50 protein-coding genes (2 of these 50 running past the window's edge) are annotated in these 57,671 nt (G+C 71.7%); 19 read left to right on the top strand and 31 right to left on the bottom strand.

All coding sequences use genetic code 11. The features are described from left to right. The 3 genes from FHX71_RS01305 to FHX71_RS01295 form a co-directional block, all read left to right on the top strand. Positions 1–442, top strand: partial view of a hypothetical protein gene (locus FHX71_RS01305; RefSeq protein ID WP_182614069.1) — the 3' portion only. The gene continues 29 nt to the left of window position 1, outside the view; 442 of the gene's 471 nt are visible here — the last part of the coding sequence; its start codon lies off the left edge, out of view; it ends in the stop codon at positions 440–442. Between the two features lie 170 nt (positions 443–612). After that, positions 613–1,113, top strand: coding sequence for an NUDIX domain-containing protein (locus tag FHX71_RS01300; protein WP_312876882.1), 501 nt, complete (start codon positions 613–615; stop codon positions 1,111–1,113). A gap of 9 nt (positions 1,114–1,122) precedes the next feature. Beyond that, positions 1,123–1,587 carry a hypothetical protein gene (locus FHX71_RS01295; RefSeq protein ID WP_312876881.1) on the top strand — a complete coding sequence of 155 codons (465 nt, stop codon included), beginning with the start codon at positions 1,123–1,125 and terminating at the stop codon, positions 1,585–1,587. A 155-nt stretch (positions 1,588–1,742) separates the two neighbouring features. On the opposite strand, the gene FHX71_RS01290 is transcribed toward FHX71_RS01295, so the two are convergent. Next, positions 1,743–3,299 (bottom strand): NAD(P)H-quinone dehydrogenase, encoded by a 1,557-nt coding sequence (locus tag FHX71_RS01290; RefSeq protein WP_182614068.1) that lies wholly within the window; start codon positions 3,297–3,299, stop codon positions 1,743–1,745. Positions 3,300–3,375: 76 nt separating this feature from the next. On the opposite strand from FHX71_RS01290, the gene FHX71_RS01285 reads away from it, so the two are divergent. Then, positions 3,376–4,215, top strand: a complete 840-nt coding sequence (locus FHX71_RS01285; protein ID WP_182614067.1) for a purine-nucleoside phosphorylase — start codon at positions 3,376–3,378, stop codon at positions 4,213–4,215. Positions 4,216–4,292: 77 nt separating this feature from the next. Beyond that, complete coding sequence (locus FHX71_RS01280; protein ID WP_182618390.1) at positions 4,293–6,002, top strand: phospho-sugar mutase; 1,710 nt, start codon at positions 4,293–4,295, stop codon at positions 6,000–6,002. 100 nt (positions 6,003–6,102) lie between these two features. On the opposite strand, the gene FHX71_RS01275 is transcribed toward FHX71_RS01280, so the two are convergent. Continuing rightward, positions 6,103–7,170, bottom strand: a complete 1,068-nt coding sequence (locus tag FHX71_RS01275) for an LCP family protein (protein WP_246402105.1) — start codon at positions 7,168–7,170, stop codon at positions 6,103–6,105. Positions 7,171–7,292: 122 nt separating this feature from the next. Here FHX71_RS01275 and FHX71_RS01270 point away from each other — a divergent pair, with 122 nt between their 5' ends. From FHX71_RS01270 to FHX71_RS01245, 6 genes are read left to right on the top strand one after another with little or no spacing between them, the layout of a single operon-like run. Next, complete coding sequence (locus tag FHX71_RS01270; protein WP_312876879.1) at positions 7,293–8,603, top strand: glycosyltransferase family 4 protein; 1,311 nt, start codon at positions 7,293–7,295, stop codon at positions 8,601–8,603. Then, positions 8,603–10,333: a glycosyltransferase gene (locus FHX71_RS01265; RefSeq protein WP_182614066.1), complete on the top strand. Its 1,731-nt coding sequence runs from the start codon at positions 8,603–8,605 to the stop codon at positions 10,331–10,333. The genes FHX71_RS01270 and FHX71_RS01265 overlap by 1 nt, the downstream gene beginning before the upstream one ends. Then, positions 10,330–11,232: an ABC transporter permease gene (locus FHX71_RS01260; RefSeq protein ID WP_182614065.1), complete on the top strand. Its 903-nt coding sequence runs from the start codon at positions 10,330–10,332 to the stop codon at positions 11,230–11,232. Before FHX71_RS01265 ends, FHX71_RS01260 begins: the two co-directional genes overlap by 4 nt. Beyond that, a complete protein-coding gene (locus FHX71_RS01255) occupies positions 11,222–12,361 on the top strand; it encodes an ABC transporter ATP-binding protein (protein ID WP_182614064.1) in 1,140 nt (379 codons plus the stop codon). Before FHX71_RS01260 ends, FHX71_RS01255 begins: the two co-directional genes overlap by 11 nt. Positions 12,362–12,375: 14 nt before the next feature. Next, positions 12,376–13,551: a non-hydrolyzing UDP-N-acetylglucosamine 2-epimerase gene (gene wecB / locus FHX71_RS01250; RefSeq protein ID WP_182618387.1), complete on the top strand. Its 1,176-nt coding sequence runs from the start codon at positions 12,376–12,378 to the stop codon at positions 13,549–13,551. Further along, positions 13,548–15,206: a DUF6270 domain-containing protein gene (locus FHX71_RS01245; protein WP_220489398.1), complete on the top strand. Its 1,659-nt coding sequence runs from the start codon at positions 13,548–13,550 to the stop codon at positions 15,204–15,206. The genes wecB and FHX71_RS01245 overlap by 4 nt, the downstream gene beginning before the upstream one ends. An 84-nt stretch (positions 15,207–15,290) precedes the next feature. Here the strand turns inward: FHX71_RS01245 and FHX71_RS01240 are convergent, their stop codons facing one another. From FHX71_RS01240 to FHX71_RS01210, 7 genes are all read right to left on the bottom strand, one after another. Beyond that, entirely contained in the window at positions 15,291–16,136 is an 846-nt protein-coding gene (locus tag FHX71_RS01240) for a glycosyltransferase (RefSeq protein WP_182614062.1), read from the bottom strand. Beyond that, positions 16,133–16,903, bottom strand: coding sequence for a DUF6270 domain-containing protein (locus FHX71_RS01235; protein ID WP_182614061.1), 771 nt, complete (start codon positions 16,901–16,903; stop codon positions 16,133–16,135). Before FHX71_RS01235 ends, FHX71_RS01240 begins: the two co-directional genes overlap by 4 nt. A gap of 28 nt (positions 16,904–16,931) precedes the next feature. Beyond that, the gene (locus FHX71_RS01230; protein ID WP_182614060.1) at positions 16,932–19,730 is read right to left on the bottom strand and encodes a glycosyltransferase family A protein; all 2,799 of its coding nucleotides are present in this window, start codon (positions 19,728–19,730) and stop codon (positions 16,932–16,934) included. Between the two features lie 8 nt (positions 19,731–19,738). Further along, a complete protein-coding gene (locus FHX71_RS01225; RefSeq protein WP_182614059.1) occupies positions 19,739–21,226 on the bottom strand; it encodes a hypothetical protein in 1,488 nt (495 codons plus the stop codon). A 5-nt stretch (positions 21,227–21,231) separates the two neighbouring features. Then, on the bottom strand, positions 21,232–22,491 hold the full coding sequence (gene wecC / locus FHX71_RS01220; RefSeq protein ID WP_182614058.1) for a UDP-N-acetyl-D-mannosamine dehydrogenase: 1,260 nt from the start codon (positions 22,489–22,491) through the stop codon (positions 21,232–21,234). 19 nt (positions 22,492–22,510) lie between these two features. Next, complete coding sequence (locus FHX71_RS01215) at positions 22,511–24,304, bottom strand: glycosyltransferase family protein (protein ID WP_246402655.1); 1,794 nt, start codon at positions 24,302–24,304, stop codon at positions 22,511–22,513. Positions 24,305–24,618: 314 nt separating this feature from the next. Then, the gene (locus FHX71_RS01210) at positions 24,619–25,587 is read right to left on the bottom strand and encodes an LCP family protein (RefSeq protein ID WP_246402102.1); all 969 of its coding nucleotides are present in this window, start codon (positions 25,585–25,587) and stop codon (positions 24,619–24,621) included. Between the two features lie 274 nt (positions 25,588–25,861). Here FHX71_RS01210 and rfbA point away from each other — a divergent pair, with 274 nt between their 5' ends. Continuing rightward, positions 25,862–26,725, top strand: coding sequence for a glucose-1-phosphate thymidylyltransferase RfbA (gene rfbA / locus FHX71_RS01205; RefSeq protein WP_182614057.1), 864 nt, complete (start codon positions 25,862–25,864; stop codon positions 26,723–26,725). 25 nt (positions 26,726–26,750) lie between these two features. Here rfbA and rfbD read toward each other — a convergent pair whose 3' ends face one another. After that, entirely contained in the window at positions 26,751–27,617 is an 867-nt protein-coding gene (gene rfbD / locus FHX71_RS01200) for a dTDP-4-dehydrorhamnose reductase (RefSeq protein WP_182614056.1), read from the bottom strand. A 54-nt stretch (positions 27,618–27,671) separates the two neighbouring features. Here rfbD and FHX71_RS01195 point away from each other — a divergent pair, with 54 nt between their 5' ends. After that, a complete protein-coding gene (locus FHX71_RS01195; protein WP_182614055.1) occupies positions 27,672–28,292 on the top strand; it encodes a dTDP-4-dehydrorhamnose 3,5-epimerase family protein in 621 nt (206 codons plus the stop codon). A gap of 120 nt (positions 28,293–28,412) precedes the next feature. On the opposite strand, the gene rfbB is transcribed toward FHX71_RS01195, so the two are convergent. Both rfbB and FHX71_RS01185 read right to left on the bottom strand, forming a co-directional pair. Continuing rightward, positions 28,413–29,408 (bottom strand): dTDP-glucose 4,6-dehydratase, encoded by a 996-nt coding sequence (gene rfbB / locus FHX71_RS01190; RefSeq protein WP_182614054.1) that lies wholly within the window; start codon positions 29,406–29,408, stop codon positions 28,413–28,415. A gap of 3 nt (positions 29,409–29,411) precedes the next feature. Next, positions 29,412–30,578, bottom strand: coding sequence for a nucleotide sugar dehydrogenase (locus tag FHX71_RS01185; protein WP_182614053.1), 1,167 nt, complete (start codon positions 30,576–30,578; stop codon positions 29,412–29,414). A gap of 155 nt (positions 30,579–30,733) precedes the next feature. Here FHX71_RS01185 and FHX71_RS01180 point away from each other — a divergent pair, with 155 nt between their 5' ends. After that, positions 30,734–31,534 (top strand): siderophore-interacting protein, encoded by an 801-nt coding sequence (locus FHX71_RS01180; protein WP_182614052.1) that lies wholly within the window; start codon positions 30,734–30,736, stop codon positions 31,532–31,534. A gap of 64 nt (positions 31,535–31,598) precedes the next feature. On the opposite strand, the gene FHX71_RS01175 is transcribed toward FHX71_RS01180, so the two are convergent. Beyond that, the gene (locus FHX71_RS01175; RefSeq protein ID WP_182614051.1) at positions 31,599–32,138 is read right to left on the bottom strand and encodes a DUF402 domain-containing protein; all 540 of its coding nucleotides are present in this window, start codon (positions 32,136–32,138) and stop codon (positions 31,599–31,601) included. Positions 32,139–32,380: 242 nt separating this feature from the next. On the opposite strand from FHX71_RS01175, the gene FHX71_RS01170 reads away from it, so the two are divergent. Further along, positions 32,381–35,110 carry a glycosyltransferase gene (locus FHX71_RS01170; protein ID WP_182614050.1) on the top strand — a complete coding sequence of 910 codons (2,730 nt, stop codon included), beginning with the start codon at positions 32,381–32,383 and terminating at the stop codon, positions 35,108–35,110. An 89-nt stretch (positions 35,111–35,199) separates the two neighbouring features. Here FHX71_RS01170 and deoC read toward each other — a convergent pair whose 3' ends face one another. The 11 genes from deoC to FHX71_RS01115 form a co-directional block, all read right to left on the bottom strand. Then, the gene (gene deoC, locus FHX71_RS01165) at positions 35,200–35,955 is read right to left on the bottom strand and encodes a deoxyribose-phosphate aldolase (protein ID WP_182614049.1); all 756 of its coding nucleotides are present in this window, start codon (positions 35,953–35,955) and stop codon (positions 35,200–35,202) included. Further along, positions 35,952–37,070, bottom strand: coding sequence for an adenosine deaminase (locus tag FHX71_RS01160; protein ID WP_182614048.1), 1,119 nt, complete (start codon positions 37,068–37,070; stop codon positions 35,952–35,954). The genes deoC and FHX71_RS01160 overlap by 4 nt, the downstream gene beginning before the upstream one ends. Before the next feature lie 57 nt (positions 37,071–37,127). Continuing rightward, complete coding sequence (locus tag FHX71_RS01155; protein WP_182614047.1) at positions 37,128–38,006, bottom strand: hypothetical protein; 879 nt, start codon at positions 38,004–38,006, stop codon at positions 37,128–37,130. Positions 38,007–38,139: 133 nt separating this feature from the next. Continuing rightward, entirely contained in the window at positions 38,140–39,522 is a 1,383-nt protein-coding gene (locus FHX71_RS01150; RefSeq protein ID WP_182614046.1) for a thymidine phosphorylase, read from the bottom strand. Further along, a complete protein-coding gene (locus tag FHX71_RS01145; RefSeq protein WP_182614045.1) occupies positions 39,519–39,965 on the bottom strand; it encodes a cytidine deaminase in 447 nt (148 codons plus the stop codon). The genes FHX71_RS01150 and FHX71_RS01145 overlap by 4 nt, the downstream gene beginning before the upstream one ends. Before the next feature lie 2 nt (positions 39,966–39,967). Next, a complete protein-coding gene (locus FHX71_RS01140) occupies positions 39,968–41,266 on the bottom strand; it encodes an ABC transporter permease (RefSeq protein ID WP_182614044.1) in 1,299 nt (432 codons plus the stop codon). Next, positions 41,263–42,615, bottom strand: coding sequence for an ABC transporter permease (locus FHX71_RS01135; protein WP_182614043.1), 1,353 nt, complete (start codon positions 42,613–42,615; stop codon positions 41,263–41,265). The genes FHX71_RS01140 and FHX71_RS01135 overlap by 4 nt, the downstream gene beginning before the upstream one ends. Beyond that, a complete protein-coding gene (locus FHX71_RS01130; RefSeq protein WP_182614042.1) occupies positions 42,612–44,135 on the bottom strand; it encodes an ABC transporter ATP-binding protein in 1,524 nt (507 codons plus the stop codon). The genes FHX71_RS01135 and FHX71_RS01130 overlap by 4 nt, the downstream gene beginning before the upstream one ends. 134 nt (positions 44,136–44,269) lie before the next feature. After that, positions 44,270–45,352: a BMP family lipoprotein gene (locus tag FHX71_RS01125; RefSeq protein WP_182614041.1), complete on the bottom strand. Its 1,083-nt coding sequence runs from the start codon at positions 45,350–45,352 to the stop codon at positions 44,270–44,272. 155 nt (positions 45,353–45,507) lie between these two features. Then, positions 45,508–46,737 (bottom strand): amidohydrolase, encoded by a 1,230-nt coding sequence (locus FHX71_RS01120; protein ID WP_182618384.1) that lies wholly within the window; start codon positions 46,735–46,737, stop codon positions 45,508–45,510. A 161-nt stretch (positions 46,738–46,898) separates the two neighbouring features. Then, positions 46,899–48,032 carry a mannose-1-phosphate guanylyltransferase gene (locus FHX71_RS01115; RefSeq protein ID WP_182614040.1) on the bottom strand — a complete coding sequence of 378 codons (1,134 nt, stop codon included), beginning with the start codon at positions 48,030–48,032 and terminating at the stop codon, positions 46,899–46,901. A 268-nt stretch (positions 48,033–48,300) separates the two neighbouring features. Here FHX71_RS01115 and sdhC point away from each other — a divergent pair, with 268 nt between their 5' ends. From sdhC to FHX71_RS01095, 4 genes are all read left to right on the top strand, one after another. Beyond that, positions 48,301–48,684, top strand: coding sequence for a succinate dehydrogenase, cytochrome b556 subunit (gene sdhC / locus FHX71_RS01110; RefSeq protein WP_182614039.1), 384 nt, complete (start codon positions 48,301–48,303; stop codon positions 48,682–48,684). Next, positions 48,684–49,148: a succinate dehydrogenase hydrophobic membrane anchor subunit gene (locus FHX71_RS01105; protein ID WP_182614038.1), complete on the top strand. Its 465-nt coding sequence runs from the start codon at positions 48,684–48,686 to the stop codon at positions 49,146–49,148. Before sdhC ends, FHX71_RS01105 begins: the two co-directional genes overlap by 1 nt. An 86-nt stretch (positions 49,149–49,234) precedes the next feature. After that, positions 49,235–51,067 carry a succinate dehydrogenase flavoprotein subunit gene (gene sdhA, locus FHX71_RS01100; RefSeq protein WP_182614037.1) on the top strand — a complete coding sequence of 611 codons (1,833 nt, stop codon included), beginning with the start codon at positions 49,235–49,237 and terminating at the stop codon, positions 51,065–51,067. Continuing rightward, the gene (locus FHX71_RS01095) at positions 51,067–51,825 is read left to right on the top strand and encodes a succinate dehydrogenase iron-sulfur subunit (RefSeq protein WP_182614036.1); all 759 of its coding nucleotides are present in this window, start codon (positions 51,067–51,069) and stop codon (positions 51,823–51,825) included. Before sdhA ends, FHX71_RS01095 begins: the two co-directional genes overlap by 1 nt. 37 nt (positions 51,826–51,862) lie before the next feature. On the opposite strand, the gene FHX71_RS01090 is transcribed toward FHX71_RS01095, so the two are convergent. The 7 genes from FHX71_RS01090 to sigE all read right to left on the bottom strand — a co-directional run. Continuing rightward, on the bottom strand, positions 51,863–52,825 hold the full coding sequence (locus FHX71_RS01090) for a YihY/virulence factor BrkB family protein (RefSeq protein WP_182614035.1): 963 nt from the start codon (positions 52,823–52,825) through the stop codon (positions 51,863–51,865). A gap of 75 nt (positions 52,826–52,900) precedes the next feature. Next, complete coding sequence (locus tag FHX71_RS01085) at positions 52,901–53,455, bottom strand: 2'-5' RNA ligase family protein (protein WP_182614034.1); 555 nt, start codon at positions 53,453–53,455, stop codon at positions 52,901–52,903. Next, positions 53,452–54,525, bottom strand: a complete 1,074-nt coding sequence (gene trpS / locus FHX71_RS01080) for a tryptophan--tRNA ligase (protein ID WP_182614033.1) — start codon at positions 54,523–54,525, stop codon at positions 53,452–53,454. Before trpS ends, FHX71_RS01085 begins: the two co-directional genes overlap by 4 nt. A gap of 40 nt (positions 54,526–54,565) precedes the next feature. Further along, a complete protein-coding gene (locus tag FHX71_RS01075) occupies positions 54,566–54,937 on the bottom strand; it encodes a twin-arginine translocase TatA/TatE family subunit (RefSeq protein WP_182614032.1) in 372 nt (123 codons plus the stop codon). Positions 54,938–54,992: 55 nt separating this feature from the next. Beyond that, a complete protein-coding gene (locus FHX71_RS01070) occupies positions 54,993–56,507 on the bottom strand; it encodes a S1C family serine protease (protein WP_182614031.1) in 1,515 nt (504 codons plus the stop codon). Continuing rightward, the gene (locus FHX71_RS01065) at positions 56,504–57,445 is read right to left on the bottom strand and encodes a zf-HC2 domain-containing protein (protein ID WP_182614030.1); all 942 of its coding nucleotides are present in this window, start codon (positions 57,443–57,445) and stop codon (positions 56,504–56,506) included. Before FHX71_RS01065 ends, FHX71_RS01070 begins: the two co-directional genes overlap by 4 nt. Beyond that, positions 57,442–57,671, bottom strand: partial view of an RNA polymerase sigma factor SigE gene (gene sigE, locus FHX71_RS01060; RefSeq protein ID WP_182614029.1) — the end only. The gene runs 373 nt beyond the window's last position; 230 of the gene's 603 nt are visible here — the last part of the coding sequence; its start codon lies off the right edge, out of view; its stop codon occupies positions 57,442–57,444. The genes FHX71_RS01065 and sigE overlap by 4 nt, the downstream gene beginning before the upstream one ends.

Below are 57,671 nucleotides of genomic sequence, written 5' to 3'. Positions count from 1 at the left end.
AGAGGCGATTGCCCTCGTTCGCCCTCGCAAGTCCCTTCCGTCGTTCGTCAGCGAGCTGACCTGCGACGACGGCGTCATCGCCGTCACCGCGGACCTGCGCCGCCTGGCGTATGCCCCGCTGCCCGTGAAGATCGCGGCCAAGGCCGTCCCGGTCATGCACGCGTCGGCGCGGATCACGTCGGTGTGGCAGAACATCGCGGTGCTCAAGGTCGAGGCGGACGCCGCCGGCCTGCCCGCCACCAAGCTGCTCCCCCTCGCCTCCGGCACCATCGAGAAGATGGCGCGCAAGAGCGGCCTGCCGGAGAACGCCGTGCAGCTCCGCAAGGACGGCACGGTCTCGCTCGACCTGCTCGCGCTGATGCGCGGCCAGTTCACCGAGGTGACGGACTTCCGCTTCGAGGGCGGCAAGGTCGTCGTCGAGGGCGTCCCCGCCCAGGCCTGAGCGCCAGACTGAGCACCTGACCCAGCACCTGCCGGACGGCGCCCCGTCCCTCCGCACCCGCCACGGCGAGGTGCACGAGGGACGGGGCGCCGTTCGCGTTCCTCGCCGCCGTGGTGGGCCGTGCGGGGCCCGTCGCTGACAGCCCGCGCCCGACCTGAGAGACTGACGCCGTGCCGAACCCGACAGTGCCCCCCAGTGACCTCCACCGGCACGACGGCGACGGCTGGGTGACCTGCGGGGACCACCGGCACTGGGGCCTGTTCGGCGCGGCGGGGCTGCTCCTCGTCCGCCGGGACGACGCCGGGGCGCCGTCGGCGATGGTGCTCCAGCACCGTGCCCTCTGGTCGCACATGGGCGGCACCTGGGGCATCCCGGGCGGCGCCCTCGCCCCCGACGAGAAGCCCGAGGACGGCGCGCTGCGCGAGGCCGCCGAGGAGGCCGCGATCGACCCGGCCGCGGTGCACGTGGTGGGCACGCACGTGCTGGAGCACCCGGCCTGGACATACACGACGGTCGTGGCTGATGTCGCCCCCGGGCACGTCGTCGAGCCCCGCGCAGCCGATCCCGAGAGCCTGGAGGTGCGCTGGGTCGGCCTCGACGAGGTCGACGGGCTGAGCCTGCTGCCCGCGTTCGGCCACGCCCTGCCTCGCCTGCTCACCTTGCTGGGTTAGGGTCGAATCGTGCATATCCGGATCGCGCCCGAAGAGGTGCTCGGCCTGGCGAGGATCGCCAAGCAGGCCCCGCCCGTCATCAGCTCCGTCGTCGGCGACGGGGACGTGATTCGTGTGGTCGCGGACCTGCGCCGTCTGGAGACCCTGCCCGGCCCGCTCAAGCTGGCCGTCAAGATCGCCCCGATCGTGCGCGCCGACGTGAAGCTGGCGTCGTTCGAGCGCGGCGTCGCCACGCTCTCCGTCGAGGTGAACGCGGCGGGCCTCCCGGCGCACCGGCTGCTCAGCCTGGCCGCGGCGCCGATCGAGCAGGAGGTCGCCAAGCAGGGCCTGCCGCCGGGTGTCGTGGACGTGCAGCCCGACGCGCGGATCGCCGTCGACGTCGAGCGCCTGCTGGAGGCCAAGTTCCCGGGCGTGACCGTCACGGGCGCGAAGGTCGAGGGCAGCCACATAGTCCTCGACGCCTCCATCTCATGAGCCGGAGGCGCAGCGGTCAGCGCAGATCCGCTCCCAGGTAGACACCACGAATTCGGGGTCGGTTGCTCTGCGTAGACATTGTCTACGCAGAGCAACCGACCCCGAATTCGTACAGTCCCCCCGAGACCCTCGGGTCTCGATCGGTGTCTGCGCCCCTACTTGCCGACCCGCGCGTCCAGCACGCGCGCGCCCTCCGCGATGGACCCGGAGAGCGACGGGTAGATCGTGAACGCCGAGGCCACGTTCTCCACGGTGAGCCGGTGCTGCACGGCCAGCGTGATCGGGAAGATCAGCTCCGACGCCCGCGGCGCCACGACGACCCCGCCGAGCACCACGCCGGCCTCGGGGTGCGCGAAGAGCTTCACGAACCCGTCCTTGACGCCGAGCATCTTGGCGCGCGGGTTGCGGGCGAGCGGCAGCGTGGTGGTGATGTAGCGGGAGTTCTGCGCGCGCAGCTTCTCCTCGCTGTACCCGACGGTCGCGATCTCGGGGGCGGTGAAGATGTTGGACGCGACGGTGCGCAGCGCCAGCGGCTGGACGGCGTCGCCCAGGGCGTGCGCCATCGCGATCCGGCCCTGCATCGCGGCCACGGAGGCGAGCGGGAGCACGCCGGTGCAGTCGCCGGACGCGTACACGCCGCGCACCGAGGTCCGCGAGACCCGGTCGACGACCACGTGCCCGCCCTCGGAGAGGCGCACGCCCGCCTCCTCCAGGCCGATGCCCGACGTCGCCGGCACGCCGCCGACCGCGACGAGCACGTGCGAGCCGTGCACCACGCGCCCGTCGGACAGCGTGACCTCGACGCCGTCGTCGGTGCGCACCGCGGACGCCGCGCGCGAGCGGGACAGGACCGTCATGCCGCGGGAGCGGAACACGCCCTCCAGCAGCTCGGCGGCGTCCTCGTCCTCGCCCGGGAGCACGCGGTCGCGGCTGGAGACCAGCACGACGTCGGAGCCCAGCGCGTTGTACGCGCCGGCGAACTCGGCGCCCGTGACGCCCGAGCCGACCACGATCAGCCGCTCGGGGAGCTCCCGCAGGTTGTACATCTGCGTCCAGGTCAGGATGCGCTCGCCGTCCGGGACGGCGGTCGGCAGCGTGCGCGGCGTGGCCCCCAGCGCGAGGAGCACGGAGTCCGCCTCCAGCACCTCGGTGGCGCCGTCGGCCAGCTCGGCGACCACACGCGCGGGGCCGTCGAGGCGGCCCTTGCCGGCGACGATCCGGATGCCCTCGCGCTCCAGCCGACCGCGGATGTCAGCGCTCTGCGCCCGCGCCAGCGCGAGCACGCGCTTGTTCACGGCCTGCAGGTCCACGAAGTGCTTGCGCTTGTCCACGGTCCCGGCCGCGGACGCCGCCGCCTGCACGCCCGCGCCGCTCAGCGCGGGGGCGGCGTAGGCGGAGACGACGGGGATGCCGCCGGTCGCCAGCGAGACGTCGACGTCGGACAGCGGGTCCACCTCGTCGTCGGGCATGCGGATGCCGAGCTCGGGGGCCCGGTCGGCGATGGTCATCCACTCGGCGGTGGCGATGAGCGTCTTCGAGGGGACGACGTCGGTCAGCACGGCCGCACCGCCCAGCCCCTGCTGCTCCACGACGGTGACCTGGGCGCCCAGGCTGCGCGCCACGAGCGCGGCCTCGTACCCTCCGGGGCCACCTCCCACGACGACGACGCGGTGCGGGACTGCTGCGGGATCGAGGGAGGTCACGGGGTCCATTCTCGCATCGTCGGCGGATGCCCCCGAGCCGCGGCCCCCGTGGGTGCCCGGGGGAAAGTGGCGATAACCTCGGAACATGAGTACGGAGCCAGATCTGGACGACCCGACCACCGACCCGTTCGACGTCGCTGCCGCCGCCGCCGAGTACATCGCGGCCAAGACCGGGGTGCCGAGCCATGACATCGCCCTGGTCCTGGGCTCCGGGTGGGGCGGTGCGGCCGAGCTGATCGGCGACGTCGTCGCGGAGATCCCCACCGCGGAGATCCCCGGCTTCGTGCAGCCCGCGGTGCAGGGCCACCGGTCCACCACGCGCTCGATCCGCGTCGAGCGGCCCGACGGCGCCGTGCGGCACGCGCTCGTCCTGGGCTCGCGGACGCACCTGTACGAGGGCCTCGGGCCCCGCCGCGTGGTGCACGGCGTCCGCACCGCCGCGGCCGCCGGCTGCGAGACCGTGATCCTGACCAACGGCTGCGGCAGCGTGCACATCGGCTGGCGCCCTGGCCAGCCGGTCCTGATCAAGGACCACCTGAACCTCACGGGGCAGACCCCGCTGGAGGGCGCCAAGTTCGCCGACATGACGGACGTGTACACGCCGCGCCTGCGCGACGTCGCGCGGACCGTCGACCCGGACCTGCCCGAGGGCGTGTACGCGCAGTTCCACGGCCCGCAGTACGAGACGCCGGCCGAGGTGAAGATGGCCTCGCTGATGGGCGCCGACCTGGTCGGCATGTCCACGGCGCTGGAGGCCATCGCCGCCCGGCACTGCCGCATGGACGTGCTCGGCATCTCCCTGGCCACGAACCTGGCCGCCGGGATCAGCCCCCACCCGCTCTCGCACGAGGAGGTGCTGGAGGCAGGCAAGGAGGCAGGGCCGCGCATCAGCGACCTGCTCGCACGAGTGATCAAGCAGATCTGACGCCCGTGGCCGCGAACCTGCCGACCGATACCGGGGCGCCCTCCGTACCCGACCTCGTCGCGCGCGCGGAGGCCTGGATGGCCGCCGACGTCGACGACTACGACGTCGCGGACCTGCGCGACCTCGTCGCCCGGACCACCGACGAGAACATGGGCCACCTGGCCCTCGCCGAGCTCGCCGACCGGTTCTCCGGGACCCTGCAGTTCGGCACCGCGGGCCTGCGCGGCGCGATGGCGGCCGGGCCGAACCGGATGAACCGCGCCGTGGTGATCGCCGCCGCGGCGGGGCTCGCCGCGTTCCTGCAGGCCGAGGCCGCCGGGGTGCGTCCGCGCGTCGTGGTCGGCTACGACGCGCGGTACCGGTCCGCCGACTTCGCGCAGGACACCGCCGCCGTGCTGGTCGCGGCCGGGGCCGAGGTGCTGCTCATGCCGGCGCCGGGCCCCACACCGGTGCTCGCGTTCGCGGTGCGCCACCTGTCCGCCGACGCCGGCGTCATGGTCACCGCGAGCCACAACCCCGCCGCCGACAACGGGTACAAGGTCTACCTCGGCGGCCGGGTCGTCACCGGGGCCGGGCAGGGCGCGCAGATCGTCCCGCCGTACGACGCCCGGATCGCGGGCGAGATCGCCCGGGTGGGCGCCGCCAACGACGTACCCCGTGCCGGGTCCGGCTGGACCCTCCTGGGCCCCGAGATCACCGACGAGTACCACCGGGCCGTGGCCACGCTGCACGACGGCGCGCCGCGCACCGGGCTGCGCATCGTCACCACCTCGCTGCACGGGGTGGGCGGCACCGCGATCGCCCGCGTGCTGGCGGAGGCGGGCTTCACCGACGTCGTCCCGGTCGAGGAGCAGGTCGAGCCCGACCCGGACTTCCCGACGGTCGCCTTCCCCAACCCCGAGGAGCCGGGCGCCATCGACATGGCGCTCGCCCTGGCGCAGGACGCGCACGCGAACCTGGTCATCGCGAACGACCCGGACGCCGACCGCTGTGCCGTCGCCGTGTTCGACCCGCAGTACGGGACGTACCAGGGCGCGGAGACGGCCGGCTCGCAGGGCTGGCGCATGCTGCACGGCGACGAGGTCGGCATGCTGCTGGGCTGGGAGGCCGCCCAGCGGGCTGTCGAGGCCGCTACGGGCGGCACGCTGGCCTGCTCGATCGTGTCGTCGCGGGCGCTGGCCGCCATCGCCGGCGCGCACGGGCTGGAGCACGCCACGACGCTCACGGGCTTCAAGTGGATCTCCCGGGCGCCCGGCCTGATCTTCGGCTACGAAGAGGCGCTGGGCTACTGCGTGGACCCCGCGCACGTGCGGGACAAGGACGGCCTGTCGGCGGCGGTCGCCGTCGCGCAGCTCGCCGACCGGCTCGCGGCCGAGGGCCGCACGCTCCTGGACCGCCTCGACGACATCGCACGGGCCTGCGGCCTGCACGTCACGGGGCAGGTGTCGGCGCGGTTCGAGGACCTCGCCCGGATCGAGACGACCATGACGTGGCTGCGCAACGCGCCGCCGTCGGCCCTGGCGGACTCGCCCGTGAACTCCGTGCGCGACCTCGCCGAGGGCCTGAACGGCCTGCCGCCGACGGACGGCGTCGTGCTGCTCACCGCGGAGGACACCCGTGTGATCGTGCGGCCCAGCGGCACGGAGCCCAAGATCAAGTGCTACATCGAGGTCGTGGCGCCGGTGGACCCGGCGGCGTCGGCCGAGGAGCTGTCCGCGGCCCGGGTGGCCGCGCGCAAGCGCCTCGCCCTCGTGCAGGCGGACCTCCGGTCGGTCCTGGGCCTCTGACCCGCCGGTAACGCCGAACGGGCCGCCGTCCCCCCAGGGGGACGGCGGCCCGTCGTTCTACGGCGCTCCTGGTGCCCGACGGCGCTACTGCGCGACGGCGTTACTGCACGACGGCGGGCAGCACGTCCATGCCGTCCGGGTTGGCCGCCAGGAACTCCGGCAGCTCGTCGGCGGCGACGGCCGCCATCAGCGGGTCGAACTTCGTGCGGTCGAGCACGACGATGGACTGGCCGTCGGCGCTGCGCCCGGTGCCCGAGTAGGGGGCGGTCATGAACGTGATGTCGTTCGTGGAGATGTCCCCCGCGCTCTGGAACAGCTCCTGCATGCGGTCGAAGGTGAAGTCCTCGTCGACGGCCACGGAGCTGGTGACGGCCTGCAGGAAGCCCGCCATCTTCAGGGGGTCGCTCCGGTTGTTGTTGGCCTTGGCGACGATGGCGCGCATCCAGGCCTGCTGGCGCTGCACACGGCCGAAGTCGCCGTTGGCCAGCGCGTGCCGCTCACGGGCGAAGGCGAGCGCCTCCTCGCCGTCCATGGCCTGCCGCACCGAGCCGCCCGCTCCGTCGGGGACCGTGATCTCGACGCCGTCGAGCGAGTCGGTGAGGGTGGTGAAGGACTCGAAGTCGGTCACGGCGAAGTGGTCGACGCGCACGCCCGTCAGGTCCTCGACCGTCTGGATCATGAGGCCCGGGCCGCCGTAGGAGAACGCGGCGTTGATCTTGGCCTCGCCGTAGGCCGGGATGGGCACCCAGGAGTCGCGCGGGATGGAGATCGCGGCGGCGGTCTGCCGGTCGGCCGACAGGTGGACCAGCATGATCGCGTCGGTGCGCTGGGCGCCCGCCTCCCAGGCGGTCGGGTCGCCGGCGGAGATCCGGCTGTCGGACCCGAGCACCAGGATGTTCACGGGCGTGTCCGGCCCGGCGGGCGCGGCGCTGGGGCGCGTCGACTCGTCGAGGCCCTCGAACGCGTCGATCCGCTCCAGGTTGCCGTCGAGCGAGGCCCGGTACCCGAACCAGGCCGCCGTGGCCCCGCCGCCCACGAGCAGGAGGGCGCCGACCACGATTCCGGCGACCACACCCTTGCCGCGCCGGCTGCGGCGCGCGTGACGCAGGCCACCGTCCACGGGATTGGGTGCGGTGAGAAAGTCGTTCATTCGATCGGGTGCGGCCATGACCGGTGATCCTAGTAGCGATTTCGACTACTACTCTTATGCGTGCACCGCAACCGGAGAATGCCCTTGCGGGTGAATTCTGGTAAGCCTCGACAAGGCGCCGAACAGAGAGGGGAGTCAGCGTGGTCGCACGCGTCAGACGACAGCAGAACCGCGCGATCCTCCTGGTCACACACCATTACGCACCCGAGACGGGTGCCCCGCAGAGGCGGTGGGGAGCCCTGTCCGGGCACCTCGTACCGGCCGGTTATCCGGTAACCGTCCTGACACCCCCGCCGCACTACCCCTCGGGAAAGATCACCCATTATTCACCCGCTTTCCTGCCCGGTTCGGTAAGCGAGGGAAGCAATGGCGAGAAGATCATCCGGGTGAATTTCCGTGAGCATTCCCATGGGCTCGGATCGCGCGTCGCGGACCAGCTCGTGGCCGCCGTGAGCTCGGTGCTGCGCGGTGTGCGGCCCTCCGCCGGACGGCCCGCCGTGGTCATCGCCACCGTGCCCGGGATTCCCAGCGTCCTGGCGGGCTGGGCGCTCGCCCGGTGGCACCGGGCCCACCTGATCGTCGAGATGCGCGACGCCTGGCCCGACCTCATCGAGCCCAGCGGCATCCTGCTGCGCCGGGGCCGCGCGGGCGACCTGCGCCGCGTGCTGCGCGACCTCGCCGCGCGCGTGGTGCGCCGCACCGTCACCCGGCTGCAGGCCCGGGCGGACCTGGTGGTCACGACGACGGCGGCGTTCGCCGAGGTGCTGCGCTCCCGTGGTGTCCGGAATGTCGCGGTGGTACGTAACGGCACGGCGTTCGAGCCGGTCCGGGAGCACGCCCCGGTGCCCCTGGCGGACCGGCCGCTGCGCGTCGTGTACGCCGGCACCGTCGGCCGTTCGCAGGGTCTGGACGTCGCCGTGCGCGCCGCCGCCCTGGTCCAGGAGCGCGGGTACGCGATCGACGTGCGGATCGTGGGCCACGGCAACGAGCTGGAGCCGCTGCGCCGGCTGACGGCCGAGCTGGGCGCCCCCGTGCGGGTGGAGCCGTCCGTGCCGTCCACCGAGGTGCGCGAGCTGTACGCCTGGGCCGACACCGTGATCGTGTCCCTGCGGGACTGGGCCCCGTTCGAGTGGACCGTGCCGTCCAAGCTGTACGAGGTGATGGCCTCGGGCGTCGTCGCCTCCGCGTGCCTGGCGGGCGAGGCGGCGAGCCTGGTCTCGGCGAACGGCGCGGGCGCCGTCGTGCCCCCCGGCGACGTCGAGGGCCTCGCCGACCTGTGGTGCGGCTGGCTGTCCGACGGCGTCGTCCCCGCCGCCTCGCCCGACGCCGCCGCCTGGGTCGCCGAGCACGCGAGCGACGAGGTGCTCGGGCACCGGTACGCGGAGCTGCTCGACGAGCTGCTCCCCCACCCGCTGCTGCCCGGGCGCGCCGATCGAGGGGCTCGCTACTGATGGCACGACCGTTCCGGCGCGCGGGCGAGCTCGCGCGCAACCTGCGCTTCACCACGTCCTTCGTGGCCCGCACCGTCGTCGAGGACCCGCTCTGGCTCGCCGTCCAGGCCGCCCGGCGCGCTCCCGAGCGGGTACGCCGGCCGCTGGTGGGCGCACTGAACCTCGCGCCCGCCCCGTCCGCGCGGCACGCGCTGGGCCTGCTGCTCGCGGGCGACGCCACGGGTGCCGCGAGCGAGGCCGAACGCCTGCTGGCGCGTCCCGGCGGCCGGGGGCAGCGGATCGCGGCCGAGGTCGCCGTCGCGGTGGGCCGGCCCGAGCTGGTGGACGGCGTGCCCGCGGCGGGTCCCGCGCGCTACCGCGCCGCCTGGCTGCTGGGCGACGTCGAATCGATCGGGCCGGACGCACCGGCCGGGCTGCGCGCCCAGGTCGCCGACCTGCGGCCCGGGCCGCGGGACGTCCCGTCCGAGGGTGCGGGACCGGCCGCGAGCGCCGTCGGGCGCTCCGGTCCTGTCACCGTGCTGCACCACCTGACCAACTCACTGCCGCACACGCAGAGCGGGTACACGCTGCGCTCGCACGCGATCCTGGTGGCGCAGCGCGCCCACGGGCTCGCGGCGTCGGCGACGACGCGGCCTGGCTACCCGCTGACCATCGGGTCGCTCGCGGCGCGCGGGACCGACGTCGTGGACGGCGTCGCCTACCGCCGGCTCGTCCCGGCGCGCGCGACGTCCGACCCCGCGCGGCGTGCCGCCCAGGAGACGGAGCTGCTGGTCGAGGCGGCGCGCGAGGCGGGGGCGGACGTGCTGCACACGACGACGCCGTCGGCCGTCGGGTCGCTGGCACGCGCGGCGGCTGGGCGGCTCGGCATCCCGTGGGTCTACGAGGTGCGGGGGCTGCCCGAGGAGACCTGGGTGGCCGCGCAGGGCACGGCCGAGGCGCGGGCGCGGGCGGCGTCGTCCCGCCGTCGGGCGCTGATGCAGGCGAAGGAGACCGAGCTGGCGCTGGCCGCGGACGCGGTGGTGACGCTCAGCGGCACGATGCGCGACGCGCTCGTGGCGCGCGGGGTGCCCGCCGGGAAGATCACCGTGGTGCCGAACGCGGTGCCGGACGCGCTGCTCGCGGCGGAGCACCCGACGCCGGAGGCGGCGCGGGCGGCCCTGGGCCTGCCCGCGGGCCCGGCCATCGGCACGGTGAGCAGCCTGGTCGACTACGAGGGCCTGGAGACCGTGGTCCGTACGGTCGCGACGCTCCGTGCGCGTGGTCAGGACGTGACGGGCCTCCTGGTGGGTGACGGCGTGTCCCGGCCGGGGTTGGCGCGGCTCGCGCGCGAGCTCGGCGTGGCCGACCACGTGGTGCTGCCCGGGCGGGTGCCGCCCGGCGTCGCGCTGACCTGGCTGGCCGCGCTCGACGTGGTGCTGGTGCCGCGGCGCGACCACGAGGTGACGCGCCTGGTGACGCCGCTGAAGCCGGTCGAGGCGATGGCGGTGGGGCGGCCGGTCGTGGCGAGCGCGCTGCCCGCGCTCGTCGAGGCCGTGGGCGGCGCGGGACTGCACGTCGACGCCGACGACCTGGAGGGCTGGGCCGACGCCGTCGGCACGCTCCTGGCCGACGGCGAAAGGCGGGCCGAGCTGGTGGAGCTCGGCCGTGGGGTGGCTACCGAGAGGACATGGGTGCGCAACGCGGAGACCTACCTGGGCGTCTACCGGAGCTGCCTGGGGGTGACGGCATGAGCGCGGGACCGGAGACCGGTTCGTACGCGGAGCTGTTCGACGCGTCGCCGACGACCACGAAGCTGGTGACGCTCGGCAACCTGTCGCGCGTGGGAGCGCGTCCGCCGCTGGGGCAGTACGTGCGGCTCCTGTGGGAGCGCCGCCACTTCCTGTGGGCGGACGCGCGGGCGAAGGTGTCCAGCGGGACGCGGCAGAGCCTGCTGGGCAAGGCCTGGCTGGTGCTGAACCCTCTGATCGACGGGGCGGTGTACTTCCTCGTGTTCGGGCTGCTCATGAACAACTCGCGCGGCATCGAGAACTTCATCGGGTACCTGCTGATCGGCGTGTTCCTGTTCCAGTTCACCACGCAGTCGATCAACGGCGGTGCACGCTCCGTGCAGCAGGGCAAGAACCTGATCCGGGCGTTCACGTTCCCGCGCGCCGCGCTGCCGATCTCCGTGGTGCTGCGCAACCTGCTCAACCTGGGCCCCACGCTGGTCACGCTCGCCGCGCTCATCTACTTCGTGCCCCCGGCCGAGGAGTACACCTGGCGCATCGCGCTGGTGGCGGGCGCCCTGGCGCTCCAGGTCATGTTCACCACCGGGCTGGCGCTCCTGGTGGCCCGGTGGGCCGCCGCGCTGCCGGACATCACCAACCTCATCGGGATGACCATGCGCGTCTGGCTGTACGGGTCGGCGGTGTTCTTCTCGTTCGACAGGCTCCTGGCGAACAACCCCGACCTGAAGGTGTGGCTGGAGCTGAATCCCATGTTCATCGTGCTCGACATCGTGCGGGACTGCGTCCTGTACGCGACGACGCCCGACCCGATGCGCTGGGCCGTGCTGGGCGGCTGGGCCGTCGGCACGCTGGTGATCGGGTTCGTCGTCTTCTGGCGGGCGGAGGAGAGCTATGGCCGCTGATCTCGACTACCCCATGCCACCGTCGCCGATCGGCCAGAACGGCCCCGCGTCGATGCCGCTGCCGGCCCAGGCGGCCCAGCGGCCGGCCACCGGCGCGATCCCGATGTCCGTGCAGGCCCCGCCGCACACCGGTCAGCTCGCCACCGTCGGGCCGAGGTCCGGGAGCACGCCGGTGCTGTGGCCCACGGTGGCCGTGCAGGGCCTGCGGATGTTCTACCGGACGCCGTCCACGGACACGAGCCACGGCCGCCGCGCCAAGGTGAAGCGCGCCGTGCTGAACGTCCTGGGCCAGGAGCCCAAGGTGACGGTGCGCGCGCTGACGGACATCTCGTTCGTCGCCAACTCCGGCGAGCAGATCGGCCTCGTGGGGCAGAACGGCTCGGGCAAGAGCACGCTGCTGCGGATCATCGCGGGGCTGGAGAAGCCCACCAAGGGCCAGGTGCTGGCCGAGAGCACGCCCGTGCTCATCGGCGTCAACGCCGCCCTGGTGCCCGACCTGCCGGGCGAGGAGAACGTGCGCCTCGGCTGCCTCGCGATGGGCCTGTCCCCCGCCGAGGCCGAGGCCGCGATCCCCGACGTCATCGAGCTGGCCGGCCTGGGCAAGTCGATCTACCTGCCCATGCGCACCTACTCCTCAGGCATGGCGGCGCGCCTGCGCTTCGCCATCGCGACGGCGGCGCGCCCGCACATCCTGCTCATCGACGAGGCCCTGGCCACCGGCGACGCCGCGTTCAAGGAGCGCAGCGAGGCCCGGATGACCCGGCTGCGCGAGCAGGCAGGCACGGTGTTCCTGGTGAGCCACGCCGCGCAGACCATCGAGGAGTCCTGCACCCGCGCCATCTGGCTGCACCACGGCCGGCTGGTGCTCGACGGCGAGGCGCAGGACGTCGCCGTCCGCTACCGCAAGTGGGCGTGGGCCTTCGCGAAGGACAAGCCCGAGGAGGCCAAGCGGATCCTCGAGGAGGCGTTCGCCGAGCGCCGCGAGACGCAGGTGCGGTTCGACGTGCCCGAGCCGCCCCGCGGCCGGGTGCGGGAACGGCACGCACGGCCGACCGGCCGCGACGCCAAGCAGGCCAGGGCCGCCGCGGAGCGCGCCGCGGCCATCCGTGCGGAAAGGAGCGACCTGTGAGCAGACCCCTCGTCATGACGGTCTACGGGACGCGTCCGGAGGCCATCAAGGTGGCCCCGGTCGTCGCGGCCCTGGAGGCCGACAGCCGGTTCGACTCGGTGACGGTCGTGACCGGCCAGCACCGGGAGATGCTCGACCAGGTCAACGAGGTCTTCGGCATCGTGCCCGACCACGACCTCGACATCATGAGCCACGGCCAGACGCTCGGGCAGATCTTCGCGCGCGTCATGGCCCGGCTCGACCCGATCCTGGAGGCCCGCCGGCCCGACGCCGTCATCGTGCAGGGCGACACCTCGACGTCGACGGCCGCCGCGCTGGCCGCGTTCTACCGGCAGATCCCCGTGGTCCACCTGGAGGCGGGTCTGCGCAGCGGCGACATCCAGTCGCCGTTCCCGGAGGAGGCGAACCGCAAGATCACGTCGCAGATCGCCTCGCTGCACCTCGCGCCGACCCTGCGCAGCCTGGCCAACCTGGTGGGCGAGGGCGTGCCGCTGGAGGACATCGTGGTGACGGGCAACAGCGTCATCGACGCCCTGTACCTCGCCGTCGAGCGCCGGACGGCGTTCACGGACCCGGCCCTCGCGCGCGTCGCGGCGTCGGGCCGCCGGATCGTGCTCGTGACGACGCACCGCCGGGAGAACTGGGGCGCGGCCATGGAGGGCGTGGGCCGCGCGCTGGCGCGGATCGCACGGCGGTTCCCCGAGTCCGCGATCGTGCTGCCGGTGCACCGCAACCCCGTGGTGCGCGACGCCGTCCTGCCGCACCTCGACGGGCTGGCGAACGTCCTCGTGACCGAGCCGCTCGGCTACGGCGAGTTCACGCACCTGCTGTCCCTGTCCACGGTGGTGCTCACCGACTCGGGCGGGCTCCAGGAGGAGGCGCCCAGCCTGGGCAAGCCCGTGCTCGTCATGCGCGAGAACACGGAGCGCCCCGAGGCGGTCGAGGCCGGTACCGCACGCCTGATCGGCACCGGCGAGGACCGCATCGTGGCCGAGGTACACCGGCTGATGACCGACGACGCCGCCTACGAGCTCATGGCGCAGGCCATCAACCCGTACGGCGACGGTCGCAGCGCGGGCCGCGTGCTGGACGCCACGGCGCGGATGCTCGCGCCCGTGCTGCCCGGCCTGCTGCCGGACCTCGTGCTGGACGAAGAATTCACTGCCGTTACTGCAGAGGGTGGAGCATGAGCAAGACCAGGGTCTTTATCTATGGCTCGTGCGTGTCACGGGACACGTTCGAGCACTTCGATCCGGTGCAGTTCGAGCTCGTCGAGTACGTGGCCCGGCAGTCGGTGCTCAGCGCGTACACGAAGCCGGTCGAGCTCATGGCCCCGCCCACGCTGGAGTCCCGGTTCCAGCAGCGGATGGTCACCGGCGACTTCTCGTCCAGCCTCCGGTCGCTGCTCTCGACGCACGGCTCGGCCACGGACCTGGTGCTCGTGGACCTGACCGACGAGCGGCTCGGCGCCTATCTGCTGCCCGACGGGTCCATGGTGACGCGCTCGGTCGAGCTCATCGAGTCCGGCGCGGAGCAGTACCTGCCCCAGGGCAGCCAGCACATCGCGTTCGGCACCCAGCAGCACTTCGAGTACTGGTCGACGGCGATGAACTACATCGGCGAGCGCTTCCAGCACTACATGCCGCAGGCGACCGTCGTGCTGCTCGACCTCGCGTGGGCGGAGTGGTCCGAGAGCGGCACGCAGACGCCGGACAGCTTCGGGGTGAAGGCCGCGGACGCCAACTCGATCTTCCGGCCCTACATCCAGGTCGCGGCCCAGGCGCTGGGCGCGCACGTGGTATCGCTGGACCCTGCCGAGGTCATGTCCGGGCCGCACCACCCGTGGGGGGACGCGCCGTTCCACTACGCGGAGAAGGTGTACCTGGAGACGGTGCGCCGGCTGACGGGGACCGAGGGAAGGGTGGTGTGGGGGCCGGGAGCGTTGCCGTCCTCCCAGAAGACCGCGACCAGCACACCCACTCGAGCCGTGGTCAGCGAGCGTTCCCCGGAAGAACGCCCGGCATCGTCCGTTCCTCTCGACCTTCGGCACAGTGGGCCCAACTTCTTGATCGCTGGCACACACCGAGGCGGCACCGCGTGGCTCGGCAAGCAGCTGTCCTACCACCCCGAGATTTTCATGGCGTCGAGCAAGGCCAGCGGCTTCTTCAGCTCGAGCAAGAAGTACACGAGCGAGGACGAGACGACCAAGTACCTCAAGGAGTTCCAGAAGGGGCGCGATCATCGTCTGCGGGGCGAGCGGTCAGTCCTGTACTTCTGGCAGGGTCTGGCGAACCACTACTCACCGAAGCGTGAAGATGCCGCGGCTGCTGTCCGCGACCACCTCGACCCTCAGACACCGGTCATCCTCTCGCTCCGAGATCCAGTTTCGCGAGCAGTCTCCGCTTACTGGCACAACATGATCAGCGGAAACCTTGACCTTCGCGGGAGTATCTTCCGCGCGCCGGCGTCTACCGGCATCATCGACCTCGGCTTCTACCAGCGCCACTACGAGCACTGGGCCAACACGGTCGGGCCAGAACGTGTGCACGTCCTCGTCTACGACGACATCATCGACGACCCCGCCGGATACGTGCGTCAGGCACTTTCGATTCTCGGTGTCGCTGACACTCAGGAGTTCTGGAACAAGACGACCCTGAACCGGCGTGAGAACCGCAGCACAGCGGCCGATCAGCTCCGCAAGAAGAACCCGGTGTCAGCCCAGGAGCTGAGCTTGCTCCACGAGCTGTACAAGAGCGATATCTCGTTTATCGAACACATCGTCGGGCGCCGGCTCGACGCGTGGTCCGATCTCAAGTCGGTCGTATCTCGAAACATGCCGAGCTGACCGATCGCGGGACAGTGAGAAGGGGCGGGGTTCACGACGAACCCCGCCCCTTCTCACACCGAACCGACCGGACACGGCATCGACCTACACCGGGCCGAACGTCGAGATATCGCGGGCAATGGTAGGAAACTTCGTCGCCAGTCCTCCGACGTCGTCCAGGAGGGGAAACCTTGCGAGACGTTCGGCGGCCGAGCCATGCGTCGTCAGACCTTGGTCCTGCTGGTCGTGAAACGTGTAGACGTATGAAACGTCCCGCGAGTCATAGATGACCGGAGAGACGGTGTCCTGCCGACTGTGAGCAGTAGCGCGCGGAAACTGCAGAACGCCTTTCAGGTGGTCATACCTGCCGACATACGCTTGCCCCTGGGACGGCAGGCGACCGTGAACCTTCCGGAACTCCGTGTACTGCCCGTCGACGTAGAGTCCGGCAAGTCCCATGCCGAACGACACCGCGTAGCCGCTGTGCTTCGGAGTGGCGTAGACGCTCAGTCTGTCCAGAAAATCGGCGCTCAGGAGATCATCGTCGTCTACCCGAAACCACACGACCACATCAGCATCGGGAGTGCGGCGGCCGATCTGCTCCAGCATGACCTGCGTACTGTTGATGCGAGTTTCCACCTTGTCGAGGTGCAGCACGGGATACTTCCTGGCCGCTTCCTCAAGCTCTTCGCGCCACCGGGTGGGAAGCGAATCCGAGTAATGGACGATGTGGCGGTACTCATGCCGCTCGGCCATCGACTGATAGATGGGCAGCGCCCGATCCACGAAAATTCGGACTCTTGGCTCCATCCGTTCATCACTGAAGAGGTGCGCCTTGTACTCGCTTTCGGTGCGTCCGTCACGGCTGGACACCCAGGCGCTGCTCAACGGCAGGAATGTGCTGAACCGCGTCACCCCGAAGTACTGCACCGGCGCATCAGATGTACTCATTGGTCTTCTTTCGGTGTCGGGTGGTCCGGCGAGAGCTTGAGACCTGCGGCGCTCAAAGCGCTCTCGATCGATGCGCGATAGGTGTCGTCCACGTAGTGAAAAGGCGCCAGACCCCACTTGTGGTCAGCCCGCGCTATGGCCCGGCTGGCGTCGACGTCGGCAACTCTCAGGCCCAACGACCGCAGATACCCGTAGTAGTCGACCATGAGGTCATTGAAGATCTTCGGAGCGGGCACGCCGGAAGAAAGAACGGCACCCGACTCGTCGTGCTCCGCCCACGGTGTTGCGTTGACGACGATTCGATCCGCTACGCCCGCCTCGTTCAGGCGCTCCACGAAACGTGATGCAGCCTCACGCCATCGGCGAGAGTGTGCCGCGTCCCCGAGCCGGGTCGGGACTCCAAGTCGGCCCTCGCCACGATAGATGCCCTTCTCATAGGGCACGACGCGCGAGACGACCCCACCTTCTGGCACTTCGACGACACCAAGGCGCTCGTCCGTGAGATCCCAGAGCACCAGGTCGTAACCATCAGCCTTCGCCACAAGTTGGTCCCCGACGTTCCCTGCGATGTCAGCCTCCGCCATGCGGCGCTGGAAGGACGAAGCGATCTGGCTCGTCTCGAACAGGTCGCGTCGCGCCGGCTGGCCGACTGAGATGAGCGACTGACGGGCGGTGTAGCCCACGAGCTCTAACCCGTACTGCTCCCAGAAGTCCACACCGTCACGTGTGACGCACGAGCCATAGATGTACACGCGAGTCGTCGTCACGTCAGTAGCCGATGTCTGAAGAGGCAACTCATGCTCCAAGATCGACTGGCTGGCGTCCGGACAGGTGCGAACCCACACGCTCCATCAGGGCATCCTCGCCGAAGTGAGCCCGGGAGTACTCCAGAGCCTTCTTGCTCTGCGCCGCGTACGCCTCGGGGTCGCTCCAGAAGCTGTCCACCAGCCTGAGCGCCTGGTCGGGCTCGCAGTACAGGGCGCCCTCGCCGAACGTCGCCTTCATGTACTTCGGCAGGATGACCACAAGACCGCTGGCCATGGCCTCGGCGATCGCCATCCCGAACGACTCGTACCACTCGTCGCCGTGGAAGTAGACCCAGAAGTCGACCTCGTCGAGGAACTCCTGGGCCGGCTTGGCGCCGAAGGGGTACACGGTCCAGCCCTTGACGGGGCCACCGAGCCGCTGCTCCGCGAAGAACGCACCGCCGAGCACGCGGACGTCCCGCGAGCCGTCCTGCGGGTAGACCGTGTTCAGCACGGAAGCCGCGGGCCACTTCTGGATGTGGTCGCGCGAGTGCCGGCCGATCACGGGCCGGCGCTTCTCGTCCACGGAGCGCACGGTTCCATGACCGACCTCCACGATCCCGTTCCAGTCATCCGGGAGGAACCGCGACGGGTCGACAGCGCCCCTGAGGAGACTGCGCAGCAGACCCGACTCAGGTGCGACGCGGGGCGCGACTCCAAAGACCGACTCGGCGTTGTTCAGCACGTCCGAGACGTCGTAGACGGCGCCCGTGAGGTCGGACTCGAACGGCGGGTGGTTGAAGATGACCACCAGGTTCTGGGTCGAGATCCGTGATTGGTCCGGCCGGATGTACTGCAGCACGGTGGGATGACGAACGATCGTCAGGTCGGCTTCGACCGCGTCGAGGGTCGAGACCAGGTGGACGTTGTCGTGCTCCGCCAGGTCCACGAACTCCTTGTGCAGCACGTTCATCGCGCTCAGCAGGGGCGAGTCCAGCTGGAGCAGCGCGACGCGGTAGCCACGCTCGACCAGGGCCGTCACCTCGCGTGCGGAAAGCGACGAGTTGCCGCCCGGGAACCGGAAGTCGGTCGCGTAGACCACGTCGACCGTGAGGACGTCGGTGGAGCTCTTGGCGCCCAGCAGGCCGGCCGGGGCGGCGAACGGCCGGTCGCCCCGGACGTCGGGGCCGACATACATCGGCTGGCCGGACTCGAGTCGCGCCTCGTGCCAGGCACGGTAGATCCGCTGGTACCACATGCGCCGGGTGTCGAAGTAGCCCTTGTTGATCTCGCCCGAGGTCAGCGACTCGGCGCGCACCCGCAGGAAGGAGAGCGGCGACGTCCCGACGACGGGCATGGGCCGGCCGGTGAAGCTCCGGACCCTGTCGTGCATCTCCGCGTCGGCGCTCCGGTTCGCCACGTCCCAGAAGCCGAGCTCGTCGAAGACCGTCCGACGGAACATCAGGGACGAGTAGTTGGGCTGGCTGAACAGCGCGTTGTTGTTGATCCGCACGAACTGCAGCTCCGGCGTCGCCCGCGACAGGAGCGAGAGGTTGGCGGGCTCGTCCGGGTTCTCCTGCAGGTGCTTCACCTGCAGCTCGACCTTCCGCGGGTGCGACCAGTCGTCGTCGTCGTGAACCGTGACGAACTCACCCGTGGCGTACTCGGTCACGGCGATGTTCCGGGCCTTGTAGGTCCCGCGGTTCTCCGGGAGGTGCACGACGGTCACGCGCGGGTCCTGCGCGGCGAGCGTGTCCAGGTAGGCGGCGCTCTCGCTCGGTGACGCGTCATCCATGAGAAGGACCTGCAGGTTGCGGTACGACTGGCCGAGCACGGACGCCAGGGCAGTCCGGATACGTTCGTCCGGTGCGTAGGTCGGCATGATCACCGTCACCAGCGGACCGTCCTCGACCGGGTACGCCGGCACGCACGAGATCCGGTCGATCGCGGCGCCGATGCCCGGCGCGATCCCGATGTGCTCCACACCGTCGACGTCGAAGGCGGCGTTGACGGACTCGAGCCACGTCTGAACGACAGGGTCCGAGTCGTCCTCCGTGCCGTCCCGGAACGGGTTGACCGCGTCCGCACGGAGAAGGTGCCGCTGGACCGGGTCGAAGCGATCGATCTTGAGCAGCCTCGCGTACTTCTCGACGTCCTTGACCCACCGCATGGATGCGAGCAGCTCCAGGAACACGAGGCGATCGGCCCGGTGGAACACGGTTCCGCCGTGCCGCCCCACGACCGCCTTGTAGACCATCACCGCGTCGTACTGGTCGGAGGAGTGGAAGTTCTGCTGGGCCATGACCTTCGCCAGCGAGAGCAGCGGGCGCACCTCGAGCGTCCCGAAGAAGTCGCGCGCCGCCTTCGACTTGTGATCACGCTGAAGCGTCTTGATCAGGATGATCAGCCGTGCGGCGTCGTAGCGGCCGTTCGACGCCGCACGAGCGAGCACGTCCCGAGCCGCTTCCGACCGGTTCTGGAGGGCGTACGTCTCGATCATGCCTGCCCCGGAGAGGCCGACCCGCCGGGCGTACTCGTTGTCCGCCCCGATCTTCCGCACCTTCTCGATCTCGCCACCCGCCAGGGTCGGCTTGACCGGCTGGACCTTGGCGACGAGCTGCTTGGTGTCGGACGTACGGCTGTTGATGGCGTTGATACGGCTCGACTGCTGGCGCTGCTCGCCCCGCACCGCCCACAGCACCCGCCGGTTGAGCACGCCCACGAGGATGGCCGAGAGGACCAGTGCGCCGAGGAACACGTCTCCGTAGGCGCCGGACGAGACACCGACGAACGTCAGCCCGATGAACGCGGCGATCGCCACGGCGACCACGATTCCTGGTCCGGACAACAACTTCTTCACTTCTGCTCAGCCCCTACCCCGTAGAAGAATTCGTGGGCGAGGCCAGGCCGCCCACCGGTCATGGTCATATCGGCAACCATCCGCGCTGCGTCCTGAGCGCCGTTGCCCACGTGGTGGTCGCCGAGGAGGTCCACCATCTGGTGCCGCCGGTCGTCGGCCGACAGGTCTCGGACGGCACGGACGATGTCGTCCTCGGTCTCGGCCAGGTAGCCCAGGCCCGCGCTGGCGGCGGCGGCGGCACGGGCACGCTGGTCGTCGGCGAGCATGTTGTGGTCAGGGACGTAGACGGCCGGCTGGTCCAGCCGAAGGTTCTCGTGGACCGTGTTGTAGCCGGCGGACGTCACACTGAACTCGAACGCCTTGAGCAGCCTGGACATGGGGTACTCGCGCACGATCCTGACGTCCCCACCGTCCCGGTCGGGCGCCAGCGGCGACCGGAAGACGACCGGCACCCACCGGGGACCCAGCTCTCGTACCGCGGCGACCGCGGCTGCTTCCTGCGCTGCACGGCTGCCCAGTGCTCCCGATCCGAGCTGGATCAGGACGTGGTGCTGCGACGGGTCCAGGCCGAGGTGCTCCATCGCAGCGTCCTTCGCCATCAGCCCGTCAGGGTGCACCAGGGTGATCGGGTCGACGAGCTCGATGTCGGGGTCGTCGACCGGAGCTGCGGTCGTGTCCGGGAGGACGGGCCGCTCCGTGGGCACGATCACCTTCGACACGACGTCCCGCCACCCGTGGAGCTGCTCGCGCGGCACAGACTTCTTCCAGAGCCCGCGGCACACCCAGACCAGGGGAATCCCCGCCTCGTCCGCTGCCTCGTGCACGCCCCGGAAGACCTGGACGCCGTCGAAGACGACGGCGGACGGCCGATGAGCGCTGATCTGGTCCCGCATCACCCGGGCGAACCGGCGGTTCCACTCCGCCCACGTCAGACCGGATGCACCCTGGCTCTCGACACGTGTGGTCGGGAAACCGTTCAGCGCAGCGACCTCGGCGGCGGTCGACAACGAGACGAAGACGCTGTCGAACTGCTCGCGCCCGGCGCCGGCTATCGCCATGAGGCGGGTCAGGTGCCCCATCCCGGACCCGTTGCTCGTCACGAAGAGGACCCGCGGCCGGGTCACCTCGCCGGCGGGGCGCTCCAGGTCGGCCGCTGAGGGCGACCCACCACCGCTCTCCGCGGCGCGACGTGCCTGCTCGGATGCGGTCCGTACCGCGCTGAGCGTGGTCGACGCGTACGCCGCACTGCCGGCGAGCGCCTTGACGTCCGTCTCGACGCGGCGCAGACGCAGGGTCGCCACATCGTTGCGACGGACCGACTTCGTCTGCAGGTCGGCCGCCCAGACGAGCACCGCGACGACGAGGGCCGCACCGCCGACCAGGCCCCAGGCGCCGTCGCCCAGCTCGAGCAGGACCAGGCCCAAAGCAGCCACGACGGCGTAGGCCACGTGCCTGCGGTCCAGGACCGGTCGGAGCCACTGCATGGCAGTCACCGGTGCAGACCCGCCGTCATTCCCCGCGTGTCGACAACGTTCTTCCCCGCGAGCCGCTCCACGACCGACCGGAAGACCGTGTGGTCCACGAGCAGCAGGTGCGCATCGGCGGTGTCCACCGCCTCCTCGGTGCCCGCCAGCCGGACGTTCGCCAGGCCGGCGAGCTCCGCCGGAAGCTCGTCCACGTGCGGTTCGACGGCCAGCACCGTCGCGTGCGGGAAGGTCCGCGCGATCTCGGTGGTGATCTCCATGGCCGGCGACTCACGCAGGTCGTCGATGTTCGGCTTGAAGGCCAGCCCGTAGGCGGCGATCACCGGGTTCGGCACGCCGAGGTCCGCGACCGCGTCGACGACCTTGTGCAGCACCCAGCGCGGCTTGGCGTCGTTGACCTCGCGCGCCGTCCGGATCAGGCGTGCCTCCTCGGGCGCCGCGTCCACGATGAACCACGGGTCGACGGCGATGCAGTGCCCGCCCACACCGGGGCCGGGCTGCAGGATGTTGACCCGCGGGTGGTGGTTGGCGAGCCGGATGAGCTCCCAGACGTCGACACCCAGCTTGTCCGCGACGAGCGACAGCTCGTTGGCGAAGGCGATGTTCACGTCGCGGAACGAGTTCTCGACGAGCTTGGCCGTCTCGGCGGTCACGGCGTCGGTCAGCAGGATCTCGCCCTGGCAGAACACCTGGTACAGCTCGCGGGCCCGCTGCGCGGCCTCGGGGGTCAGGCCGCCCACGATGCGGTCGTTGGTGACCATCTCGACCATGATCCGGCCGGGCAGGACCCGCTCGGGGCAGTGCGCAAAGTAGACGACGGGCCGGTCGCCCGAGGCGTCGAGGCTGAGGTCGGGCCGCTGGTCCAGCACCCACTCCGCCATGCGCCGCGTGGTCCCGGGCGGGGAGGTGGACTCCAGGACGATCAGCTCGCCGCCGCGCAGCACGGGCGCGATCGCTCGCGCCGCAGCCTCGATGTAGGAGAGGTCCGGCTTGTGGTCGTCCATGAAGGGGGTGGGCACGGCCACGATGTACGCGTCCGCCGGCTCCGGCGCCGACACGGCACGCAGCCGGCCGGAGGAGACCGCATCTGATACGTATCCGGCCAGGTCGGGCTCGACGAAGGGCACCTGGCCGCGGTTCACCGCGCCCACGGTCGCGGAACTCACGTCGACGCCCGTCACCGGGACGCCGTTGGCGGCGAGGATCGCGGCCGTGGGCAGGCCGATGTACCCGAGGCCGACCACCGCGACGGTGCTGATTCCCATGAGCTCTCTCTTCCTTGCGTCAGAACATGACGTGCGTCGCCGCACGTCCGAAGTGCTGGACCTCGCCGCTCGCGAGCAGCTCGGCGTCGCTGACCGTCCAGGAGTGCCCGTCCACGGCGGACCGCACCTGGACGAAGTTGAACCGGTCGGCGGAGTAGACGGTGCCGCCCGCCTCGACGAGGTCGGCGAGGAACGCCGTGTCCTCGCCGCGTTCGAGCGCCCGGAACCGCACGCCGTCGGCGGCCGCGCGGGCGGCGACGATCGTCGGTCCCATCACGCGGTCGGTGTACCGGTGCTCCCGGTCGGCGAACCGCAGGATCGTCGCGTCGGAACCCTCCAGGTACATGTAGTGCGCCTGCTTGCCCACCACGTCCGCGCCCGAGTACGCCAGGGCGTAGAGCTGGTCGGAGAGGTACTGCGGGCCGTACAGGTCGTCGTCGTCGATCTTGGCCACGACGTCGCCGTCGGCCGCGTCGAGCAGCAGGTTCAGGCAGGCGCCCAGCGGCACGTCGGACGGCGCGGTCAGCAGCTCCAGCGTCCCGACGCCCGCCTCCTTGGCGCGGGCGCGCAGGTCGGCGTCGTCCGTCTCGAAGCCGTGCGTCAGGAGCGCGACCTGCAGGTCCACCGCCTGCTGGGCCCCGAGAACCTCCAGGACGTGGTCGAGCTGGTGCGGGCGGTTCGTGGAGACCAGGGCGGTCACGCTCGGCCGGGGGACGACAGGAGAGGTGACCAGCCCGGCGTCGTGCAGCACCTTCTGCGAGCGCGTCGCATAGGTGTGCTCGCGCCAGATGCGGCGCTGGCCCTTGTGCACCGCGCGGTCGCGCAGCTCCGGCGAGCGGACGAGCGCCCGGATCGTGTGCGCACCGGCCTCACGGCTGCCGGCGACGAAGACCTCGTCGCCCGGGAAGTACTCCCCCACGGCCGCGCTCGGCGTGGAGACGACGGGCGTGCCGGAGGCCGTGATCTCGAAGATCCGCCGTGCGCACATGGACGGCGAGCCGACCACGGAGTTCACGTTGAGGAAGACCTTGTACTCGCGGTAGGCGGTCAGCATGCGGTCGTAATCGAGCGAGCCGACGACGCGGCCGTCGAGCGGGGCCGGGAACTGGTACTTCTCGTCCTTGCCCCGGAACCGGCTGAAGATCTCCAGGCCGTGCTCCATCTTGGGCGAGACGTCGAGCGCCGCACCGAGCAGCAGGTCCATCTGCTCGCGCCGCTCCGGGTACTTGTGCGCGAAGTACATGCCGGCGAACGCGACGTCACGCTCCGGGCCGCGGCCGTGCAGCCGCACCGGGTTGTGGATCGCGGGCTGCGCGGCGAACTCCAGCACCCCGACGCGGTCGTGCCCGAGGGCCTCGACGTAGGCGGGCAGGCGGTCGACGTCGGTGGTGTAGACGCGGTCGAACAGCCGGGCCGTGTCGAGGAAGTCCTCGAAGTGGACCGGGTCCTCCTTGTTCCAGAACACCGTCGGCACACCCGCCGCGCGGCAGGCCTCCACGAGCTCGACGAACGCGGGTCGCGGGGCCGACGTCCCCGTCAGGTGGTACTGCCACGCGCCGCCGTTGCCGTTCCACGCGGACTCCACGAAGAGCAGGTCCAGGCCCGCCGCCAGGTCGTCCCGCCAGGTCTTCGGGGTCAGCGCCACCTGGTGCCACTCGGGTGCGAACGCCAGCCGCGAGAAGTCGTCCAGGACGACGCCGACGCGCAGGTCACGCGGTCCGTCAGCCGCCAGGCCGGACACCGGCCGGGCCGGCCACGGGTCGAACGTCAGGCCGTCCTTCGTCCGGCGCGCACCGCCCACCTGGCCGGCCATCGGGACGCGCTGCCTGCGCAGATACGTGCGCAGCTGGTCCATCCCGCCGTGCCGGAGGTGCCACGCGGCGCGACGGAGCCGGAGCACCACGCCTGGCGCACGATCCTTCACGGCAAGAATGTCCTTGTCTGCCCGAAAGCAAAGTGTGAGAAGGGCACCCGCCAGGCGCGAAAGGTAAGGTGCCGGAGTTCGGGATGCGCCATTGGTGACCTGATGCTACAAGCGGCCGATACGCCTCAATTGCCGATAGCGGGTGAAAGGAGCGCAGATTCACCCGGGCAATTATCGGGACGGCCAAAACATCACCCGCTCGACTACTCCACGACGTCGGACAGCATGTCGATCCCGCCCGGGTCCTGCGCCAGGTAGGCCGGTAGCTCGTCCCGCGCCACCGCCGCCATGAGCGGGTCGAGCGCCTTGCGGTCGAGCAGCACGATGGACTGCCCGTCGTCGCTGCGGCCGGTGCCCGCGTAGGGCGCGGTCAGGAACGTGATGTTGTTCGTGGAGAGGTCCTTGGCACTGACCGCCAGCTCCAGCATCTTGTCGACGGTCAGGTCCGGGTCGACCGCCACGGCCTTGACCGCCGCCTCCAGGAACTGGGACATCTTCAGCAGGTCGCTCTTGTCCTCGGTCGCCTTCGTGGCGATGGCCCGCATCCAGGCCTGCTGCCGCTGCACGCGGTCGAAGTCGCCGTTCGCGAGCTCGTACCGCTCGCGCGTGAACTCGAGCGCCTCCGCGCCGTTCATCTTTTGCTCCACCGAGCCGCCGGCGCCGTCGGGCACGTTGATCTCGACGCCCCCGAGGGTGTCGGTGAGGGTCGTGAAGGACTCGAAGTCGCTCACCGCGAAGTGGTCGATCCGCACCCCCGTCAGCTCCTCGACCGTCTGGATCAACAGGCCCGGGCCGCCGTAGGAGAACGCGGCGTTGATCTTGCCCTCGCCGAAGCCGGGGATGTCCACCCACGAGTCGCGCGGGATCGAGATCGCGGCGGCCGACTTCCGGTCGCCCGACAGGTGCAGCAGCAGGATCGCGTCGGTGCGCTGGGCCCCGTACTCCCAGGCGGACGGGTCGCCCGCCGAGATCCGGCTGTCGGAGCCGAGCGCCAGGATGTTGACCGGCGCGGCGATGCCCTCGACGGGCGCCGGCGCGGGGCGGGACGCGTCGTCGATGTCGGCGAACGGGTCCTCGATGCGCTCGATCCGCTCGTCGAGGGAGATCTTGTAGCCGAAGAAGGCCATGGCCCCGCTGGCGCCGACGAGGACCAGGGCACCGACGACCACCATCGCGACGAATCCCTTGCCCCGGCGGCGACGACCGCGCGCAGGGGTCGGCTCGGGTTCGGCGGGGCTCGGGGCGGTGAGGAGGTCGCTGACTCCTTCGGGTCCATGCATACCCACGTGACTACCTCGCGAGAGGCCCGCGCCGCATCACCCCGGGCAAGAGATCACCCGGCATTCACCCCGCGCCCGAAGTGTCCCAAAAAGCCCCGTGGTCGCCTTTCGGCGCCCACCGGGTTTCAACCCCACCGGCCGCGCCAGGCATGGGAAGATCCGGCACATGCGCGGAATCATTCTGGCCGGCGGCTCAGGAACGCGGCTGCACCCGATCACCCAGGGCATCAGCAAGCAGCTCGTTCCCGTCTACGACAAGCCGATGATCTACTACCCGCTCTCGACGCTGATCCTGGCCGGGATCGACGACATCCTGGTCATCACGACCCCGCACGACGCCGAACAGTTCCATCGGCTCCTCGGCGACGGCTCCCAGTTCGGCATCTCGATCAGCTACACGACACAGCCCTCGCCCGACGGCCTCGCCCAGGCGTTCGTGCTCGGCGAGGAGTTCCTCGGCGACGAGTCCGTCGCCCTCGTGCTGGGCGACAACATCTTCTACGGCCCCGGCCTGGGCCAGCAGCTCACCCGGTTCGCCGACCTCGACGGGGGCGCGGTCTTCGCCTACCGCGTCGCCGACCCCACCGCCTACGGCGTGGTCGAGTTCGACGAGCACGGCACGGCGCTCTCCCTGGAGGAGAAGCCGGCCCACCCCCGGTCCAGCTACGCCGTACCCGGCCTGTACTTCTACGACAACGACGTCGTGGAGATCGCCAAGAACCTCAAGCCGTCGGCGCGCGGCGAGTACGAGATCACCGACGTCAACGCCGAGTACCTGAGCCAGGGCCGGCTCCAGGTCGAGGTGCTGCCCCGCGGCACCGCCTGGCTCGACACCGGGACCTTCGACTCGCTGCTGGAGGCCTCAGACTACGTCCGCACCATCGAGCGGCGGCAGGGGCTGAAGATCGGCGCCCCGGAGGAGGTCGCGTGGCGCCGCGGCTTCCTGTCGGACGACGACCTGCGCACCCGGGCGGAGAAGCTCACCAAGTCGGGCTACGGCACCTACCTGCTGGGCCTGCTGGAAGCCTGACGTCGGGGGCCGGGGCCCGACCCGCTCAGGCCAGCACCACCGGCGCCGCGGTCTTCCAGCGGTCCGCCCAGTCGCCGATCGGCTCCACACCGACCTCCCGGAAGCGGTCGTGCCCCAGCACCGAGAACGTCGGCCGGGGCGCGGGAAGCTGGTAGGCGGCGCTCGTCGTCGGGTCCACCGGCGTCGTCAGCCCGGCGGCCGCCACCACCTCGCGCGCGAACCCGTGCCACGTCACCCGGCCCGACGACGTGCCGTGGTACAGCCCGCCGGGCGCGCCCGCGGCGAGGAGCCGCACGACGAGGTCGGCCAGGTCGGCGGTCCAGGTGGGCTGACCGGTCTGGTCGTCCACGACGCTGAGCCGGTCGCGCTCCCCCGCCACCCGCGCGATGGTCTTCGGGAAGCACTTGCCGCCCGCGCCGTAGAGCCAGGCCGTGCGGACCACCAGGGCGTCGGGGGCGAGCGCGCGCACTGCCCACTCGCCGGCCGCCTTGGTGCGCCCGTAGGCCGAGCGGGGGTCCACCGGCGCGTCCTCCGCGTACGGCTCGGTCGCGACGCCGTCGAACACGTAGTCCGTGGACACGTGGACCAGCCGCGCGCCCGACGCCGCGGCGGCGCGCGCGAGGTGCGCGGGTCCCGTCGCGTTCGCGGCGAACGCCTCGGGCTCGTGCGTCTCGGCGTCGTCGACGGCGGTCCAGCCCGCGCAGTTGACGACGACGTCGTGGCCCGCCACCGCGTCGAGCACCGCCGACGCGTCGGTGATGTCGACGTCGGACCGGCGCAGGCCGGTCACCTCGTGCCCCGCCGCCCGGGCGGCGTCCACCATGTCCTGGCCGAGCATCCCCGCCGCGCCGAAGACCACCCACCGCTGCACCGTGCTCTGTCCGCTGGTCACCCTAGGATCCTAACCAGGGCCGCAGGGCCGACGACGAACCACGCGAGGAGCCTCATGGAGTACCGCGAGCTGGCAGTGCCCGGCGCGTTCGAGATCACGCCGAAGCAGTTCGGGGACCCCCGCGGGCTCTTCCTGGAGGCCTTCAAGGCCGGCCCGTTCGCCGACGCCGTCGGGCACGCGTTCGACCTGCAGCAGGCCAACTGCTCCGTCTCGGCCGCCGGAGTGGTCCGGGGCGTCCACTTCGCCGACGTGCCGCCCAGCCAGGCCAAGTACGTCATGTGCCTGAGCGGCGCGGTGCTCGACGTCGTCGTCGACATCCGCGTGGGCTCGCCCACCTTCGGCACGTGGGACGCCGTCCTCCTGGACGACGTCGACCGCCGCGCCGTCTACCTGTCCGAGGGCCTGGGCCACGCGTTCATGTCCCTGGAGGACAGCTCGACGGTCCTGTACCTCTGCTCAGCCGGCTACGCCCCGGGCCGGGAGCACGGCATCCACCCCCTCGACGAGGACCTCGCCATCGCCTGGCCCACCACGGCCCGCGACGGCACCCCCCTCAAGCCGCTCCTCTCGGACAAGGACGAGGCGGCCCCCACCCTCAAGGAGGCCGAGGCCCAGGGCCTCCTCCCCACCCAGGAACAGGTCGACGCCTTCCTCGCCCTCAACCCGCCGAAGTAGAACCCTGGCGAGATAGAACCCTGGCGAAGTAGAACCGCAGCGAGATAGAACCTCAGCGTGTGCTGCGGTTCTATCTCGCTGCAGTTCTATCTCGCTGCAGTTCTACCTCGGCGGGACGAGCTACTGGCCCGAGGCCGCGTACTTGGCCTCCGTCAGAGCCTTCGCCGGGCGCCACCATGGCTCGTTCTCCCGGTACCAGCCGACCGTCGCCGCCAGCCCCTCCCGGAAGTCCGTGTACCGCGGCGCCCACCCCAGCTCGCTACGGAGCCGGCTCGCGTCGATCGCGTACCGCAGGTCGTGCCCGGGCCGGTCGGTCACGTGGTCGTAGTCGTCAGCGTCCCGCCCGAAGATCTCCAGGAGGGTCCGCACCACGTCGAGGTTGTTGGTCTCGCCGTCGGCCCCGATCAGGTACGTCTCGCCGATGGTGCCCTTGTCGATGATGGCCCAGACGGCGCTGTTGTGGTCCTCGACGTGGATCCAGTCGCGCACGTTGAGGCCCGCGCCGTACAGGCGGGGGCGGACGCCGTCGATCAGGTTGGTGACCTGCCGCGGGATGAACTTCTCGATGTGCTGGTACGGCCCGTAGTTGTTCGAGCAGTTCGAGATGGTCGCCTGCACGCCGAACGAGCGGACCCAGGCCCGGACCAGCAGGTCGGAGCCCGCCTTGGTCGAGGAGTACGGCGACGACGGGTTGTACGGCGTGTCCGCGGTGAACCGGTCCGGGGTGTCGAGCGGCAGGTCGCCGTAGACCTCGTCCGTCGAGATGTGGTGGAACCGCACCCCGTGCCTGCGTACCGCCTCCAGCAGCGTGAACGTGCCGATCAGGTTGGTCTGCACGAACGGCGACGGGTCGTTCAGCGAGTTGTCGTTGTGCGACTCCGCCGCGAAGTGGACCACCAGGTCCGCCTCCCCGACGAGCCGGTCCACGAGCGGCGCGTCGGTGATGGAGCCCTCGACCAGCTCCACGCGGTCCGCGACGGGGTCGAGCGACGTGCGGTCGCCCGCGTAGGTCAGCGCGTCGAGCACCGTGACCTGGGCGTCGGGGCGCTCACGCACCGTCTGGTGGACGAAGTTCGCACCGATGAAGCCGGCACCGCCGGTGACCAGGACGCGCATCGGTCAGTCCCGTCCGTAGATGTCGCGGGTGTAGACCTTGTCGGCGACGTCGTCCAGGGCCTCGGTACGCCGGTTGGCGATGATCACGTCCGCGCGGGCCTTGAACGCGTCCAGGTCGCGCACGACCTCGCTGGAGTAGAACTCGTCCTCTTCGAGGGTGGGCTCGTGGACGATGACCTCGATGCCCTTGGCCTTGATCCGCTTCATGATGCCCTGAATGGACGAGGCCCGGAAGTTGTCCGACCCGGACTTCATGACCAGCCGGTACACGCCCACGGTCTTCGGCTCGCGGCGCAGGATGTCCGCGGCGACGAAGTCCTTGCGGGTGGTGTTGGCGTCCACGACCGCGTTGATCAGGTTCTGCGGCACGTCGGCGTAGTTCGCCAGGAGCTGCTTGGTGTCCTTGGGCAGGCAGTACCCCCCGTACCCGAAGGACGGGTTGTTGTAGTGCGACCCGATCCTCGGGTCCAGGCCGACGCCCTCGATGATCTGCGCGGTGTCCAGCCCGTGGGTGGCGGCGTAGGTGTCCAGCTCGTTGAAGTACGCGACCCGTAGCGCGAGGTAGGTGTTGGCGAACAGCTTGATCGCCTCCGCCTCGGTCGGGTCCGTCAGCAGGATCGGGACGTCCTTGGACAGGGCGCCCTCCAGCAGCAGGTCGGCGAACTGCTTGCCACGGGCGGACCGGTCACCCACCACGATCCGGGAGGGGTGCAGGTTGTCGTACAGGGCACGACCCTCACGCAGGAACTCCGGGGAGAACACGATCGCGGCCCCGGGGTGCTCCTGGCGCATCCGCTGCGTGAACCCGACCGGGATCGTCGACTTGATCACGATCGTCGCCTCGGGCGTGGTCGCCAGGACGTCCGTGATCACGGTCTCCACCGAGGAGGTGTCGAAGAAGTTGGACTCCTCGTCGTAGTTCGTCGGCGTCGCGATCACCACCACCCCCGCACCCGCGTACGCGGCGTTCTTGTCCAGGGTCGCGGTCAGGTTCAGGTCGACCTCGGCGAGGTACTGCTCCAGCTCGGTGTCCACGATCGGCGACTTCCGGTCGTTGACCAGGGCTACCTTGTCCGGGTCCACGTCCAGGGCGACGACCTGATGGTGCTGCGCGAGCAGGACCGCGTTCGACAACCCGACATACCCCGTACCGACAACAGCGATCTTCACGACCAGGCTCCTGACAGAAGAGTTCGACAACGGGCCAATGGTAGGCACGTGGCGCAGCGCTAGCGGCGTGTCCGGAGGGGGCCGCACCGACGTTTCAGCCAGTGACGCACGCCACACCGGCGACCGGACGCACGCGAGGTTAGGCTTGCCTCACCATGTCTCAGACCTCCAGCGCCCCCACCGACCGGCCCCGCAGGGGCACCCGCACCACGGCGACCGTCACGGCGGTCCGGCAGCTCACGCCGCACATGATCCGGGTGTCGATCGGTGGTGAGGCGCTGGCCGACGTCGACCCCACGCCGTTCCCCGACCGCTACATCAAGCTGGTCATGGCCGAGCCGGCCGAGCCCGAGGGCCGACCCGTGCTGCGCACCTACACCATCCGCACCGTGACGGAGTCCGGCTGGGACATCGACATCGTCACGCACGGCGACGTCGGCTACGGCGGTCCCTGGGCGCAGCGTGTCCAGCCGGGTGACGAGGTCGCCTTCGTGGGCCCGGGCGGCGACTACGCCCCGTCCCCCGAGGCCCCGTGGCACCTGCTGGCCGGCGACGAGTCCGCCCTCCCGGCCATCGCGGCCGCGTGCGAGGCCCTGCCCGACGGCGCCGTGGCGCACGTCTTCGTCGAGGTCGCCGACCCGTCGGAGGAGCTGGAGATCACCAGCGCGGCGAACCTCCACCTCACCTGGGTCCACCGGTCCGCCGGGGCGCACCTCGCCGACGTCGTGCAGGCCGCCGAGCTGCCCGACGGCGCACCCCACACGTTCCTGCACGGCGAGGCCGGCTGCGTGCGCGACCTGCGCCGCTGGGCGCGCGGGACGCTGGGCGTGCCGCGCGAGCTGCTCTCGGCGTCGGGCTACTGGCGCCGCGGCCGGGACGACGAGCACTGGCGCGCCGAGAAGGCCGACTGGCGGGCCGCCGTCGAGCAGGACGACCTGGTGCTCGCCGCGCACTGAGCGCTTCCCGCCCACGGGCGGGCCTGCGGGCCCGCCGGTGAGCGCGCCCCCGCGGCTTCGGGCCCTACAGCCCGTCGAGCACCGCGAACCAGCGGTCCGCCGTCGCGCCGTCGTAGGGCGGCTCCCCCGCGCTCACCGCGGCGAGCAGGGCGTCGGCGTCCGCGCGCACCTGCGCCACCACGGACGCCGGGTACCCGTACCGGACGGTGTGCTCGGCGAACTCGTCCTCGTCGTCGACGAAGAACTCGCCCTGCGTCCGGGCCCGCTCGGTACCCGGCTGGATCGCCAGCACGTCGAGGTCCATGTCGACGGCGGAGACCTCGAAGGCCGGGCGGCGCCCGTGCCCGCCGTCGGGCACCGCGCGCCACTCGGGCACCGTGGCGAGGTCGATGTAGAGCAGCACGCCCCGCGGGTGGCCGCGGTAGAGGTCCGCGACCCAGCCGCCCTCGCCGAAGAGGACGACGCCGGGGTTGCGTGTGCGGTACTCCCGCCCGGGCCGGCTGAACCGGATGCCGGTCGGGTAGCCGAGCCACACGCCGTGCTCGTCCCGCCCCAGGTACCGGGCGTCGAACCGCCAGTGCGGGGTGCCGTCCCACTTGCGCATGCGACAGCCCACGAGGGTGCCCGGGACCGTCGGCAACGAGGCCGGCTCGGGCGCCGGCCGAGGCACCGGCTCCGACGCCGAAAAGGCCTGGTCAGCAGGTTGTTGCGCAGACATGTCCGGGAGCCTACCCAGTCGTCGTCGGGGCGTAACCGGAGGGCACTACGCTCTGGCCACCGTCGGCACCGCGCGCATGCCGGGACGACGGTTCTCCCGCTCAACCGTCGACCCCACGAGGAGTCTTCATGTCCCCTGCAAGCCGCCGTCTCGCCGCGTCCGGTGAGACTGCGCACCAGGTCCCGGCCGCTGACGAGATGATCGCCGAGGCGCTGCTCACCGCCACGACCGACACTCTGCACAACCCGCACCCGGACAGGCCGGGCCCCTTACCCGACGCCCGGCCCCTGCAGATTCCCGACCAGGAGTCCTGGGCCCTGGCCAAGGAGCCGAACCGGCAGCCGCGCGAGGTGTGGTCCGCCCCGGACCGCGCCGCGGACCGCCCGTTCCAGGAGCGCCCCGAGCCCCTCTCCGGCGACGCGCTGGTCACCGCCGCGCTGCGCCGCGGCCTCCCGGTCGACGAGGCGGTCACCACCTCCATCCGCGCGGCCGGCCGCCTGGACACGAGCCAGTGGCGGTCCCTGTGCCACTCGCTCATGGCGCACCCCGAGACGCGCCGCGCCGGGGTCGCCGGCGCCGCGCTGGTCGCGCAGCGCGTGGGCCTGCGCGAGCTCGCGTGGGACCTGCTGCGCCAGCTCGGGCCCGACGACGCCGCCCGGCTCGCCCCCGCGGAGTACCTCCGGGCGGGCATCGCCATGGCCAGCCCCGACGTCGCCCGGACGGCGGCCACCTGGGTGCGGCACGGCGCCGTGACCGACGCCCCGGTGCTGCTGGAGCTCGCGAAGGTGCTGTTCATCGCCGACGAGCCCGCGCTGGCGGCCGAGGCGCTCGACGCCGCCCGGCACGGCGCCGGCCTGACCGAGCGGGTCCAGGACTCGATCGAGTACCTGGCCCCCTGGATCGAGAAGGCGCTCCGGCCCGCGGCCCCCGCCCGGGTCCCGACCGGGCACGTGTCGTTCGCCGTGCTCGACTACAAGGCCCCGGACGAGAACGTGTCGTCCAGCAACATCGGCGACACGGTGCAGACCATCGCGAGCCTGGGCCACCTGCTGCGGCACGAGGGCCTGCGCCTGCACGGCGACGACGCCGTCGCCGGACCCGTGCGGCAGCTCGCGAACCGGGTGCGTCCCGAGCACGTGCTGGCCGGGCCGGGCGCCGACGTGGAGCTGACGCTGGTGCAGCGCGACATCACGCGGCTGGACGCGGTGCCGGAGAACACCTGGATGCTGGCGTTCGGCTGGTACATGCACAGCCAGTTCGACCTGCGGTTCGACTTCCCGTTCCACGAGAACCTGCAGCCGCTGTTCGTGTCGTTCCACCTCAACAAGCACGCCGTCCTGACGCCCACCGCGGTCGACTACCTGCGGGCCCACGGGCCGATCGGCTGCCGGGACTGGACCACGGTGCACCTGCTGCTCAACGCGGGCGTCCCGGCGTTCTTCAGCGGCTGCCTCACCACGACCATCGACACGGTCTTCCCGGCCGGCTTCACGCCCGCGCCCGCCGGGGCGCCGTCGGTCTACGTGGACACGCCCGTCCCGGAGCACGACGCCGGGGCGGACACCGTCACGCACCTGTACCCGGCGGTGCGCCACCACCCGTTCGCCCGGAACGTGCACGACGCCGTCGGCCTGCTCGACTCCTACCGTGAGCGCTACTCGCGCGTGGTCACGTCCCGCCTGCACGCCTTCCTGCCGGCCTGGTCCATCGGGGCCGACGTCGACTTCCGGCCGCGCAACGACGCCGACATCCGGTTCGCCGGGCTGCTCGACGCCGACGAGGCCGACCGGCGCGCCATGCAGGACCGCATCCGGGACGCCGTCGCACCCGCGATGGCCAAGATCCTCGCCGGAGCCTCGCGGGACGAGGTCTACGCGACCTGGGCCGCGACGGTGGCCCCCGAGGTGGAGCGGGCGCTGGTGGTGCACGCCGCGCCGGTGGCCGCGCCGTCGGGCACCTGCGACGTGGACGGCATCGTGGCGGGAGTGCGCGCCACGCGGACGGTCGTGGAGGCCGTCGCGCCCCGGGCCGGGACGGGCACGACGCTGAACGTGGCCGTGGCCCTGGACGGCAACCTGCGCTCCCAGATGGAGGTGGTGGTCGCCGGGGTGGTGCGGCACACGGACCGGCCGGTGCGGGTGGTCGCGCTGACGCGGGACCACACGGCCCCGGACCACGAGCGGCTCGCGGCGCTGTTCCCCGAGGTCACGTTCGAGTGGTACGCGTGCGACGGGATCGACTACGGGTCCGTGCTCGGCATGCTCAAGCACATCACGGTCGCGACGATGGACCGGCTGCTCCTGCCGGAGCTGCTGCCGCACCTCGACCGGGTGCTCTATCACGACCTCGACGCGCTGTGCGTGGACGACGTCGCCGACCTGTACGACACCGACCTCGGCGGGGCGCCCCTGGCGGCCCGGCCGTCGATCTCGTACAACTACCGGCACGGCGTGGGCAACGTCATCCGGTCCACGCGGCTGCTGAAGCACGACCCGGCCGCCGCGCGGGACCTGGTGCGGGCCATGATGAGGCGGCACCGGTACGGCTACCAGGGCTTCAACGCGGGCATCCTGCTGCTCGACCTGGAGGTCATGCGCGCCGACGGCTTCACCGCCGAGTTCGTGCCCTACGCCGAGCGCTACGGGCTCAACGACCAGGACGTGCTGAACGCCTACGCCGGGTCGCGGTACCGGGTGCTGGACGCCCGGTGGAACGCGTGGCCCACGCAGGAGCTCGTCACCGAGCCCGGCCTGATCCACTGGGCCGGCCCGGTCAAGCCGTGGCACGACGACCGCTACATCCTGCTCAAGGAGCACTGGGCCGCGGCGGAATCGTGGCTCTCGGCCCGCCGCGCCTGACCGGAACCGGAGGATCGCTGGTCGAGCTTGTCGAGACCATGGTCTCGACAAGCTCGACCAGCGGGTGTACCGCTCGACCCGCGGGTGCGTCAGTAGGTGTCGGTCGAGGCGGGCGCCGGGGTTCCGGCGTCCTGGTCGAAGCCCGCGAGGACCGAGGCCGTGCCCGAGAGGCCCAGGCGGGTGGCGCCCGCCTCGATCATGGAGAGCGCCGTGTCGAGGTCCCGGATGCCGCCCGAGGCCTTGACGCCGAGCCGGCCGCCGCCCGCGGCGCCGACGGTGCGGGCCATGAGCGAGACGGCGTGCACCGAGGCACCGCCGGCCGGGTGGAAGCCCGTGGAGGTCTTGACGAAGTCGGCACCGGCGGCCTCGGCCGCCTTGCACGCGCCGACGATCTGCTCGTCCGTGAGCGCGGCCGACTCGATGATCACCTTCAGGATGCGGTCGGTCTGCACGGCGGCGCGGACGGCGGCGATGTCGGCCTCGACGACGTCGAACCGGCCGGCGCGCGCGGTGCCGACGTCGATCACCATGTCGACCTCGTCGGCGTCGTCGGCCACGGAGCGGGCCGCCTCGAACGCCTTGACGTCGGTCATGTGCTTGCCCGACGGGAAGCCGCACACGGTCGCGACGGCGAGGCGCCCGGCGGCGACCTCCACGGCGAGCGAGACGAACGACGGCGAGACGCACACCGAGTAGACGCCGAGCCCGGCGCCCTCCTCGACCAGGGCCGCGACGTCAGCGGCCGTGGTCTCCGGCTTGAGCAGCGTGTGGTCCACGAACGCGGCGAGGGACGCCTTGTCGCGCGGCACCCGGGCGGGCTGCGGCGCGTGGGTCTGAACGGTCATACGAGGGCACCTTCGACTTTCTGGAATCCGGGCATGACGACCTGGTCGACCAGGTCGCGTCGCTCGTCGTGGTGCATGAAGGCACCCCAGGCGGCGGTGACGGTGACGTCGACGAGGTCGTCGATCGTCCAGCCGGCCTCGTCGACGAGCAGCTTCATCTCGTGGGTCATCGACGTGCGGGACATGAGGCGGTTGTCCGTGTTGAGCGTGACGGCGAAGTCCAGCTCCTTGAGGCGGGTGATCGGGTGGGCCGCGATCGACTCGGCGACCCCCGTCTGCAGGTTCGACACCGGGCACAGCTCGAGCGGGATCTGGTGGTCGCGCACCCAGTGCGCGAGGCGGCCGAGGTCCGCCGCGTCGTGCTCGCCGCCGGTGACGAAGGCGATGTCGTCGATGATGCGGGCGCCGTGGCCCAGGCGGTCCGCCTGCCCGAGGTGCACGGCCTGCCCGATGGAGTCGAGCCCGGCGGCCTCGCCGGCGTGGATGGTCACGGGGACGTCGTGCTCGGCGAGGAAGCGCCAGATGCCGAGGTGGCGCGACGGCAGGAACCCGTCCTCGGGCCCCGCGATGTCGAAGCCGACCACACCGCGGTCGCGGTAGGCGACGGCGAGGTCGGCGATCTCCTGCCAGCGGTCCGCCTGGCGCATCGCGCCGACGAGCTGCCCGACGCGGATGATGTGGCCCTCGGCCGCTGCGGCGGCGATGCCGTCGTCGATCCCGGCCTGCACCGCCTCGACGGTCTCGCCGAGCGACAGCCCGCCGGCCAGGTGCTGCTCGGGCGCCCAGCGCTGCTCGGCGTACACGACGCCGTCGGCGGCGAGGTCGAGCACGGCCTCGCGGGCGACCCGGGCCAGGTTGTCGGCCGTCTGCATGACGGCGATGGTGTGCCGGAAGGTCTCGATGTACCGCACCAGCGAGCCGGAGTCGGCCGCGTCGCGGAACCAGGCGGCGAGGGATTCGCTGTCGGACGCGGGCAGCTCGTGCCCGGCGGCGTCCGCCAGCTCGAGGACGGTCTGTGGCCGCAGGCCCCCGTCGAGGTGGTCGTGGAGCACAACCTTGGGCAGGGCGCGGATCAGCGCCTCACCGGGGCGCGCCCCGTGGTCTTGCGTGGTCATGCTGACAACCTACCGCCCACCGCCGACACCCGGCCTCAGCGGGGACCCGGGCTCCCCTCAGCGGGCTTCCGTCGTCGCCCCGGTGCCGCCGCCCTGCCACCGCCCGGCGCGCTCGGGCAGGATCACCCAGGCCACGTGCGGCCAGCCGCCGAGCGCGGCGGTCAGCGCCTTGCGCACGCGGGCCGCGGTGCGGTCCCCCGTGCTCGGCTGCGCCTCGGTCTCGCGGGCCGGGACCGGCGGCGGGTCGAGCAGCGCGGCGACCGGGACCGTGTGCAGGCCGGCGCCGGACGGCTCGTAGAGGACGGCGTTGCCCTCGGTGCCCTCGCCGTCGGCCAGGGTGAGCAGCACCACGTGGCGCGGGACCGCGGCGTCCCAGCCGGTCGTGACGTCGCCGCCCGTGTACAGCGGCACCGGCACGCCCGCGCGGGCGGCGGCGACGGCCGCCTCCAGCAGGCCCCGGGAGCCCGCGACCCGGTGCGTGTAGCGGACGCCGCCGTAGCTCGCGAACCGCGCGGCGCCCCACGGGGGCGTGCCGTAGGCCCGCGGCCAGCCCGCCGGGCCCAGCCCGCGCCGGTTCGTGGCGGCCTGGACGGCGTGCTGCAGCCGCGCGAACCGCCCGGCCGGGTCGTCGGTCGCGATCCGCAGGGCGGCCGCGGGGTCGCCGGCCAGGCCGAGCATCGCCAGCACGGCCGAGCCGCACGTGGTCTCGTCGACCTGCACCGCGGCGTCCGCGACACCGTCGAGCGACGGGAGGTTCAGCCGCCGCGGGAACCCCACGGTGCCGGTGCCGCGCTCGCGCCCGAGCGGGTCCAGGACGGACCGCCGGGCGCGGGGCGTCACCGACTCCAGGCGGCGCTCGACGTCGTCCGGGATCACCGGGCGCTCGAAGCGCCCGGACGGCGGCGGGTCGGGGACGGGCCCGGCGAATGCACGCATCGCACCGAGCAGGGACGAAAGGCGCAATGTCGACTGCACGCTCGTCAGGCTAAGCCGCGCCCGGGCGACTCGCCGGTTCGCCACGCTGGTGGAGCGGGCGACCTCTTCCGGTGGGTGAAAACCCCTTCCCACCTCAGACGATGCGGTCGAGCACCACCGATCCCCCGGATGCCAGGGCCGCGCCGACCAGCGCGCCGGCCCCCAGGTCCATGCTCGCCAGCGCGCCCGCGGCCCCAGCGAGGGCACCGCCCAGCACGCCGTTGCCGGCGGGGTCCACCGACCAGCCGCCGTCGAGGGCCTGCCGCGCCCGGGCGAACCGCTCCGGCGTGTCGGTGTGCAGGGTCAGCAGCGGCTGCCCGGCGACGACCTCCTCGCCCGGCTTCACGTGGATCTCGATGCCGGCAGCCGCCTGCACCTCGTCCTCCTTGCGGGCGCGGCCCGCGCCGAGGCGCCGGACCGCCACGCCCACGGCGTACGCGTCGAGCGAGGTGAGCACGCCGGACTCGGGCGCCACGACCGTCTCGGTCTCCTTGGCGACGGGCAGCGGCGCGTCGACGTCGCCGCCCTGCGCGGCGATCATGGCGCGCCACTTGTCCATCGCGCGGCCGTCGGCCAGGGCGGCCCGCACGTCCGCCTCCGGCACGGGCCGGTCCGCGGCGGCGAGCATCTCCACGGCGAGCGCGACGGTCAGGTCGACGACGTCGGCCGGGCCGCCGCCCGCCAGCACCTCCAGGGACTCGCGCACCTCCAGGGCGTTGCCCGCGGTACGGCCCAGCGGCACGGACATGTCCGTGACCAGCGCGACCGTGCGCACCCCGGCGTCGGTCCCGAGGTCGACCATGGTGCGGGCGAGCTCGCGCGCGCTGTCCAGGGTCTTCATGAACGCGCCGGAGCCGACCTTGACGTCGAGCACCAGCGCGCCGGTGCCCTCGGCGATCTTCTTGGACATGATCGAGCTCGCGATGAGCGGGATCGCCTCGACGGTCGCGGTGACGTCCCGCAGCGCGTACAGCTTCTTGTCCGCCGGGGCGAGGCCCGCGCCCGCGGCGCAGATGACGGCGCCCACGGAGTCGAGCTGCGCCATCATCTCGGCGTTGGTCAGCGAGGCCCGCCAGCCCGGGATGGCCTCCAGCTTGTCCAGGGTGCCGCCCGTGTGGCCCAGGCCGCGGCCCGAGAGCTGCGGCACGGCGACGTCGAACACCGCGACCAGGGGCGCGAGCGGCAGCGTGATCTTGTCGCCGACGCCGCCGGTGGAGTGCTTGTCCGCCGTCGGCCGCGAGAGCGACGAGAAGGACATGCGTTCGCCCGACCGGATCATCGCGGCGGTCCACCGGGAGATCTCCTGCCGGGTCATCCCGTTGAGCAGGATCGCCATGGTCATCGCGGACATCTGCTCGTCGGCCACGGCGCCGCGCGTGTAGGCGTCGACCAGCCAGTCGATCTGCTCGTCGGTCAGCGACTCGGTGTTGTCGCGCTTGACCCGGATCAGGTCGACGGCATCGAACGGCTCGGTCATCGGGTTGCCTCTCGCACGTGGTCCAGGTCGCCCGGCCCGAAGGCCTGGGGCAGTACTTCGGTCATCGGCTCGATGCCCCGCGGGGTGTCCACGAGCAGCGCGGCGCCGCCGTGCTCCCACAGGAGCTGCCGGCAGCGGCCGCACGGCATGATCGTCTCGCCGAGCGCGTTCACGCAGGTGAACGCGGCCAGCCGGCCGCCGCCCGACATGATCAGGGCGCTGACCAGCGAGCACTCCGCGCACAGGGTGACCCCGTACGCGGCGTTCTCGACGTTGGCGCCCGTCAGCAGCCGGCCGTCGTCGGCGAAGGCCGCCGCGCCGACCTTGAAGTCGGAGTACGGCGCATAGGCCTTGCCGACGGCGCCGCGGGCCGCGGCCCGCAGGCCGTCCCAGTCCACGGCGCCGTCGGGGCGCACCTGTTCCACAGAGCTCACGTGCACCATCCTCAACCCTTGACGTACGGCTCGCCCGACGCGGCCGGCGGGCGCGAGCGCCCGACCAGGCCCGCGACCGCGAGCAGGGTGACGACGTACGGGATCATCAGCATGAACTGGCTGGGCACGGGCGACCCCACCACGGACAGCACGTTCTGCAGGTTCGACGCGAAGCCGAACAGCAGGCCCGCGAACGCGGCGCGCACCGGGTCCCACTTGCCGAAGATGACGGCCGCCAGGGCGATGTAGCCGGCGCCGCCGGTCATGTTCTCGCCGAACTGGCTGAGCTGGACGGTCGTGTAGAACGCGCCGCCCAGGCCCGCCACGGCACCGGCGACGAGCACCGCGTTGTACCGGGTGCGCACCACGTCGATGCCGACCGTGTCGGCGGCCTTCGGGTGCTCGCCCACGGCGCGCAGCCGCAGGCCCCAGCGGGTGCGGTTGAGCGTGTACCAGACGGTGGGCACGGCCACGAACATCAGGTAGATGAGCAGCGGCTGGTCGAACAGGATCGGGCCCAGCACGGGGATGTCCGACAGCACCGGGATCGGGATGGACTGGAACCGGGTGGTCGAGTTCAGCGTCTCGGCGCTGGGCACGAGCAGCTGCGAGTACAGGAAGCTGGTCAGGCCGACGACGAGCACGTTGAGCACCACACCGACGATCACCTGGTTCACGTGGTACGTGATCGCGAAGACGCCGAGCACGAGCGCCACGAGTGCGCCCGCCGCCACGGCCGCGACCAGGCCGGCCAGGGCGCTGTTCGTGATCGAGGAGACGATCGCCGCGGTGAACGCCGCGCCGAGGAGCTGCGCCTCGATCGCGATGTTGACCACGCCGGCCCGCTCGCCGATCACGCCGCCCAGGGCGCCGTACACGAACGGGACGGACCACAGCACGGCGCCGCCGAGCAGGCCCACGATCGACAGGTCACGGGGGCTGCCCGCGCCGGCCCAGGCCAGGAAGCCGAGCAGCCCGGCCAGCGAGAAGAGCACGACGAGCCAGAGCGACGTCCGGCGTCCGCGTGCCGTGAGCACGAAGGCGACGACCGTCACCGCGATCATCACCGCGCCGCACACCCAGGCGAACACCGCCGCGGGCAGCACGATCACGGGGATCTGGAAGAAGTCGTTGCGCTGGGACAGCAGGAACCGGGTGTCGCCCGAGTGCGGCACGGCGAGCAGCAGGAGCGCGTAGAGCGCGGTCACGGTGAGCAGCACGCCCGCCGTCTTCCACGACACGACCGTCACGGTCCGCGTCGTCTCCGACAGCGGTGCGTCGAGCTGGGTGGTCTGGTGGTCGGCGCTCACGCGGCCGCCTCCTTCCGGTTCCGGGCGGCCTTGGCCTTCTTCGGTGCCCGACGCCGGTTCGGGTCGGGCAGCCGGAAGATCGCCCGCACCAGCGGCGGCGCGGCGATGAACAGCACGATGAGCGACTGGACGACGAGCACGATGTCGCTCGGGACACCCTCGGCGGCCTGCATGGTGGTGCCGCCCGCCTTGAAGGCGCCGAACAGGATGCCGGCCGCGAGCACGCCCCACGGGTTGGATCCGCCGAGCAGCGCGACCGTGATCGCGTCGAACCCGATCCCGGCGTCGATGTCGGAGCTGAAGCCCGTGGTGACGCCGCCGAGCACCTGCGAGGCGCCGGCCAGGCCGACCAGGCCACCGGCCACGAGCATCACGTTGATGGTGGCGCGCCCGGTGTCGATGCCCGCCACGCGCGCGGCGCGCGGGTTCTCGCCGACGGCGCGGAACGCGAAGCCGGTCGAGGACCGGTTGAGCAGCCACCACACGCCGACCACGGCCAGCACCGCCAGGACGAAGCCCCAGGTCAGGTTGAACCGGTCGCCCAGGAGTGCCGGGAGCTGGGCCGACTCGGGCGTCGGCGGCGTCTTCGGGTTGGACGAGCCGGGGGCCTGCAGCAGGCCCGGCGTCGCCAGGAAGTACGAGATCAGGTAGAACGCGACGTAGTTGAGCATGATCGTGACGATCACCTCGTGCGCCCCGGTGCGGGCCTTGAGCACGCCCGCGATCCCGGCCCACACCGCGCCCGCGGCGATGCCGGCCACGATGGCCAGCAGCAGGTGCAGCGGGAACGGCACCCCGCTGACGCCGAAGCCCACCCAGCCGGCTGCGGCGGCCGCCACGAGCATCTGCCCCTGGCCACCGATGTTGAACAGGCCGGCGCGGAACGCGAGGGCCACGCCGAGACCGGCCGCGATGAGCGGGGTCGCGTAGCTGAGCGTCTCCGTCAGCGGCCGGATCGCGGTCACGAAGTCCGGTGCCTGCAGGTTCACGACGGACCCGCGGAACAGCGCGGAGTACGCGCCGCCGACCGCCTGGCCGATGGCGACGAGGGTGTCGGCGGGCCGCGCGAAGAAGTACGCCGACGTCGCCTTCACCTCCTCGTCGGTGAAGGCGATCATGATGGAGCCCGCCAGCACGGCGAGCAGGACGGCGCCCACGGACACCGTCCAGGGGCTGCTCATCGTCTGCTGCAGGGCCTTGGCCAGACGGCTCTCGGTGTCCGGCATGGCGTCGTCGGCCGGGGTGCCCAGCTCGCGGGCCCGCTCCTGCTCCAGCTCCTCGGCGGTGCCGGGGTCGAGGCCCGGCTCCTGCTCAGGGTTGTTCCCCGGGCTCGATTCGGGCGCGCTCACGCGACCTCTCCCTTCGCTTCCTCCGGCGAGATCCCCGCCATCATCAGGCCCAGCACGTCACGCGGGGTGTCGGCGGGCACGATGCCCACGACCTTGCCGCGGTACATCACCATGATGCGGTCGGCCAGGGCCACCGCCTCGTCCAGCTCGGTGGAGACCACCACGACCGGCACGCCGGCGTCGCGCGTGGCGACGATCCGCTTGTGGATGAACTCGATGGAGCCCACGTCCACGCCGCGCGTCGGCTGCGCCGCGATGAACAGGCGCAGGTCGCGGGACAGCTCGCGGGCGAGCACCACCTTCTGCTGGTTGCCGCCCGACAGGCGGCCCACGGGCGTGGTGATGCTCTGCGTGCGGACGTCGAACTCGGCGACCTTCTCGTCGGCGAACCGGTCGCGGTGCGCGAGCTGCAGCGCGCCCGCCTTCACGAACGGCGGGCCGTCGGTGCGGTCGAGCATGAGGTTCTCGGCGATGGTGAACTCGCCGATCAGGCCGTCGAGGGTGCGGTCCTCGGGCACGAAGCCCACGCCCTGGTCGAGGATGCGGCGCACCGACCGGCCCACCAGCTCCTTGCCGTCGAGCGCGATGCTGCCGGACACGTCGCCCTGCAGGCCGATCAGGGCCTCGGTGAGCTCGGTCTGGCCGTTGCCCTGCACGCCCGCGATCACGAGCACCTCGCCGCCGCGCACCTCGAAGCTGACGTCGTCGACCACGACCACACCGGACTCGCTGGTGACCACCAGGTCGGTGACCGTCAGCCCGTTGTCCCGGAGGGTGGGCTGCTCCTTCTGCACGGTCAGCTGCACGGAGCGGCCCACCATGAGGGAGGCGAGCTCCGCGTCCGACGCCGTCGGGCTGGCCTCGCCCACGACCTTGCCGTGCCGGATCACGGTGATCCGGTCGGCGACGGCGCGCACCTCGCGCAGCTTGTGGGTGATGAACACGATCGCGGAGCCCTCGTCGCGGAGCTGGCGCATGATCGCCATCAGCTCGTCGGTCTCCTGCGGCGTGAGCACCGCCGTCGGCTCGTCGAAGACCAGCACGTCGGCGTTGCGAGAGAGCGCCTTGATGATCTCGACCCGCTGCTGCACGCCCACGGGGAGGTCCTCGACCACGGCGTCGGGGTCCACGTGGAAGCCGAAGCGGGCGGAGATCTCGCGCACCTGGGCGCGGGCCGCCTCCAGGTCGAGCCGGCCGCCGCCGCGGGTCTGCTCGTGACCGAGCATGACGTTCTCCGCCACGGTGAAGACGGGCACGAGCATGAAGTGCTGGTGCACCATGCCGATGCCCGCACCCATGGCGTCGCCGGGTCCGGCGAAGCTCTGGACGACGTCGTCCAGCAGGATCTCGCCCTCGTCGGCCTCGTACAGGCCGTACAGCACGTTCATCAGGGTGGACTTGCCAGCCCCGTTCTCGCCCAGGAGCGAGTGGATCTCGCCTGGCTGGACGACCAGGTCGATGTGGTCGTTCGCGACGAGCGCGCCGAAGCGCTTGGTGATGCCGCGCAGCTCGAGCCGCATAGGAATCCTTCCCGAAAAGGGGTCCTGCTCATGACAGGTCCCGGGGCGCACGGCGCGTACCGTGCCCCCCGGGACCATCTTGCGTCAAGTCCTGGCTCTCGCTCGTTCAGTCGCGACAGCCCTGGCTCAGGACGTCACTGGGCGAGGTAGGACTCCACCGTGACGTCACCGGCGATGATCGACTCCTTGAGGGCCTGGACCTCTTCCCACAGGGCCGGGTCCACCTTGTCCTCGAAGTTGTGCAGCGGGGCGAGGTCCACGCCGCCGTTCTCGAGGGTGCCCACGTACGGCGTCGGGTCGAACTCGTCGTTGCCCGAGGCGACCACGGCCTCCTGCGTCGAGACGTCCATGCCCTTGAGGATGGAGGTGAGGACCAGGTCCTGGGTGGTCGGGTCCGACTCGTAGAAGTCGGCGTCGACGCCCACCAGGGCGACGTCCTCGCCCGAGTCGGCGATGGCGTCCATCGCGGACTGGTAGATCGGGCCACCGACGGGCAGGATCACGTCGACGCCCTGGTCCAGGACGTTCTGCGCGGTCTGCTTCGCCGCCGGGTCGGCCGCGAAGCCGCCCGTGAACGAGCCCTTCTTGCCGTCCCAGCCCACGAGCTCGACGTTCTCGCCCTTGGTCTCGTTGTAGTAGTCGACGCCCTGCTTGAAGCCGTCCATGAAGATGGTGACGGTCGGGAAGTCCATGCCACCGAAGGTGCCGACCTTGCCGGCCTCCGAGTAGCCGGCGGCGAGGTAGCCCGCGAGGAACGCGGCCTGGGCCGTGTCGTACAGCAGCGGCTTGATGTTCTCCGCGTCGGCCTGGCCGTCGAAGTCCGCGTCGGCCGCGTCGTCGATGATGATGTAGTCGACGTCCGGGTTCGCGGTCGCCGACTCGATGGTCGTGGCGGACAGCGCGAAGCCGACGGTCACGATGGCGTTGCAGCCCTCGGCCACGAGGGACTCGACGTTGCCCTTGTAGTCGCTCTCCGACGTCGACTGGACGTCGACGAGGTCGGTGCCGAGCTCCTCGGCCCCCGCGGTGGCGCCCTCGAAGCTGAGCTGGTTGAAGCTCTTGTCGTCGAAGCCGCCCGCGTCCGAGACGATGCAGGGCTTGAAGTCACTGGCGGCGGCGCTCTCGCCACCAGTGGACTCCTCCGGGGCGGCGCCGCACGCCGACAGCGCGAGCGCCGTTGCTCCCGCAAGGGCGGTGAGCCAGACAGCCTTCTTCACTGGTGCTCCTTCGATGATCCAGAGGGCGCTGGTCCAGACGGGTCTGGGGCCCTATACCGCACCGAGGGTAACTAGCGCATCTGGCATTTCGCGTTTCGAGACGGTAACCGGAGTAAGTCGTTACCGAAGCGTCATCGACAGCAACAAGTTCTTGCTCAGGAGGCAGCGAACTGCGCGAGTGTCCGTACGCCGACGCCGATCGCGCGCTCGTCCACGACCAGGTCGCCCTGGTGCAGGTCGTAGGTGCGGCCGCCCGGGGTGCGGACGCCGAGGCGCGCCATCGTGCCGGGCACCTTGCGCAGGTACCAGGCGAAGTCCTCGCCGCCCATGGACTGCTCGGTGAGCTGCACGGCGTCGGGGCCGACGGCGTCGCGGATCGCGGCCTCCAGGTCCAGGGTCGACTCGGCCTCGTTCTCGACGGGCGGCACGCCGTGCGTCACGGTCACCGAGATGTCCACCTGGTACGGGGCCACGACCTGCTCGACGGCCTCGCGCACGAGCTCGCCGGCCTTCTCCCAGGCCCGCACGTCGAGGCAGCGCAGCGTGCCCTTGAGGATGCCGGTCGACGGGATCGCGTTCGGCGTGGAGCCGGCCTGGACCGCGCCCCAGGTGAGGTTCACGCCCGAGCGCGGGTCGAGCCGGCGGCCGAGGACGGCGGGCGTCTGCGTGATGACCTGGCCGAGCGCGAACACGACGTCGCCCGTGAGGTGCGGGCGGGAGGTGTGGCCGCCGGGCGAGGAAATGGTCACCATGACGGAGTCGCTCGCGGAGGTGATGGGCCCGATGCGCGTGCCCACGTGGCCGACGTCGAACTTCGGGTCGCAGTGCAGCGCGGCCATCCGGTCCACGCCGTCCAGCTCGGAGGTGCGGTTGATGATGTCCTCCGCGCCGCCGGGGAAGACCTCCTCGGCGGGCTGGAAGAAGAGCCGGACGCCGCGCCGCAGCCGCCCCTCCTCCTGCAGACGGGCGAGCACCAGGCCGGCGCCGAGCACCACCGTGGTGTGCACGTCGTGGCCGCAGGCGTGCGCGACGCCCGGCTGGGTCGAGGCGAAGTCGACGCCGCTCGTCTCGTGCAGCGGCAGGGCGTCGAGGTCGGCGCGCAGGCCCACCCGGCCCTCGCCGTCCGGCCCGTGGTCGGGGCCGATGTCGCAGACCAGGCCGGAGCCGATCGGCAGCGGGCGCGGGCCCAGCCCGGCGGCCCGCAGGCGCTCGATCAGCAGCGCCGTGGTGCGCGTCTCCTTGCGCGACAGCTCCGGGTGCCGGTGCACGTCGCGGCGGAACGCGACCAGCTCGGTGTCGAACCCGTCCGTCAACTCGCCCACGCGAGCCGCCAGACCTGCGACGACGTCCGTCGCGTTGCCCCCGGGCACGTCGCCGACCGGCATCTGATCGCGCGAAACGATCTGATCGAAATCGGCGAGAGTGACGGGCTGCTGGGTCGGGTTCACGCCTCTCACGGTAGCGCTGTCCGCCTCGCGAGACACGGCAACGGGGGAAGCGTCCCACCATGCGGACAACTGTGAGACATCAGGGAAAGATCCTTGATTCAGAGCAGATCTTCCCTGCCCCGTTCGCGGACCGCCGCCACCACGTCCTTGACCTGCTGCGCACGGGCGCGCGTGGTCACCAGGAGCGCGTCGGGCGTGTCGACGACGACGACGTCGTCCAGCCCGAGCACCGTGACCAGGCGGCCCGACGCCGGCACCACCACGGAGCCGGCGCTCTCGATGCGCAGCACGTCGCCCGGGTCGCCCAGCACCTTGGCGCCGCGGTCGTCGTCGGACGGCAGCAGCACGGCGAGCGAGTTGTAGTCGCCGACGTCGTCCCACCCGAACGTGCCCGGCACGACGGCGACCCCGCCGGTCTCGGCGACCGGCTCCGCCACCGCGTGGTCGATCGCGATCTTCTCCAGGCCCGGCCACACCTCGGCGAGCACCGCGGCGCGGCGCGGGGTGTCCCACGCGTCGGCGACCGTGCGCAGCCCGTCGTGCAGCTCGGGGCGCTGCTCGGCCAGGTGCCCCAGCAGCACGGAGGTGCGCGCGACGAACATGCCAGCGTTCCAGCGGTACTCGCCCGAGGCGAGGTAGGTGCGGGCCGTGGCGGCGTCCGGCTTCTCCGTGAACCCGCGCACGTGCAGCGTGTGCGGCGCGCCCTCGACACCCAGCGGCTCGCCCGAGCGCACGTAGCCGAACGCCGTCGACGGCCGGGAGGCGGCGATGCCGACGGTGGTGACGTAGCCGGCCCGCGCGGCGGACACGGCCTCACGCACCGCCAGCTCGAACGCGCGCGTCCCGTGGATCACGTGGTCCGCCGCGAACGACCCGATCACCACGTCGCCGTGCCGCTTCTCCAGCACGGCCGCGGCCAGCCCGATCGCCGCCATGGACTCGCGCGGCGAGGGCTCGGCGAGCACCGCGTCCTCCGACAGGCCGGGGAGCTGGGCGCGGCAGGCGGCGACGTGCTGCTCGCCCGTGACCAGGACGACGCCGTCGGGCCCGGCCAGCGGGCGCAGCCGGCGCTCGGTGGCCTGGAGCAGGGACTCGCCCGCGCCCACGAGGTCGTGCAGGAACTTGGGCTCCCCGCCGCGGGACAGCGGCCAGAGCCTCGTGCCGGACCCGCCGGCTGGTACCACTGCGAAGAAGTCGTCGATCGGGGACGATAGGGCGGCGGCCGAAGTCATGCCCCGCAGGATGTCAGCCGGACACCGAACTCGCAGCCATGACTCGCCCGGTTCCGGGCGAACCCTGGCTGATCTCAGGGTCGGGTCCGGGCACGAACGCACGAGCAACCTGACGGGTGCCCGAGGCGCGACATCTCCCCTGTGGGATCAGTCACAAATGCCGTGTCTTGATGCCCGTGAGGGCTGCCGGGCGGCGATCGAGACGATCCTTTGTCATTACAGTGGGGACCAGCCACCCCCAGCCGGACAGCCATAGGAGGCTCCCGAAGTGCCCACCGCACCAGCAGGCACGTTGTACCGCGGCCGAGAAGGCATGTGGTCGTGGGTCGCGCACCGCGTGACCGGCGTGCTGATCTTCTTCTTCTTGCTCGTGCACGTGCTCGACACGGCCCTGGTACGCGTGTCCCCCGAGGCGTACAACGCCGCGATCGGCACCTACCAGACCCCGATCATGGGGATCGGCGAGGCCGGGCTCGTGGCGGCGATCGTCTTCCACGCCTTCAACGGCATCCGCATCATGCTCGTGGACTTCTGGGCCAAGGGCCCCAAGTACCAGAAGGTCATGCTGTGGGTCGTCGTCGGCCTGTTCGTCGTGACGATGGCGGGCTTCCTGCCGCGGCACCTCATCAACGTCTTCACCGGGGGTCACTGATGGCACACGGAACCGCAGCGGTGGCGAAGGTCGACTCCCCCCGCTCCCCGTACGTGCGCCGCAAGACGACGCGCGGCAACTACGAGCTGTACTCCTGGGTCTTCATGCGGGCGTCCGGCGTCGTGCTGATCGTCCTGATCTTCGGCCACCTCTTCGTGAACCTGATGGTCGGCGACGGCGTGCACGCCATCGACTTCGGCTTCGTGGCCGGCAAGTGGGCCAACCCGATGTGGCAGGTCTGGGACCTCCTCATGCTGTGGCTCGCGATGATCCACGGCACGAACGGCGTGCGGACCATCATCAACGACTACGCCACCCGGGACCTGACGCGCGGCATCCTCAAGGGCCTGCTCCTCCTGGCGTTCACCGTCGTGGTCGTGCTGGGCACCCTGGTCATCTTCACGTTCGACCCGTGCCCGCCGGACGCTTCCGCGGAGCTGCTCGCCTCGTTCTGCACGGCCTGAGCACCCACGGCCCGAGCGCACCGCGCCGGACCGGCACCTCCCCCAGCCCCACACTCCGAACCTCATAGCAGGAGGCATCGAGCCCGATGCAGACCCATCAGTACGACGTCGTGATCGTCGGCGCCGGCGGCGCAGGAATGCGTGCCGCCCTCGAGTCGTCGAAGGAGGCCCGCACCGCGGTGATCTCCAAGCTGTACCCCACCCGTTCCCACACCGGTGCCGCCCAGGGCGGCATGGCCGCGGCCCTCGCCAACGTCGAGGACGACAACTGGGAATGGCACACGTTCGACACCGTCAAGGGCGGCGACTACCTCGTCGACCAGGACGCGGCCGAGATCCTCGCGAAGGAAGCCATCGAGTCGGTCCTCGACCTGGAGCGGATGGGCCTCCCGTTCAACCGCACCCCCGAGGGCAAGATCGACCAGCGCCGCTTCGGCGGGCACACCCGTGACCACGGCCAGTCGGCCGTGCGCCGCGCGTGCTACGCGGCCGACCGCACCGGCCACATGATCCTCCAGACGCTCTACCAGAACTGCGTCAAGCAGGACGTGGAGTTCTTCAACGAGTTCTACGTGCTGGACCTCATCACCGACCACGACCTCACCTCCGAGGAGATCGCGGACGGCGAGGAGGTCAACGCGACCGGCGTCGTCGCCTACGACCTCGCGACCGGCGAGATCCACGTGTTCCAGGCCAAGTCGATCATCTTCGCCACGGGCGGCGCCGGGAAGATCTTCAAGACCACCTCCAACGCGCACACCCTGACCGGTGACGGCATGGCGCTGGCCTACCGCCGCGGCCTGCCGCTGGAGGACATGGAGTTCTTCCAGTTCCACCCGACAGGCCTCGCGGGCCTGGGCATCCTCCTGTCGGAGGCCGCTCGCGGCGAGGGCGGCATCCTGCGCAACTCGGAGGGTGAGCGCTTCATGGAGCGCTACGCCCCGACCATCAAGGACCTCGCGCCGCGCGACATCGTGGCCCGGTCCATGGCGAACGAGGTCCGCGAGGGCCGCGGCGCCGGCCCGAACAAGGACTACGTGCTGCTCGACCTGACGCACCTGGAGCCGGCGCACATCGACGCCAAGCTCCCGGACATCACGGAGTTCGCGCGCACCTACCTCGGCATCGAGCCGTACACCGAGCCGGTCCCCGTCTACCCGACGGCGCACTACGCCATGGGCGGCGTGCCGACCAACATCAAGGGCGAGGTGCTCCGCGACGGCGTCAACGTCGTCAAGGGCCTCTACGCCGCCGGTGAGGTCGCGTGCGTGTCCGTGCACGGGTCCAACCGCCTCGGCACCAACTCGCTGCTCGACATCAACGTGTTCGGCAAGCGCTCCGGCCGGGCGGCCGCCGCGTACGCGAAGACGGCCGAGTTCCACGACCTGCCGGAGGACCCGACCGTCCGCGTGGTCGAGCAGCTCGACGAGATGCGCAACCGGCCCGACGGCGAGCGGGTGGCCGACATCCGCAAGGCGCTGCAGGACACCATGGACCTCAACGCCCAGGTGTTCCGCACGGGCGACTCGCTGAACGCGGCCCTGGCCGACATCCGCGAGCTGCAGAAGCGCTACCGCAACGCGTCCGTGCAGGACAAGGGCAAGCTCTTCAACACGGACCTGCTGGAGGCGATCGAGCTGGGCTTCCTGCTCGACATCGCCGAGGTCACCGTGGTCGCGGCCATCAACCGCAAGGAGTCGCGCGGCGGGCACTACCGCGAGGACTTCCCGAACCGCGACGACGCGAACTACATGCTGCACACCATGGCCTACCGGCGCCCGCCCGAGGCGTCGGACCAGGCCGAGGGTCACGTCGAGGGCTACTTCGACCACGTCGAGGAGTTCGACGGCTACAAGGTCGTCCTGGGCTCCAAGCCCGTTGTCCAGACCCGGTACGAGCCGATGGAGCGTAAGTACTGATGACTGCCACACTCGAAGCCGCCGCACCGAACCCCGCGGGCGAGATCCCCTCGTTCACGGTCACGCTGCGGGTCCGGCGGTTCAACCCCGAGGTGTCCGACGAGGCCACCTGGCAGGACTTCACCGTCGAGGCGCACGGCACGGACCGTATCCTCGACGCCCTGCACAAGATCAAGTGGGACGAGGACGGCTCGCTCACGTTCCGCCGCTCCTGCGCCCACGGGGTGTGCGGCTCGGACGCGATGCGGATCAACGGCCGTAACCGCCTGGCCTGCAAGACGCTCCTGAAGGACGTCAACCCGGACAAGCCGATCACGGTCGAGCCCATCAAGGGCCTGCCCGTCGTCAAGGACCTCGTGGTCGACATGGAGCCGTTCTTCGCCTCCTACCGCGAGATCATGCCGTTCCTCATCACCTCCGGGAACGAGCCCTCCAAGGAGCGCTACCAGTCCCCCGAGGACCGCGCGAAGTTCGACGACACCACCAAGTGCATCCTGTGCGCCGCGTGCACGTCGTCCTGCCCGGTCTTCTGGACGGACGGCCAGTACTTCGGCCCGGCCGCGATCGTGAACGCGCACCGCTTCATCTTCGACAGCCGTGACGAGGGTGGCTCGCAGCGCCTGGAGATCCTCAACGACAAGGAGGGCGTGTGGCGCTGCCGCACGACCTTCAACTGCACCGAGGCCTGCCCCCGCGGCATCGAGGTCACGAAGGCCATCCAGGAGGTCAAGCGCGCGATGATCACCCGCGCGTTCTGATCCTTCGGGGAAGAGCGGGGCGGCCCGGGACGACGTCCTAGGCCGCCCCGTTCTTCTTGCCCTCGTTCTTGTCCTCGTCCGCAGGCTCGTCCTGCTCCTGCTCGTCCTGCTCCTTGTCGTCCCCGTTGGCCGCGGCCGGCGGGTCCGCCATCCAGGCGCTCGCCAGGAGCAGCACGCGGGCCAGGATGTTGACCAGCAGCAGCACCGTCACCACCACGGCGAACGACGCCAGCAGGGCGTTGCGGTTGGCCGCGCTCGCGATCACCTCGGTGCCCAGGTAGCGCAGGGCACCGGAGACGACGCCGACGGCCACCGCCCCCGTCAGCAGGTCGCGCAGCGGCACGCGCACGCCGCCCACGTAGCGCACGACGGCGGCCACCACCGCGGCGTCGAGCGCCAGCGTCACGACGATCCCACCCACCCGCACCGCGACCGACACCGCGCCGCCGTCCAGGCCCAGGCTCTCCAGCACCCACGGCACGGCCGCCGACGCCGCCACGCTGGCACCCGCGGAGAGCAGCACGGCCGCGCTCAGGACCACGAAGCCCAGGAGCTGGCGCAGCCGCTCGGTCACGGGGTTGCCCACGCTCTCCGTCAGGCCGAACATCGCGCGCACCGAGGTGCGCAGCGCGCCCATGAAGCCCGTGGCGGACCAGAGCAGCACGCCCGCCGCGATCACGGACGTCCAGCTCAGGCCCGTGGAGAGCACGAGGTCCGTCGGCGTGAGCACGCCGCCGTGGCCGGTGTCCACGAGGCCCGGGACCCAGCTGTCCACCTCGGCCAGGACCGCCACCCGCAGGTCGTTGTCGCCGCCGAGCACCCGGACGAACACCGTGTAGCCGATCGCGAGGGCCGCGAACAGGGAGAACAGGGCCGCGTACGCCATGCCGCCGGACAGCACGCTGCCGTTGGCCGTGTCGTACCGGTGCAGTGCCCGTCCGGCGCGCGTGGCCGTCCAGGTCGCCCAGACCGCCCGTCCGAGCTCGATCAGCCGCTTCATCGCGACGAGACTAGACGGGAACCGGCCGCCGGCGCGCCCGCACACGCGCGGGACATCAGCGGATCACGAGCGGGGTCAGCGGTACGTCGGGGCGGCGCCGAGCGGGAACGCCGCCTGAGGCCGCCAGATGCCGTCGTCGCCGTGCTCGTACTGGTAGAAGCGGTCGACGTCGAAGTCGGCCGAGTAGTCCGCCATGGCCTCGAACGCCTTGTCGAGGTCGGCGTCCGGCACCTCGTGCGCGATGGTCACGTGCGGGTGGTAGTTGAACCGCAGGTCGCCGTCCAGGATGCCCGTGCGCACGCTCGCCTCGAGCTGCTCGCACTCGGAGATGCCCTGCGCAAGGGACACGAACACGACGGGCGAGACGGGCCGGAACGTGGCCGTGCCGCGCAGCCGCACCGTGAACGGCGGCGCGGCGGCGGCCACTTCCGCCAGGTGGTCCCGCGCCTCGGCGAGCTGCCCGGCGTCGAGCAGGGTGGGCCCCAGCAGCGTGATGTGCGGGGGGATGAAGTTCGCGAGCGGGTCGTCGGCAGCCACCCGCGCCGCGCTGAGCTGCGCGGCGTAGGGCTCCGGGATCTCGATCGCGATCCCGATGCGGACCTGGCCCGGTCCGCGCTCGGGCAGGTTCACCGTTCGCCTCGCGCGGGCAGGAGCCCGAACCGTTCGTACATCCGGTCCAGCACGGGACGGGCGATCGCGCGGGCCCGGTCGGCGCCGTCGGCCAGCACCTTGTCGAGCTGCGCGGGGTCCGCGAGGTACGTGTCGGCCCGGGCCTGGAACGGCTCGAGGAAGGCGACGACGGCGTCGGCCAGGTCCACCTTGAGGTAGCCGTAGCCGCGGCCGTCGTACTCCTTGGCGATCGAGTCGATGTCGCGGCCGGTCACGGCCGAGAAGATCGTCAGGAGGTTGGAGATGCCCGGCTTCTCGGCCGGGTCGAAGCGCACGCCGTAGGACTCGTCGGCGTCGGTCACGGCCGACTTGATGGCCTTGACCGCCTTCTTCGGGTCCTCCAGCAGCCAGACGACGCCCTTGCCGCCCGTGCTGGACTTGCTCATCTTGGCGCTCGGGTCCTGCAGGTCCTGGATCTTCGCCACGGCCTTGACGATGTGCGCGTCCGGCACGACGGCGGTGCCGTCGCCGAAGCGGGTGTTCAGGCGCTCCGCGAGGTCACGGGTGAGCTCCAGGTGCTGGCGCTGGTCCTCGCCCACGGGGACCAGGGCGGCGTCGTACAGCAGGATGTCGGCCGCCATCAGCACCGGGTAGGTGAAGAGCCCGACCGTGGTGCCCTCGCTGCCCTGCTTCGCGGACTTGTCCTTGAACTGCGTCATCCGCCCGGCCTCGCCGAACCCGGTCTGGCAGCTCAGCAGCCACGCCAGCTCCGCGTGCGCCGCCACGTGGGACTGCACGAAGAGGATCGACCGCTCGGGGTCGATGCCCCCGGCCAGGTACTGCGCGGCGGTGCGGCGGGTGCGCTCGCGCAGCAGCGCCGGGTCCGGGCTGACCGTCAGCGCGTGCAGGTCGACGACGCAGTAGAGCGCGTCGTAGGAGTCCTGCAGCGCGATCCACTGGGACAGAGCACCGATGTAGTTGCCCAGGTGGAGCGAGCCGTCGGTGGGCTGCATCCCGGAGAAGATGCGCTTCCGGGTGGGCTGGTCGGCCGCGGGGGCCGTGGCCGCCGCGGTCGGGGTGTGGGACGACATGGCCAACATTCTGGCAGGTCCGTGCGCGCTCACCGAATCCTCAGGTCGCTTCGTCGTCGTACGGCGCCTTCCCGGGTTCCGCGGCCGGACCGGCCGACGTCGCTGACATGCCGTTGCGCACCGCGCCGTCCGCGGCCGGCCGGGGGTACTCGGACGGGCTGTCGTCGAGCAGGGCGTCCCGGACGATCTTGCGCGGGTCGTACTGGCGCGGGTCGAGCTTGGACCAGTCCACGTCGCTGAACTCCGGGCCCAGCTCGTCGTCGACGCGGGCCTTGGCGTTCTGGAGCAGGTCCCGGCCGCGGCGCACCATCGTGCCGAGCTGCTCCGCATAGGTGGGCAGCCGCTCCGGGCCGATGACGAGCATCGCGACCACGAGGATGATCACGAACTCCCAGCCGTTGATTCCGAACACGCTCAGAGCCTACTCGCGTCGTGGGTCGGCCCGGGGAACGCCGGATGAACCGCGCTCACTGGCCGCTCGACCGCTCTTCGAGCACCACGCGGATCTCGCGCTCGTTCTTGCCGGACCGCACCTGGAGCGTCACCGGGTCGCCGGGTGCCTTGGCGCGGATCGCGACGATCAGCTCGTCCGCGACCGACACCGGACGGCCGTCCACGGAGAGGATCACGTCGCCCGGCTTGATGCCGGCCTGGTCGGCGGGGCCGTCGGGCGTCACCGCGGGCGCGCCCTGCTGCGCCTCCTTGGACACCTGCACGCCCTCGCCCTGGTAGCTGGGGTCCAGCAGCACGCCGATGATCGGGAACGTCGCGGTACCCGTCTCGATGAGCTGCTCCGCCGTGTGGCGCGCCTGGTTGGACGGGATGGCGAAGCCGAGGCCGATGTTGCCGGTGGCCGTGGTGGTGCCCGGGCCCTGCGCGATGGCGGAGTTGATGCCGATCACCTCGCCCGCCGAGTTGACGAGCGGGCCGCCGGAGTTGCCGGGGTTGATCGCGGCGTCCGTCTGGATGGCGTCGATGAACGCGGCCTCCGCGGACTCCCCCGCCTTCACGGGACGGTGCAGCGCGCTGACGATGCCCGTGGTGACCGTGGCCTCCAGGCCCAGCGGCGAGCCGACGGCGAGCACCGAGTCGCCCACCACGACGTCGTCGGAGTCGCCCAGCACGAGCGGCTCCAGACCCGTCTCCTCGACGCGGATGACGGCGAGGTCGTAGTCCGGCGTCGCGCCGACCAGCTCGGCCGGCTGCTCGTGCCCGTCGGAGAACGTGACCGTCACGTCGGCCCCCGAGGCCGCCTCGGCGACCACGTGGTTGTTCGTGAGGATGTAGCCCTCGGACTTGAGGATCATGCCCGAACCCGTGGCCACGCCCTGCGGGGCGCGCACCTCGATCGAGACCACGCTCGGCAGCGCGGCCGCGGCGATGGCGGCGACCGAGCCCTCGGGACGCTCCACCTGGGAGGTCCCGGAGGCGGGCTGCGGCAGCGCGGCGTCCGCCGGGCGCGCCGAACCGCGGGAGTCCAGCAGCGCGTAGGCGCCGACGCCGCCGCCCGCACCCGCGAGCAGGCCCAGCAGCACGACGGCGGAGACCGCGCCCGCGCCGAGCCGGCCGCGCCGCGACCGGGGCGGCTGCGCCGTGCCGTACGGCGTGGTGCCGTGCGGGGTGGCGCCGTCGTGCGGGCCGGTGCCGTCGTGCGACGCCGTGCCGGAGTGCGCCGCCGCGCCGGAGTGCGCGTCGTGCCCGGCCGTCGACGGCGCGGGCAACGTGGTCAGGTAGCCCGTCGCCGGAAGCTGCTGCGTGGGCTGGTGCCGGGCCGGCTGGTGCGGCGCTGCGTGGTGCGGTGCCGGCTGGTGCGGTGCCGGGTGCTGGGGCGGGAGCTGCTCCGTCGGCTGCTCGGCGGCCGCCGGCGGCTGTGCCGGTGCCCCCGTGGGATCGGACGGGCGCCCCGCGGCCGGCGTCGGCTCGTTCGCGGGGGGCACTGCTGCACGCGGTGTGGGGGGCGCGAACGGGTTCTCGTCGGTCATGGGCTCTCGATGGCTCCTGTCACGGTGTTCCAGCCGCGGGCGATGCGGGGCAGGACCCCGGCATCGTAGCCATGCTCACCGAAGGATGCCACGAGCTCCGTCAGCACCTCCTCCGGCGCCTCGGCGACGACGTCGACCACCATGTCGTCGGACTGCCACGCCACGTGGGCCGGCTCCGTGGCCAGCACCTGGACGCCGCCGACGGTCGTGCCGCCCCGGGCGAGCTGTCCCGCGCGCTCGCGCACGACGGCGTGGCCCGACGGGCCGGTGAGGTCGATCTCCAGCGTCTGCCCCCGGTCGCCCACGAGGCGCATGGCCGAGACCGTGTAGCCCGCGGGCAGGTCGGTGGGCGCCACCCAGCCGTTGTCCGCGGCCCAGTCGAGCGCGGCGGGCGTGACCTGGGCGGGGTCCACGTCGAGCCCGGCGAGCACGTCCTGGCCCGCGGCGGCGTCGTCGGGACCGGTGCGGCCGAGCATGGTCATGCTGGTCTGCGCCGAGAGCTGCGGGGACACCACGGGGACGTCGCCGAGCGTGAACAGGGCCAGGCCCAGCACGCCGACGCCGCCCACGCCCAGCGCGGTCACGCGGGCGGCCCTGCGGCGGCGCGCCGGCCGGTCGATGCGGCCGTCGAAGTCGCCTAACCCCGGGCCGGCGGGCCACACCGGCGCGGCCAGCGGGTCCGGGCCCAGGAACGGGCGGCGCAGCGGGTCCTCGTCGGTGGGCGGGATGCTCGCCTGGAGCGCCATCAGCCGGGCCGTGAGGGCGGGGTCGGGCACGACGTCGGCGGCGGACGACAGCGCACGCCGGGCCGCGCGGGCCGTGTCGAGCTCGCGGGCGCACAGGCGGCACATCGTCACGTGGGACAGGGCGCGCTCGGTGTCGGCGGGCGAGAGCTGGCCGTCGGCCAGCGCGCTGACCAGGTCCCCGAGGTGGCTCATCGCACGCCCCCGCGCGTCGGCGCGAGGTGCTCCAGCGCGTCGCGGAGCTGGGCGCGGGCCCGGTGGATGCGGGAACGCACGGTGCCGAGCTTGACGCCCAGGGTCACGGCGATCTCCTCGTAGCTGAGGCCCTCGATGTCGCAGAGCACCACGGCGGCGCGGTACTCGGGGCGCAGGGCGTCGAGCGCACGCTGCACGTCCTGGTCCAGGTTGGCGTGCTCGTACC

The sequence above is a fragment of the Promicromonospora sukumoe genome, assembly GCF_014137995.1.
Classification (GTDB): domain Bacteria; phylum Actinomycetota; class Actinomycetes; order Actinomycetales; family Cellulomonadaceae; genus Promicromonospora; species Promicromonospora sukumoe.
The sequence above is the reverse complement of the archived record's forward strand: the minus strand, read 5'-3'. Positions and strand labels throughout refer to the sequence as shown.

Coding starts and splice junctions, on each gene's coding strand:
- FHX71_RS01290 (WP_182614068.1), bottom strand. CDS start 3,299: ATGGACCCCGTGACCTCCCTCGATCCCGCAGCAGTCCCGCACCGCGTC.
- FHX71_RS01285 (WP_182614067.1), top strand. CDS start 3,376: ATGAGTACGGAGCCAGATCTGGACGACCCGACCACCGACCCGTTCGAC.
- FHX71_RS01280 (WP_182618390.1), top strand. CDS start 4,293: ATGGCCGCCGACGTCGACGACTACGACGTCGCGGACCTGCGCGACCTC.
- FHX71_RS01275 (WP_246402105.1), bottom strand. CDS start 7,170: ATGGCCGCACCCGATCGAATGAACGACTTTCTCACCGCACCCAATCCC.
- FHX71_RS01265 (WP_182614066.1), top strand. CDS start 8,603: ATGGCACGACCGTTCCGGCGCGCGGGCGAGCTCGCGCGCAACCTGCGC.
- FHX71_RS01260 (WP_182614065.1), top strand. CDS start 10,330: ATGAGCGCGGGACCGGAGACCGGTTCGTACGCGGAGCTGTTCGACGCG.
- FHX71_RS01255 (WP_182614064.1), top strand. CDS start 11,222: ATGGCCGCTGATCTCGACTACCCCATGCCACCGTCGCCGATCGGCCAG.
- wecB (WP_182618387.1), top strand. CDS start 12,376: ATGACGGTCTACGGGACGCGTCCGGAGGCCATCAAGGTGGCCCCGGTC.
- FHX71_RS01245 (WP_220489398.1), top strand. CDS start 13,548: ATGAGCAAGACCAGGGTCTTTATCTATGGCTCGTGCGTGTCACGGGAC.
- FHX71_RS01240 (WP_182614062.1), bottom strand. CDS start 16,136: ATGAGTACATCTGATGCGCCGGTGCAGTACTTCGGGGTGACGCGGTTC.
- FHX71_RS01225 (WP_182614059.1), bottom strand. CDS start 21,226: ATGCAGTGGCTCCGACCGGTCCTGGACCGCAGGCACGTGGCCTACGCC.
- wecC (WP_182614058.1), bottom strand. CDS start 22,491: ATGGGAATCAGCACCGTCGCGGTGGTCGGCCTCGGGTACATCGGCCTG.
- FHX71_RS01215 (WP_246402655.1), bottom strand. CDS start 24,304: ATGGCCGGCCAGGTGGGCGGTGCGCGCCGGACGAAGGACGGCCTGACG.
- FHX71_RS01210 (WP_246402102.1), bottom strand. CDS start 25,587: ATGGTGGTCGTCGGTGCCCTGGTCCTCGTCGGCGCCAGCGGGGCCATG.
- rfbA (WP_182614057.1), top strand. CDS start 25,862: ATGCGCGGAATCATTCTGGCCGGCGGCTCAGGAACGCGGCTGCACCCG.
- FHX71_RS01195 (WP_182614055.1), top strand. CDS start 27,672: ATGGAGTACCGCGAGCTGGCAGTGCCCGGCGCGTTCGAGATCACGCCG.
- rfbB (WP_182614054.1), bottom strand. CDS start 29,408: ATGCGCGTCCTGGTCACCGGCGGTGCCGGCTTCATCGGTGCGAACTTC.
- FHX71_RS01180 (WP_182614052.1), top strand. CDS start 30,734: ATGTCTCAGACCTCCAGCGCCCCCACCGACCGGCCCCGCAGGGGCACC.
- FHX71_RS01175 (WP_182614051.1), bottom strand. CDS start 32,138: ATGCGCAAGTGGGACGGCACCCCGCACTGGCGGTTCGACGCCCGGTAC.
- FHX71_RS01170 (WP_182614050.1), top strand. CDS start 32,381: ATGTCCCCTGCAAGCCGCCGTCTCGCCGCGTCCGGTGAGACTGCGCAC.
- deoC (WP_182614049.1), bottom strand. CDS start 35,955: ATGACCGTTCAGACCCACGCGCCGCAGCCCGCCCGGGTGCCGCGCGAC.
- FHX71_RS01160 (WP_182614048.1), bottom strand. CDS start 37,070: ATGACCACGCAAGACCACGGGGCGCGCCCCGGTGAGGCGCTGATCCGC.
- FHX71_RS01155 (WP_182614047.1), bottom strand. CDS start 38,006: ATGCGTGCATTCGCCGGGCCCGTCCCCGACCCGCCGCCGTCCGGGCGC.
- FHX71_RS01150 (WP_182614046.1), bottom strand. CDS start 39,522: ATGACCGAGCCGTTCGATGCCGTCGACCTGATCCGGGTCAAGCGCGAC.
- FHX71_RS01145 (WP_182614045.1), bottom strand. CDS start 39,965: ATGGTGCACGTGAGCTCTGTGGAACAGGTGCGCCCCGACGGCGCCGTG.
- FHX71_RS01130 (WP_182614042.1), bottom strand. CDS start 44,135: ATGCGGCTCGAGCTGCGCGGCATCACCAAGCGCTTCGGCGCGCTCGTC.
- FHX71_RS01120 (WP_182618384.1), bottom strand. CDS start 46,737: ATGCCGGTCGGCGACGTGCCCGGGGGCAACGCGACGGACGTCGTCGCA.
- FHX71_RS01115 (WP_182614040.1), bottom strand. CDS start 48,032: ATGACTTCGGCCGCCGCCCTATCGTCCCCGATCGACGACTTCTTCGCA.
- FHX71_RS01105 (WP_182614038.1), top strand. CDS start 48,684: ATGGCACACGGAACCGCAGCGGTGGCGAAGGTCGACTCCCCCCGCTCC.
- sdhA (WP_182614037.1), top strand. CDS start 49,235: ATGCAGACCCATCAGTACGACGTCGTGATCGTCGGCGCCGGCGGCGCA.
- FHX71_RS01095 (WP_182614036.1), top strand. CDS start 51,067: ATGACTGCCACACTCGAAGCCGCCGCACCGAACCCCGCGGGCGAGATC.
- FHX71_RS01090 (WP_182614035.1), bottom strand. CDS start 52,825: ATGAAGCGGCTGATCGAGCTCGGACGGGCGGTCTGGGCGACCTGGACG.
- trpS (WP_182614033.1), bottom strand. CDS start 54,525: ATGTCGTCCCACACCCCGACCGCGGCGGCCACGGCCCCCGCGGCCGAC.
- FHX71_RS01070 (WP_182614031.1), bottom strand. CDS start 56,507: ATGACCGACGAGAACCCGTTCGCGCCCCCCACACCGCGTGCAGCAGTG.
- FHX71_RS01065 (WP_182614030.1), bottom strand. CDS start 57,445: ATGAGCCACCTCGGGGACCTGGTCAGCGCGCTGGCCGACGGCCAGCTC.